Origin of the sequence: Variovorax sp. TBS-050B, from assembly GCF_029893635.1 — a bacterium.
Classification (GTDB): domain Bacteria; phylum Pseudomonadota; class Gammaproteobacteria; order Burkholderiales; family Burkholderiaceae_C; genus Variovorax.
In genome coordinates this window covers 961174-1016144 of sequence record NZ_JARXYR010000002.1, presented here as the reverse complement: position 1 = coordinate 1016144, position 54971 = coordinate 961174, and the positions used below count along the sequence as shown (strand labels likewise).

Below are 54971 nucleotides of genomic sequence, written 5' to 3'. Positions count from 1 at the left end.
CAGTCTTTCCTATTCGTGGGTGATGCCGGATGGCGGGGGCGGCTTTCAGATGTGGTACGGCTCCACGCTGAACTGGGATGCGGGCAACGGCGAAATGCTTCATGTCTTGAACCGGGCCAGCTCAAAGGACGGACACCACTGGGAGTGTCATGGGCTGGCGGTGCCTTACGAAATAGGTTTGGCGCAGGCCTTCTCCCGCCCGACCGTGGCTCGCACCGAGGATGGCAGGTATGCGATGTGGTTCTCCTATCGAAGCGGGTCGGGGCAGAGCTACAGGATCGGCGCCGCGTTCAGTGACGATGGCATCGCTTGGCGACTGGCGCTCGATGAAGCGGGCATCGATGTTTCCGCACAAGGGTGGGACAGCGACATGATCGAATATCCGTTCGTCTTCGACCACAAGGGTCGGCGACTCATGCTCTATAACGGAAACGGCTTCGGGCGAACCGGCTTCGGCCTTGCGATCCTCGAAGCCTGACAATCTGAGAAAGCACGAGCTTGAAAAATTACTTCCTGATTCTTCCGATCGCACTGCTGATGGCCTATAGCCAGATCGTCGTGAAGTGGCGATCGAGTCATGCGGCAGAGCAGCTCGCCAGCCCGAACTTCGCGAGGCAACTGTTCAATTTTCTGACCGATCCGGTCATCCTTTCCGCTTATGGCGCTGCATTGCTGGCGTCGTTCGCATGGCTTTTCGTCATCACGAAGCTGCCCTTGACCAGCGCGTTTCCGATCTACATTGGCGTGACGTTCCTAATGGTCCTTCTGGGCGGGGCGTATTTCGTGTCGGAAACCTTGTCGCCGATGAAGATCGCGGCGGTTCTGATGATCACCGCAGGAATCGCGCTCGCAATGAGCGCTGATGCTTAGCGATGTTGATACCAGACATGAGCAACGAGAAGATCCAGTTCAACCGTCCACACATGACGGGCAAGGAGCTTTTCTACATCGCCGAAGCCAAGTTCGGCAACATGCTTGCAGGCGACGGCCCTTTCACCAAGCGCTGCCATCAATGGATCGAGGCGCAGGCGGGTTGTCATCGTGCGCTGCTGACGCACTCGTGCACGGCGGCGCTCGAAATGGCGGCGCTGCTGCTGGACATCGAGCCGGGCGACGAGGTGATCATGCCTTCGTACACCTTCGTGTCGACCGCGAACGCTTTCGTGCTGCGCGGCGGGGTTCCGGTTTTCGTCGATATCCGCGAGGACACCCTCAACCTCGACGAGCGACTCATTGAAGCGGCCATCAGTCCCCGGACCCGGGCGATCGCGGTGGTTCACTATGCGGGCGTGGCCTGCGAGATGGACGCGATCATGAAGGTCGCGCAACGCCATAGCTTGAAGGTCGTCGAAGATGCGGCACAGGGCGTGATGGCCCGCTACAAGGGCCGTGCGTTGGGCAGCATCGGAGACTTCGGGGCGTTCAGCTTCCACGAAACGAAGAACGTGATCTCGGGCGAGGGCGGCGCACTGCTGGTCAACGATCCCGCGTCGGCTCTTCGAGCCGAGATCGTGCGCGAGAAAGGAACTGATCGCAGCCGCTTCTTTCGCGGAGAGGTCGACAAGTACACATGGCAGGAAGTCGGCTCTTCGTTTCTTCCGGGCGAGCTGGTCGCAGCCTTCCTGTGGGCGCAACTGGAAGATTCACAGGCTATCACCGCTGCACGGATGGGCAGCTGGGACCGCTACCATGCGATGCTTGCGCCGCTCGAAAGCGAAGGGTTGCTGCGCCGGCCCATCGTGCCGGAGGATTGCGAGCAGAACGGGCACATGTACTACGTACTGCTCGCGCCCGAGGTCGACCGTCAGTTGGTGCTTGCGGCCATGAAGTCTCAGGGCATCAACCCGGTCTTCCACTACGTTCCGCTGCATTCGTCGCCGGCCGGAAGGCGCTATGGCCGTCCCCATGGTGAGCTAGAGGTCACTCAGCGGCAATCCGAGCGACTGGTTCGGCTGCCGCTTTGGGTGGGTTTGTCGGAGCAGCAGCAGGACCGCGTCGTATCGGCCCTGGCGCTCGCGATCCGCAATCAACGCTGACTTGCCGCGGCGGCACGACCCGCGTCGAGCCGTCGCCGCGTCGTTCAGACGCCGGCCGCGTGCGCCTGCTGGTCCGCGTGGTAGCTCGACCGCACCATCGCGCCGACCGCAGCGTGCGTGAAGCCCATCCTGTAGGCCTCTGCCTCGAACATCTTGAAGGTGTCGGGGTGCACGTAGCGGCGCACCGGCAGGTGCGAGCCCGAGGGCGACAGGTACTGGCCGATGGTCAGCATGTCGATGTCGTGGGCGCGCATGTCGCGCATGACCTGCAGGATCTCCTCGTCGGTCTCGCCGAGGCCGACCATGATCCCGCTCTTGGTGGGCACGCCGGGATGCAGCGCCTTGAACTTCTTGAGCAGGTTGAGGCTGAACTGGTAGTCGCTGCCGGGCCGCGCTTCCTTGTAGAGGCGCGGCGCGGTCTCGAGGTTGTGGTTCATCACGTCGGGCGGCGCGGCCTTGAGGATCTCGAGCGCGCGGTCGTCGCGGCCGCGGAAGTCGGGCACGAGGATCTCGATCTGCGTCGTGGGCGAGAGCTCGCGCACGTTGCGGATGCAGTCGACGAAGTGCTGGCTGCCGCCGTCGCGCAGGTCGTCGCGGTCGACGCTGGTGATCACCACGTACTTGAGGCGCAGCTTGGCGATGGTCTTCGCGAGGTTCAGCGGCTCGTCCTTGTCGAGCGGGTCGGGCCGGCCGTGGCCGACGTCGCAGAACGGACAGCGCCGCGTGCACTTGTCGCCCATGATCATGAAGGTGGCGGTGCCGTTGCCGAAGCATTCGCCGATGTTCGGGCACGAGGCCTCTTCGCAGACGGTGTGCAGGTTGCTTTCGCGCAGGATCTGCTTGATCTCGTAGAAGCGCGTGGTGGGGCTGCCGGCCTTGACGCGGATCCACTCGGGCTTCTTGAGCACCTCGCCCTGCTGGATCACCTTGACGGGGATGCGCGAGAGCTTGGCCGCGGCCTTCTGCTTGGCCAGCGGGTTGTAGTTTTCGGGGCTCTGCGCGTCGCGGACGACTTCTGTGGTGCTCATTGCGGTGTCATCAAGGCGCCAGGTAGGCGGCGAGCTTCTGGCTCAGCACCCGGGCGGCCTCTTCCCATGTGGTTTGGACCCCGATTGTAGAAAGATCGACCGTTTGCAACCCTGCGTAGCCGCAAGGGTTGATGCGCGAGAAGGGTTCGAGGTCCATCTCGACGTTGAGCGCCACGCCGTGGTAGGTGGCGTGGCGGCTCACCTTGATGCCCAGCGCGGCGATCTTTCCGAGGCCGCGGAACGGGTCGGCCGCGGGCAGCGGCCCGGTCAGCGCGGCATGCGAGAACGGGTCGTCCAGCCGCACGTAGATGCCCGGCGCGCCCGCCACCCGGTGGCCGGTGACGCCGAAATGGGCCAGCGTGCGCAGCACCGATTCCTCGATGCGGAACACGTATTCCTTCACGTAGTAGCCCGCGCGCCGCAGGTCGATCAGCGGATAGCCCACCACCTGGCCGGGGCCGTGGAAGGTCACCTGGCCGCCGCGGTCGGTCTGCACCACCGGAATGCCGCCGGACGCGAGGATGTGGTCCTGCCGGCCCGCGATGCCCTGGGTGAACACGGGCGCGTGCTCGCACATCCAGAGCGCGTCGGGCGTGTGCGGCCCGCGCTCGGCCGTGAAGCGGCGCATGGCCTCGTAGGTGGCGGCGTAGTCGGCGCGGCCGAGCCACTGCACTTCGATCGTTGCGGCTTCCGTGTCCGTCATGTCGGCGGCCCGTCCCCCGTCAGAGGACGACCTTGACCATCGGATGGCTCGAGAGCGCGCGATAGAGGTCGTCGAGCTGCTCCCGGCTGGTCGCCGTCACCGTGATGGTGACGCCGAGGTAGTTGCCGGCCTTGCTGTCGCGCAGCTCGACGGTGGTGGCGTCGAAGACGGGATCGAAGCGCTCGGCGATCTGGGTCACGGCATGCACGAAGCCGTCCACCTTCGCGCCCATGACCTTGATCGGGAACTTCGATGGGTACTCGATCAGCGACTCCTTGCGCGGATCGGGAACGGCCGCCGTGCCGGTGTCTGTGGTGCTGCTGCTGTCGTTCATGCGGTGGTCGCTCCTTGTTGCTGCTGCTGTGCGTTGCGCTGCTTGGCCTCTTGGTAAGCCGCGTACAAGGTTTGATAGATGGGGCCGGGGCGGCCATTCCCAATGGGCCGGCCGTCGAGCGTCGACACCGGCAGCACCTCCTTGGTGGCCGACGAGAGCAGCAGCTCGTCGGCGCCGGACACTTCGTCGCGCGCAATGCGGCGCAGCGCGAACGGAATGCCGTGCTCGGCGCAGAGGCGCTCGATCAGGCCGTAGCGGATGCCGGTGAGCACCAGGTTGTCCTTGGGCGGGCCGAAGACGCCGCCGTCCTTGACGATCCACACGTTGCTCGACGAGGCCTCGCTGAGCCATTCGCCGCGGAACATGACGGTCTCGGCCGCGCCCGCCTCCACGCTGATCTGCCGCGCCAGCACCGCGCCCAGCAGGCTGGTGCTCTTGATGTGGGCCTTCTGCCAGCGGAAGTCCTCCGCGCTGACGCAGGCCACGCCCTTGGCGCGCACCGCGTCGGCCACGGGCGGCAGCGGGTTCACCATCACGAAGACCGTCGGCTGCAGCCCCTTGACCATCGCGTGGTCGCGCGGCGCGACGCCGCGCGTCACCTGAAAGTACACGGACTGCGGCGCGTCGCCGCCCGGCGCGACGAGGCGCATGGCGATCGCGCGCCACTCGGCCGGCGTGAGCGGATTGGCGATCTGCAGCTCGGCCAGCGAGCGGTCGAGCCGGGCCATGTGGGCCTCGAAGCAGAAGGGCTGGCCGTGATAGACGGGAACGACCTCGTAGACGCCGTCGCCGAAGATGAAGCCGCGGTCGAGGACGCTGATCCTGGCGTCCTTGAGCGCGGTGTATTCGCCATCGAGATAGCAGAGCGTGGAGGGAAGGGCGGCGGTGAGAGGGTGCATGCGGGAATTATGGTTGGCGCTGCCCGGTCGGGTTCCGGTCAGGCTGCGAAGCCCCGTTTTTCAAACGTGAGGCCGGAGTTGGCCGAGCCGTCTGGGTTTCTACTTATAATCAATGGCTTTGTGAAATTCCCGGGTGACAAACGCGAGCGGCATTCCAATGACAACCAACGCTCCTGTCTCCGAGATCGATGCCGAAGTCTCCGACTTCAAGCCGCTGACGGCCGAAGAGGCCGAGCGGCTGCGCGAGAAAAATCCCGAATTGTCGCCCTGGTGGGTGATTGGGGCCCAGGTGGCCGTGGGATTGCTTGTGGCCGGAGTGGCATGGGTCTGGACCGGGCGGCCGGGTGCCGCCGTGTCGGGGTTTTACGGAGCGATGGCGGTGGCCATCCCGGCGGCGCTGTTCGTCCGGGGGGTGCGCAGGGCACGTGGTGTTCTGTCGCAATCGGCCGTCATGCTGAGGTTTTTTGTGTGGGAGTTGATCAAGATCGGTCTGACCGTGGCCTTGCTGGCGGCGGCACCGTGGCTGATCGAGGGCATCAGCTGGCTGGCCTTGTTGGCCGGCGTGGTGGCCGCCATGAAGATGTACTGGGTGGCGCTGCTGGTGCGGCCCGGGTTGTTGAACCGGATTTGACTGTTTAAGAAGAGACGCTGAAAGATGGCCGCCGAAGGACACGCCCCGACCGCGAGTGAATACATCGTTCACCACCTCCAGCACTGGCAGGTTGACTGGAACCTCAATCCCGTGGTGCAGAAGGCCATCGTGGACTTCAACGTCATCAACCTCGACTCGGTGCTCTACGCGCTGATCGTCGGCGCGCTCGGCTGCTTCGTGCTGTGGCTCGCCGCGCGCAAGGCCACGCCCGGCGTGCCGGGGCGCTTCCAGGCCGCGGTCGAGATCCTGGTCGAGATGGTCGACAACCAGGCCAAGGCCAACATCCGCAACGCCAAGAGCCGCCAGTTCATCGCGCCGCTCGCGCTCACCGTGTTCGTCTGGATCTTCCTGCTGAACGCCATGGACATGCTGCCGGTCGACCTGCTGCCCTCGCTCTGGGGCAAGGTCTACGAGGCCGCCGGCCACGATCCGCACCACGCCTACATGCGCGTCGTGCCCACGGCCGACCTGTCGACCACGCTCGGCCTGTCGACCTCGGTGCTGCTGCTGTGCCTGATCTACAGCGTCAAGATCAAGGGTCTGGGCGGCTGGGGCCACGAGCTCATCACGGCCCCGTTCGGCGCCCATCCGGTGCTCTGGCCCATCAACCTGCTGATGCAGGTCATCGAATACCTCGCCAAGACCGTGTCGCATGGCATGCGGTTGTTCGGCAACATGTATGCGGGTGAACTCGTTTTCATGCTGATCGCGCTCATGGGCGGCGCGATGGCGGCCTCGTTCTCGGGAGTGATGTTGCCGATCGGCCACGTCATTGCCGGTACCGTCTGGGCGATCTTCCACATCCTGGTGATCACGCTTCAGGCATTCATTTTCATGATGCTGACCCTGATCTATCTCGGCCAGGCTCATGAAGCGCATTGAGTTCCCCTTTTTCTTTTCGTTTGCTTTCAATCTGTCCTAAGGAGTCATCATGGAAAACGTTCTCGGTCTCGTCGCTCTGGCTTGTGGTTTGATCGTCGGTCTCGGCGCGATCGGTGCTTCCATCGGTATCGCACTGATGGGCGGCAAGTTCCTCGAGTCGTCGGCTCGTCAACCGGAACTCATGAACGACCTGCAGACCAAGATGTTCATCTTGGCCGGTCTGATCGACGCTGCGTTCCTGATCGGCGTGGCCATCGCCCTGCTGTTCGCCTTCGCCAACCCGTTCATCGCCGCGCTGCCGAAGTAATTTCCGTTCAACGCCACTCCAGAAAGGTGTTGCCGTGAGTATCAACGCGACCCTGTTCGTTCAGGCCATCGTCTTCCTGCTGCTCGTGCTGTTCACGATGAAATTCGTGTGGCCGCCGATCGCGAAGGCGCTGGACGAGCGAGCACAAAAGATCGCTGCGGGCCTGGCGGCCGCCGAGAAGGCCAAGGCCGAACTGGCCTCCGCCAACCAGCGCGTCGAGCAGGAACTGGTGGCGTCTCGCAACGAGACCACCAACCGCCTGGCCGACGCCGAGCGCCGTGCCCAGCAGATCATCGAAGAGGCCAAGAGCCGCGCCACCGAAGAGGCCAACAAGATCGTGGCCGCTGCGCGCGACGAGGCCGAACAACAGGCCGTGCGTGCGCGCGAAGCGCTGCGCGAGCAGGTGGCCGCACTGGCCGTCAAGGGTGCCGAGCAGATTCTCCGCAAGGAAGTCAACGCCGGCGTTCATGCCGACTTGCTCAACCGCCTGAAGACCGAGCTCTGAGGACGACATGGCCGAACTCGCGACCATCGCCCGTCCCTACGCCGAAGCGCTGTTCAAGGCCTGCGGCGGTGATCTCGACGGCACGGCCGGCTGGCTCGACCAGCTGGCGGCTGCCGCCGGCAGTCCGCAACTGCTGCAGTTCGCGGCCAACCCGAAGGTGCCGCCCGAGCAGGTGTTCGAGCTGATCGCCGGGCTTTCGAAGCAGTCCCTGCCCGACGCGGGCAAGAACTTCCTGCGCACCGTGATCGACAACGGCCGGCTGGCCGCGCTGCCCGAGGTGGCGCTGCAGTTCCGTGCCCTGTGCAACGCGCGCAGCGGAGCCGCCGACGCCGTGATCTACAGCGCCTTCCCGATCGACGATGCGGCGCTGAACGAAGTGGGCGCCGCGCTGGAGCGGCGCTTCGCGCGCAAGCTCACGACGCGGGTCGAACTCGACCCCTCGCTGATCGGCGGCATCCGCGCCGTGGTCGGCGACGAAGTGCTCGACACCTCGGTCAAGGCGCGCCTCGAACAAATGAAAGCGGCGCTGACCGCCTGAGGGCGGCCGGCAGCCAGTTGGCCCCATTTACAGAAAGAAGGAAAGAGTCATGCAACTCAATCCCGCAGAGATTTCCGAACTGATCAAGAGCCGCATCGAGGGTCTCGGCGTCAGTGCCAACATCCGCAACGAAGGCACCGTGGTCTCGGTCACCGACGGCATCGTGCGCGTGCACGGCCTGTCCGACGCGATGCAGGGCGAAATGCTGGAATTCCCGCCCACGGCCGACGGCACGCCGTCGTTCGGCCTCGCGCTGAACCTCGAGCGCGACTCGGTCGGCGCCGTGATTCTGGGCGAGTACGAGCACATCTCCGAAGGCGACACGGTCAAGTGCACCGGCCGCATCCTGGAAGTGCCGGTGGGCCCCGAGCTCATCGGCCGCGTGGTCAATGCGCTGGGCCAGCCGATCGACGGCAAGGGTCCGATCAACGCCAAGATGACCGACGTGATCGAGAAGGTCGCCCCCGGCGTGATCGCCCGCAAGTCGGTCGACCAGCCGATGCAGACCGGCCTCAAGTCGATCGACTCGATGGTGCCCGTCGGCCGTGGCCAGCGCGAGCTGATCATCGGCGACCGCCAGACCGGCAAGACGGCCGTGGCGATCGACGCGATCATCAACCAGAAGGGTCAGAACATGACCTGCGTCTACGTCGCGATCGGCCAGAAGGCTTCGTCGATCAAGAACGTGGTGCGCGCGCTCGAGCAGTCGGGCGCCATGGACTACACGATCGTGGTCGCCGCCTCGGCCTCCGAATCGGCCGCGATGCAGTACGTGTCGGCCTACTCGGGCTGCACGATGGGCGAATACTTCCGCGACCGCGGCCAGGACGCGCTGATCGTCTATGACGACCTGTCCAAGCAGGCCGTGGCCTACCGCCAGGTCTCGCTGCTGCTGCGCCGCCCGCCGGGCCGCGAAGCCTACCCCGGCGACGTGTTCTATCTCCACAGCCGCCTGCTCGAGCGCGCAGCCCGCGTGAACGCCGACTACGTCGAAGCCTTCACCAAGGGCGAAGTCAAGGGCAAGACCGGTTCGCTGACCGCGCTGCCGATCATCGAAACGCAGGCCGGCGACGTGTCCGCCTTCGTTCCGACCAACGTGATCTCGATCACCGACGGCCAGATCTTCCTGGAGACCAACCTGTTCAACGCCGGCATCCGCCCCGCTATCAACGCCGGTATCTCGGTGTCGCGCGTGGGTTCGTCGGCGCAGACCAAGGTCATCAAGGGCCTGTCGGGCGGTATCCGTACCGACCTCGCACAGTACCGCGAGCTGGCTGCGTTCGCGCAGTTCGCCTCCGACCTGGACGAAGCCACCCGCAAGCAGCTCGACCGCGGCGCCCGCGTGACCGAACTGCTCAAGCAGGCCCAGTACAGCCCGCTGCCGATCTCGCTGATGGGCGCCACGCTGTTCGCGGTGAACAAGGGCTTCATGGACGACATCGACGTCAAGAAGGTGCTGTCCTTCGAACACGGCCTGCACCAGTTCCTGAAGACCAGCCACGGCGCGCTGCTCGACAAGATCGAGCAGGCCAAGGCGCTCGACAAGGACGCCGAGGCCGAACTGACCGCCGCCATCACCGCCTTCAAGAAGTCGTTCGCCTGATGGATTTGCCCACCCCCGAAGCGGCCTTCGGCCGCCTCCCCCTCGAGGGGGCGCCGCCAGTGGCCCGGCAAAGCCGGTTCCACGGCAGCCCCGGGAAGAAGTTCAGGAGCTTATAAATGGCTGCAGGTAAAGAGATTCGCGGCAAGATCAAATCGGTGGAGAACACCAAGAAGATCACCAAGGCCATGGAAATGGTCTCGGTCTCGAAGATGCGCAAGGCGCAGGAGCGCATGCGCGCCGCGCGCCCCTACAGCGAGAAGATCCGCAACATCGCCGCCAACTTGGGCCAGGCGAACCCCGAGTACGTCCACACCTTCATGAAGACGAACGACGCCAAGGCGGTCGGCTTCATCATCGTGACGAGCGACAAGGGGTTGTGCGGCGGCCTGAACACCAACCTGCTGCGCGCCGTCACGGCGAAGCTGCGGGAGGCGCAGGGCGCGGGCATCGCGATCGAGACGGTGGCCATCGGCACCAAGGGCCTGGGCTTCCTGAACCGCATCGGCGCGCGCGTGGTGGCGAACGTCACCCACCTGGGCGACACGCCGCATCTCGACAAGCTCATCGGCCCGGTCAAGACCCTGCTCGATGCGTATGCCGAGGGCAAGCTGTCGGCCGTGTACCTGTGCTACACGAAGTTCATCAACACCATCAAGCAGGAGCCCGTGGTCGAAACGCTGCTCCCGCTGGCCGCCGACTCGCTCAAGGTCCAGGAAGGGCAGCACTCGTGGGACTACATCTACGAGCCCGACCCCGAGAGCGTGATCGACGAGCTGCTGGTGCGCTACGTGGAATCGCTGGTCTACCAGGCCGTGGCCGAGAACATGGCGTCCGAGCATTCCGCCCGGATGGTCGCCATGAAGGCGGCAACGGACAACGCCGGCAACGTGATCAACGAGCTCAAGCTGGTCTACAACAAGACCCGCCAGGCAGGCATCACCAAAGAGCTTTCGGAAATCGTGTCCGGCGCCGCTGCGGCTGCCGGCGTGTGATCGAGGCAATGGAACAGGCCACATTGCCGTCCGGCATCCGCTGCTTCGGCGGACCGGCCACCGAAGGCCTTTTTTAGGGGACTCTGCTCGATGAAGAAACTTCTCGTTGTCATGGCCGTCGCGGCCGCGCTGGCTGCCTGTTCCAAGAAGGAAGAGGCGCCCGCCGCCGCTCCGGCTCCGGCCGCAGCACCGGCGCCCGCACCGGCACCTGCCGCCGCGCCCGAACCCGCTCCCGCGCCTGCTGCTGCACCGGCCGCGCCGGCTGCCGCTCCCACGGCATCGGCTGCCGACCTGCCGCAGGAGTGCAACGACTATCTCGCGAAGGCCCAGGCCTGCGTGTCCGCCCAGAGCGGCGCGGCCGCCGACGCGATGAAGGCGAGCGTGGAGCAGACCAAGGCGGCTTGGGCTTCGATGAGCACCGACAAGGCCGCGCTGGGCCAGGCCTGCAAGGCCGCGAGCGATGCCTTCGCCGCACAGGCGGCGGCGCTGAAGTGCTGATCGGAAGAAGTTTCTAGCCAAAAAGAAACCAAGGGTGCCGGTCGGTCCGGCATTCTTGCAAAAGCGGCCCGGAATGGCACAAGGACGCTTCTGCAAGAACCTGTCGCAACATTATTGAGATCCAGAAGGAAACGCCATGGCTGAAGGAAAAATTGTCCAATGTATCGGCGCCGTGGTCGACGTGGAGTTCCCGCGTGACCAGATGCCCAAGGTGTATGACGCCTTGAAGCTCGAAGGCAGCGCGCTGACCCTCGAAGTTCAGCAGCAGCTCGGCGACGGCGTGGTGCGCACCATTGCGCTCGGCTCGTCCGACGGCCTGCGCCGCGGCCTGATGGTCACCAACACCGGCGCGCCGATCACGGTGCCGGTCGGCAAGGCCACGCTCGGCCGCATCATGGACGTGCTGGGTTCGCCCATCGACGAACGCGGCCCGGTCGGCCAGGAGCTCACCGCTTCGATCCACCGCAAGGCGCCCGCGTACGACGAACTCTCGCCCTCGCAGGACCTGCTGGAAACCGGCATCAAGGTGATCGACCTCGTGTGCCCGTTCGCCAAGGGCGGCAAGGTCGGCCTGTTCGGCGGCGCCGGCGTGGGCAAGACCGTGAACATGATGGAGCTCATCAACAACATCGCCAAGGCGCACTCGGGCCTGTCGGTGTTCGCCGGCGTGGGCGAGCGCACCCGCGAGGGCAACGACTTCTATCACGAGATGGCCGACTCCGGCGTCGTGAACCTCGAGAAGCTCGAGGACTCGAAGGTGGCCATGGTCTACGGCCAGATGAACGAGCCCCCGGGCAACCGTCTGCGCGTGGCGCTGACCGGCCTGACGATCGCCGAATCGTTCCGCGACGAAGGCCGCGACGTGCTGTTCTTCGTGGACAACATCTACCGCTACACGCTCGCCGGTACCGAAGTGTCGGCACTGCTGGGCCGCATGCCTTCCGCCGTGGGCTACCAGCCGACGCTGGCCGAGGAAATGGGCCGCCTGCAGGAGCGCATCACCTCGACCAAGGTCGGCTCGATCACCTCGATCCAGGCCGTGTACGTGCCGGCCGACGACTTGACCGACCCGTCGCCCGCCACCACCTTCGCCCACCTGGACTCCACCGTGGTGCTGTCGCGCGACATCGCTTCGCTCGGCATCTACCCCGCCGTGGACCCGCTCGACTCGACCTCGCGCCAGCTCGACCCCAACGTGGTCGGCGAAGAGCACTACACCGTGGCCCGCGCCGTGCAGGGCACGCTGCAGCGCTACAAGGAACTGCGCGACATCATCGCGATTCTGGGCATGGACGAGCTCGCGCCCGAAGACAAGCTGGCCGTGGCCCGCGCCCGCAAGATCCAGCGTTTCCTGTCGCAGCCCTTCCACGTGGCCGAAGTGTTCACGGGCTCGCCCGGCAAGTACGTGCCGCTGGCCGAGACCATCCGCGGCTTCAAGATGATCGTCAACGGCGAAGCCGACCACCTGCCCGAGCAGGCGTTCTACATGGTCGGCACCATCGACGAGGCGTTCGAGAAGGCCAAGAAGGTCGCTTAAGAAGGAATCACCATGGCAGGCACCATTCATGTGGACGTGGTCAGCGCGGAAGAGTCGATCTTCTCGGGCGAAGCCAAGTTCGTCGCGCTGCCCGGTGAAGCCGGCGAGCTCGGCATCTATCCGCGCCACACCCCGCTGATCACGCGCATCCGTCCCGGTGCGGTGCGCATCGAAACGGCCGACGGCGGCGAGGAATTCGTCTTCGTGGCCGGCGGCATCCTCGAAGTGCAGCCCGACGCCGTCACCGTGCTGTCCGACACCGCGATCCGCGGCAAGGACCTCGACGACGAGAAGGCCAACCAGGCCCGCGCGGCCGCCGAGGAAGCGCTCAAGAACGCCAAGAGCGACATCGACATCGCGATGGCGCAGTCCGAGCTGGCCGTCATGGCTGCCCAGATCGCCGCCCTGCGCAAGTACCGCCAGAAGAAGTAAACCGCCCACGCTGTGGCCAACAAGCCGCCTTCGGGCGGCTTTTTTGCGTCCGGCTCCTTCCGGCAATGCAGCATCTTTGGTTTGAATTTGGCCAAAGTTCAGCCTTGTCTGGCTGAAGCAGCACGCCTAGTATTCGGCGCGAGACAAGAACCGGAGACATGACGCGTGGCACGCTGGAGTGGCATCACCGCCGATGAGATGCGGCTGCTGGAAACGACCTTCTGGTCGGCCGGCGGATCGCGCCATGTCATGGCCGAGCGGCTCGGCTTTTCCAAGAGCAAGGCCAACGCGCTGATCGCCGGCCTCGTCGACCAGGGCCTCTTGGCCGAGGCGGGCCTGCAGCGCTCCTCGGGCGGGCGGCGCGCCGAGAACCTGCAGCTGCATGCCGGGCTCGGCGTGCTGGTCGGCATCGACATCGGCGCCACCAGCCTCGACGTGGCGGTGCTGCGGCCCGACCTCAGCGTGCTCGCGCAGCACGAAGAACCCGCCGACGTGCGCGAAGGCCCGGCCGTGGTGCTGGCGCGCGTGCGCACGCTGATGCGCGAACTGCTCGCGCGCTGCCACTGCGGCGCGAAGGACGTGCTCGGCATCGGCATCGGCGTGCCCGGGCCGGTCAACTTCGAGATCGGCCAGCTCGTCAACCCGCCGCTCATGCCGGCCTGGGACAGCTTCTCGATCCGCGACTACCTGCGCGAGGACTACGCCGCACCGGTCTTCGTCGACAACGACGTGAACCTGATGGCGCTCGGCGAGCTCTGGCGGCTCAAGCGCGCGCTCAGCAATTTCCTCGTCATCAAGATCGGCACCGGGATCGGCTGCGGCATCGTCTGCCACGGCGAGGTCTACCGCGGCGCGGCCGGTTCGGCCGGCGACGTGGGCCACATCTGCGTCGACCAGGAGGGGCCGCGCTGCCATTGCGGCAACCTCGGCTGCGTCGAGGCGATGGCGGCCGGCCCCGCGATCACCCGCATGGCGGTGCAGGCGGCCGAGGCCGGCGAGAGCGCGCTGCTCGCCGACTGCCTGCGCCGGCACGGCCGCATCGATGCGGTCGATGTGGGGCAGGCCAGCCGCGCGGGCGACACCGCGGCCAACGGCATCATCCAGCGCGCGGGCAACCTGATCGGCCAGATGCTCGCGTCGGTGGTCAACTTCTTCAACCCCTCGCATGTGTTCATCGGCGGCGGCATCACGCGCATCGGGCCGCTGTTCCTCGCAGCCGTGCGCCAGAGCGTGTACCAGCGCTCGCTCGCGCTGTCGACGCGGCACCTCGAGATCCAGTACACGCCGCTGGGCACCCAGGGCGGCCTGATCGGCGCGGGCGTGCTCGCGATGCACGAGACGCTCAAGGCCAGGGGGATCGCGCCATGAATGCAGCCGGCGAGAACGCCAGGCGCCGCCATGTCGCCGTCGAGTTCGATGGCGTGGTGAAGGCCTTCGGCCCGGTGCAGGTGCTGCACGGCGTGAGCTTTGGGCTCGCGCCCGGCAAGGTCTACGGACTGTTGGGCGAGAACGGCGCGGGCAAGTCCACGCTGATGAAGATCCTCTCGGGCTACGAAAGCCTCAGCGGCGGCACCCTGCGCGTGAACGGCGCGCCGCAGCAGTTCGCCGGCTCGCGCGATGCCGAGGCGCTGGGCATCGTGCTGATCCACCAGGAGTTCAACCTCGCCGAAGACCTCAGCGTGGCGCAGAACATCTTCCTCGGCCACGAACGCAAGCGGGGCCTGTTCCTCGACGACGCCGCGATGGAGCGCGACGCCGCCGCGGCGCTCGCGGCCGTGGGCCTCAACATCGACCCGCGCACCAAGGTGCGCCGCCTCATCGTCGCGGAGAAGCAGCTCGTCGAGATCGCGAAGGCCATCGCTCGCCATGCGCGCCTGCTGGTGATGGACGAGCCCACCGCGACGCTCACGCCCGGCGAGACCGAGCGGCTGTTCAAGCTGATCGCGCAGCTGCGCGCCGACGGCGTGACCATCGTCTACATCTCGCACAAGCTCGACGAGGTGGAACGCGTGACCGACGAGGTCATCGTCATGCGCGACGGCCGCTTCGTCGCGCGTGCGCCCACGGCCGAGGTCTCGCGCCAGCAGATGGCCAACCTGATGGTGGGCCGCGAGCTCGCCGACCTCTATCCGCCGCGCGATCCGGTCGCCGCCGACGGCGCACCTGCGATGCGCGTGCAGGGCTTCAGCGTGCCCGGATGGGCGCGGGACGTGAGCTTCGAGGTGCGCCCGGGCGAGATCCTCGGTTTCGCGGGCCTGGTCGGCGCGGGGCGCACCGAGCTGTTCGAGGGGCTGCTCGGCCTGCGGCCCGCAGGCGGCGTGGTCGAGATGCTCGGCCGCACGGTGCCGCACGGCAAGGGCTGGCGCAACCCCCGCGATGCCGCACGCCACGGCCTCACCTACCTCAGCGAAGACCGCAAGGGCAAGGGCCTGCACGTGCACTTCGGCCTGCGCCAGAACCTCACGCTGATGGCGCTCGAACGCTACGCCAGGCCGTGGCTGAAGCCCGACGCGGAACGCGGCGCGCTCGCCGAGGCGGTGAAGGACTACGGCATCCGCACCGGCTCGCTCGACGTCAGGGCCTCGTCGCTCTCGGGCGGCAACCAGCAGAAGCTCGCGCTCGCCAAGGTGCTGCAGCCGAAGCCGAAAGTGGTGGTGCTCGACGAGCCCACGCGCGGCGTCGACGTGGGCGCCAAGCGCGACATCTATTTCCTGATCCAGCGACTCGCCCGCGAAGGGCTCGCGGTGATCGTCGTCTCGTCGGAGCTGATGGAACTGATCGGCCTGTGCCACCGCGTCGCGGTGATGCGTGCGGGCCAGCTCGTCGCCACGCTCGACGCAGCCCAACTGACAGAAGAGGAGCTCATCGCTCATGCCACCGGAACAAGATGAGTACTCCCCCAGGCTGCGCGCACTTCGTGTCGCTTCGCCCATCCCCTCGCCGGGGGCAACACCAGCGGCCCGGCCGAGCCGGTTCCGCGGTGTTCCCCGAAATCGATAGAAGACATGGCCTCCACTCCAGACTCCGCTGAAACAACGCACCGCAACCCGACGCGCCCGCGCTGGACCGAGCACCTGCACGGGCTCGGCCCGGTCATCGGCCTCGTGCTGCTGTGCATCGCCGGCACGCTGCTCAACAGCGACTTCGCGACCGTCGACAACGCGATGAACGTGCTCACGCGCACCGCCTTCATCGGCATCATCGCGGTGGGCATGTGCTTCGTCATCATCTCGGGCGGCATCGATCTTTCGGTGGGCTCGATGGCGGCGCTGATCGCGGGCAGCGTGATCATGTTCATCAACTGGGCCGGGCCCGCCTCGGGCTCGCCGCTGATGGCGGTGGCGCTGGGCGCGGTGCTCGCCGTGGTGCTGGGCGCGCTGTTCGGGCTTGCGCACGGCCTGCTGATCACCAAAGGGCGCATCGAGCCCTTCATCGTGACGCTGGGCACGCTCGGCATCTTCCGTGCCTATCTCACCTACTTCGCCGACGGCGGTGCGCTCACGCTCGACAACGAGCTGTCGGACCTCTACGCACCGGTGTACTACGCGAGCCTCGCGGGCATTCCGGTGCCGGTGTGGGTGTTCGTGGTCGTGGCGATCGTCGGCGGCGTGATCCTGAACCGCACGGCCTACGGCCGCTACGTGCAGGCCATCGGCTCGAACGAACAGGTCGCGCGCTATGCGGCGGTGGACGTGGACCGCGTGAAGATCCTCACCTACGTGCTGCTCGGCGTGTGCGTGGGCATCGCCACGCTGCTCTACGTGCCGCGCCTCGGCTCGGCCTCGCCGACCACCGGCCTGCTGTGGGAGCTCGAGGCGATCGCGGCGGTGATCGTCGGCGGCACCGCGCTCAAGGGCGGCGCGGGCAGCATCACGGGCACGGTGGTGGGCGCGGTCCTGCTCTCGGTCATCAGCAACATCCTGAACCTCACGAGCATCATCAGCGTGTACCTCAATGCCGCCGTGCAGGGCTTCGTGATCATCGTCGTCGCCTTCCTGCAAAGAGGCAGGCGCTAGCCGCATTCCCTGTTCCGTTCGTTCGTTCGTTCGTTCCATCCACCCAAGAGGAGACATCCAGCATGACGAAATTCACCCGACGCGCCGCACTCACGGCGGTTGCCGCCGCCGCTTTCGCGGCCCTGCCCGCGCTCGCCGCGGAGAAGGTCAACCTCGGCGTTTCGATCCCCGCGGCCACGCACAGCTTCATGGGCGGCATCAACTACTGGGCCAACCAGGCGAAGAAGGACCTCGAGAAGCAGCACAAGGACCTGAAGATCACGATCAAGACCGCGGCCAATGCGCCCGAGCAGGCGAACCAGCTGCAGGACCTCTCGACCGTCACCAAGATCAACGCGCTCGTGGTGTTTCCGTTCGAGTCGGCCGCGCTGACCAAGCCGGTGGCGCAGGTCAAGGCCAAGGGCGCCTACGTGACCGTGGTCGACCGCGGCCTCACCGACACCAGCGCGCAGGACGCCTACGTGGCCGGCGACAACACCGCCTTCGGCCGCATTCCGGCCGAGTACATCGTCAAGCAGCTCGGCGGCAAGGGCAACGTCGTGGCGCTGCGCGGCATCGCCACCACGCTCGACAACGAGCGCATGGACGCCTTCAACGCGGTGCTCAAGAACCATCCCGACATCAAGCTGCTCGACGCCAAGTACGCCAACTGGAACCGCGACGACGCCTTCAAGGTGACGCAGGACTATCTCACGCGCTTCAAGAACATCGACGCCATCTGGGCCGCCGACGACGACATGGCCGTGGGCGTGCTCAAGGCCATCGAGCAGGCCAAGCGCGACGACATCAAGATCGTCTTCGGCGGCGCGGGCGCCAAGAACATGGTGAAGACCATCATGGACGGCAAGGACAAGCGCATCACGGCCGACGTGAGCTACTCGCCCAAGTTCATCTACGACGCGATCAAGCTCACGGCCGAGGCGCGCCTGAAGGGCGAGAAGCTGCCCGCGACGACGATCATTCCTTCGGTGCTGATCACCAAGGAAAACGCCAAAGACTTCTACCACCCCAACTCCCCGTTCTGAGGTGACAGAGATCGCACCACGCAAGCTGCGCTACGCCATGGTCGGCGGCGGGCGCGACGCCTTCATCGGCGCCGTGCACCGCAAGGCCATGGCGCTCGACGGGCAGATCGTGCTCGTCGCGGGTGCGCTGTCGTCCCATGCCGAGAAGGCGCGCGCATCGGGCGCGGACCTCGGCCTCGCGGACGACCGCAACCACGGCGACTGGCAGGCGCTGCTGGCGGACGAGCTGAAGCGCCCGGCCGACGAGCGCATCGACTTCGTCTCGATCGTCACGCCCAACCATGTGCACTACCCCGTCGCGCAGGCCTTCGTCGACGCCGGCTTCCACGTGGTGTGCGACAAGCCGCTCGTGCACACGCGCGCGCAGGCCGATGCGCTGGTCGCGAGCGTGGCCAGGCAGGGCACGGTGTTCGGCGTGACCTACAACTACACCGGCTACCCGATGGTGCGGCAGGCGCGCGAGATGGTGCGCGCGGGCCAGCTCGGCGAGCTGCGAAAGATCGTCGTCGAATACAACCAGGGCTGGCTCGCGAGCCAGCTCGAGGGCAGCGGCAACAAGCAGGCCGACTGGCGCACCGACCCCGCGAAGAGCGGCGCGGGCGGCGCCATCGGCGACATCGGTTCGCATGCCGAGAATCTGGTGGCCAGCATCACCGGTCTCGAGATCGAGAGCCTCTGCGCCGACATCGGCGCACTGGTGCCGGGCCGCCTGCTCGACGACGACGGCAGCCTGCTGCTGCGCTTCCACGGCGGCGCGCGCGGCGTGCTGATCGCCTCGCAGATCAACACCGGCCTGGAGAACGACCTGCGCCTGCGCATCTCGGGCACGCTGGGCACGCTCGAATGGCGGCAGGAGCAGCCGAGCCAGCTCGTGCACCTGCCGCACGACGGGCCGAAGCGCATCCTCACGCGCGGCTCGCCCTGGCTGTGCGAAGCGGCGCAGCGCGCGAGCCGGCTGCCGGCCGGGCATCCCGAAGGCTTCATCGAGGCCTTCGCCAACATCTACGCCGGCGTCGCGGCCGACATCCGCGCACGGCTCGAGGGCCGGCAGGCCGACCCCGCCGCGGCCGACTACCCGCGCGTGGAAGACGGCGCGCGCGGCGTGCGCTTCATCGAGCGGACGGTGGCGTCGGCCAGGAGCGAAGCCAAGTGGACGCCCTGGTGAGGTCGCGCCCGGCCGGCGCCAAGTAGGCGCCGGCCCACACCGCATTGCGGCCGCCGTTCGGCGCCGCACGGCTGCGCTGCGCCTACGATGGCGTGCCATGCCCGCAACGCCTGCCGAAGACCTCGTCGTTGCCCGACCCGAGGGGCTCTATTGCCCGCCCGGCGATTTCTACATCGACCCGTGGCGGCCGGTGGCGCGCGCGGTCATCACGCATGCGCATTCGGACCACGCACGGTTCGGCCATGCGCACTACCTCGCCCATGCCGACAGCGCCGGCACGCTGCGCACGCGGCTCGGCGCCGACATCCGCCTGCAGACGCTGCCCTACGGCGAGGCGATCGTGCACCACGGCGTGCGCGTGTCGCTGCATCCTGCGGGCCATGTGCTCGGCTCGGCGCAGGTGCGGCTCGAACATGGCGGCCGCGTGTGGGTGGCCTCGGGCGACTACAAGACCGAGCCCGACGGCACCTGTCCGCCCTTCGAGCCGGTGCCCTGCGACACCTTCATCACCGAGTCGACCTTCGGGCTGCCGATCTACCGCTGGCCCACGCAGGCCGCGCTGTTCGCCGAGATAGACGCCTGGTGGCGCGCCAACGCGGAGGCCGGCCGCGCGTCGGTGCTGTTCTGCTATGCCTTCGGCAAGGCGCAGCGCATCCTGCACGGCGTGGATGCGTCGATCGGGCCGATCGTGGTGCATGGCGCGGTCGAGCCGCTCAATGCGGTGTACCGCGCCGCGGGCGTGGCGCTGCCGCCGACGCTGCGCGTGACCGACCCGGGCGTCGATGCCGCGCTGCTCAAGCGCGCGCTGGTGCTCGCACCGCCCTCGGCGCAGGGCACGCCGTGGATGCGGCGCTTCGGCAACCATGCCGATGCTTTCGCGAGCGGCTGGATGCAGCTGCGCGGCACGCGCCGGCGGCGCGGCGTGGACCGCGGCTTCGTGATGTCCGACCATGCCGACTGGCCGGGCCTGCAGGACGCGATCGCAGGCACGGGGGCGGAGCGCGTGTTCGTCACGCACGGCAGCGTGCAGGTGATGGTGCGCTGGCTGACGGAGAACGGTCTGCAGGCGCAGGGCTTCAAGACGGAATACGGCGACGAGGACGCGCAGGAAGCGCCGGAGGCCGCGCCGTGAAGGACTTCGCCGCGCTCTACCGCGAGCTCGACGCCAGCACCTCGAGCCTTGCCAAGCAGGCGGCGCTGCAGCGCTACCTGCGCGAGGCCGACCCGGCCGATGCCGCCTGGGCCGTGTACTTCCTCGCGGGCGGCAAGCCGCGCCAGCTGGTGCCGACCAAGCTGCTGCGCCTGCTCGCCCAGGAGGCGGCCGGCCTGCCCGAATGGCTCTTCGACGAAAGCTACGACGCGGTCGGCGACCTGGCCGAGACCATCGCGCTGCTGCTGCCGCCGCCCACCGAGGCGCACGACCTCGGCCTCGCGCGCTGGGTCGAGGAACACCTGCTGCCGCTGCGCGAGGCCGGCAAGTCCGCCCCCGATGAGCTGCCGTCGCGGCTGCGCGCCCAGTGGCGCCGGCTCGCGGCCGAGGAGCGGCTGGTGTACTTCAAGCTCATCACCGGCGCCTTCCGCGTCGGCGTCTCGAAGCTGCAGGTCACGCAGGCGCTCGCGGCCGTGGGCGGCATCGACCCCAAGCGCGTGGCCCAGCGGCTCATGGGCTACACCCACATCGGCGGGCGGCCGGGCGCGACCGACTACCGCGCGCTGATCGCACCCGAATCCGATGCGGAGCAGGTGCAGAAGACCAGCGGCCAGCCTTATCCCTTCTTCCTCGCGCACGCCTTCAACCTGCCGCTCGCGCAGTTCGACGCCACGCTCGGCCCGCCCGCGGACTGGATCGTCGAATGGAAATGGGACGGCATCCGCGCGCAGCTCGTCAAGCGCGCGGGCCAGGTCTGGCTCTGGTCGCGCGGCGAGGAACTCGTGACCGACCGCTTTCCCGAACTCGCGGCCATGGGCGAGGCGCTGCCCGACGGCACGGTGCTCGACGGCGAGATCGCGGTCTGGCGCCGGGACGAGGCGGCGCCCGAGGGTGATGAAGGCCGCGTGCAGCCCTTCGCCGAGCTGCAGAAGCGCATCGGCCGCAAGACGCTCGGCGCGAAGCTGCTGCGCGAGATCCCGGTGGTCCTGCTGGCCTACGACCTCCTCGAATGGCAGGGGCGCGACCTGCGCGCGCTGCCGCAGTCCGAGCGCCGCGCGCTGCTCGATGCGCTCGTTGGCGACATGCGGCACCCCGCGCTGCTGCCGAGCCCGATGCTCGCCGGCGCCGACTGGAACGAGCTCGCGCGCCAGCGCGAGGCGGCGCGCAGCATGGGCGTGGAGGGCATGATGCTCAAGCGCCGCGACGCGCAGTATGGCGTCGGCCGCACCAAGGACGTGGGCGTGTGGTGGAAGTGGAAGATCGATCCGCTCAGCGTCGACGCGGTGCTCATCTACGCCCAGCGCGGCCACGGCCGGCGCGCGAGCCTCTACAGCGACTACACCTTCGCGGTCTGGGACGGTCCGCCGGAGCAGGCGGGACGCAAGCTCGTGCCCTTCGCCAAGGCCTATTCGGGCCTGACCGATGCCGAGATGGCGCGCGTGGACGCCATCATCCGCCGCACCACGGTCGAGAGCTTCGGCCCGGTGAAGAGCGTGGAGCCCACGCTGGTGTTCGAGCTCGGCTTCGAGGGCATCGCGCGCAGCACGCGCCACAAGAGCGGCATCGCGGTGCGCTTTCCGCGCATGCTGCGCTGGCGCGAGGACAAGCCGGTGGAGGAGGCCGATACCTTGCAGACGCTCGCGGCGCTGCTGCCGGTATGAGCGCGCCGACGGACCCCGGATTTCTCCCTCCCCCTCCGGGGGAGGGCAGGGGTGGGGGCAAGCGGCGCATCCAAGGTCCGGTGTCCGGCGAGCGCCCCGTGCCCCCATCCCCGCCTTCCCCCAGCGGGGGAAGGAGCAAGACCGTCAAGGCCGCGCTCAACGCCTGGTTCACCGAACGCGGCTGGAAGCCCTTCAAGTTCCAGCGCGAGGTCTGGAAGGCCATGGCCGAAGGCCGCTCCGGCCTGCTGCATGCGACCACCGGCGCGGGCAAGACCTATGCGGTGTGGCTCGGCGCGCTGCAGGCGTTCTCGTCCGCGGCGGTGCCGCCGCGCACGCGCAGCGGCAAGGCGGTCGCGCCGCCGCTCACCGTGCTCTGGATTACGCCGATGCGCGCGCTCGCCGCCGACACGCTGCGCGCGCTGCAGCAGCCGCTCGAGGCCATGGACGCGCAGGGCATCGCGCTGCACCGCTGGAGCGCCGGCGCGCGCAGCGGCGACACCTCCTCGGCCGAGCGCAGCGCGCAGAACGAGCGGCTGCCCACCGCGCTCGTCACCACGCCCGAGAGCCTCTCGCTGCTGCTCGCGCGCGCCGACGCCAGCGAGGTGCTCGGCCATGTGCGGCTGGTGGTGGTCGACGAATGGCACGAGCTGCTCGGCAACAAGCGCGGCGTGCAGGTGCAGCTCGCGCTCGCGCGCCTCAAGCGCTGGAACGCGGGGCTCGCGGTCTGGGGCATGTCGGCCACGCTCGGCAACCTGCAGGAGGCGATGCATGCGCTGCTGGGTGCGACCGAAGGCGTGCTGGTGCAGGGCGCGGTGCCCAAGAAGCTGGTGGTCGATTCGCTGCTGCCCGGCCGCGCGGAGCGCTTTCCGTGGGGCGGGCACCTCGGCCTCACGATGCTGCCGCAGGTGCTCGACGAGATCGCATCGAGCAGCACCACGCTGGTGTTCACCAACACGCGCTCGCAGGCGGAGATCTGGTACCAGGCGATGCTCGAGGCGCGGCCCGACTGGGCCGGGCGCATCGCGCTGCACCACGGCTCGCTCGACCGCGCAGTGCGCGAGTGGGTCGAGCTCGGCCTCAAGAGCGGCGAACTCAAGGCCGTGGTCTGCACCTCGAGCCTGGACCTGGGCGTGGACTTCCTGCCGGTGGAGCGCGTGCTGCAGATCGGCTCGCCCAAGGGCGTGGCGCGGCTGCTGCAGCGCGCGGGCCGTTCGGGCCATGCGCCGGGCCGGCCCTCGCGCATCACGCTGGTGCCCACGCACAGCATCGAGATGGTCGAGGGCGCGGCCGCGCGAGCGGCCATCGCGGCCGGTCACATCGAGGCGCGCCACACGCCGGCGCAGCCGCTCGACGTGCTGGTGCAGCATCTGGTCACCGTGGCACTCGGCGGCGGCTTCCGGCCCGACGATCTCTACGACGAAGTGCGCGGCACCGCGGCCTATGCGGCGCTTTCGCGCGAGAGCTGGGACTGGTGCCTGGGCTTCGTGTCGCAGGGCGGACCCTCGCTCGCCGCCTACCCCGACTACCGCCGCGCCGTGCCCGATGGCGAAGGCGTGTGGCGCGTGCCCGATGCGCGGCTCGCGCGGCGGCACCGCATGAACATCGGCACCATCGTGAGCGATGCGAGCATGGCGGTGCAGTACCTGGGCGGCAGCCGCATCGGCAGCGTGGAGGAGAGCTTCGTCGCGCGCATGAAGCCCGGCGACTGCTTTCTCTTCGGCGGCCGGCTGCTCGAACTCGTGCGCATCCACGACATGACGGCCTGGGTGCGGCGCGCCACCGGCAAGCGCGCCGCGGTGCCGCGCTGGAACGGCGGGCGCATGCCGCTGTCGACCACGCTGGCCGACGCGGTGGTGCAGCAGCTCGCGCTCGCGGGGGAGGGGCGCTACGACACGCCCGAGCTGCAGTGCGTGCGGCCGCTGCTCGACATCCAGCAGCAGTGGTCGGCCCTGCCCACGCCGCAGACGCTTTTGGCCGAAACGCTCACGACGCGCGAAGGCTCGCACCTGTTCCTCTATCCGTTCGCGGGGCGGCAGGTGCACATGGGCCTGGCGAGCCTGCTGGCCTGGCGCGTGGCGCAGCACGATGCGCGCACCTTCTCGATCGCGGTCAACGACTACGGCTTCGAGCTGCTCAGCGCGGTGCCGGTCGACTGGCCCGCGCTGCTGCCGCAGGTGCTGCGGCTGCCGCAGGGCGAGGACGCGCATGCCGAGCTGCTGCACGAAGTGCTGGCCTCGCTCAATGCAGGCGAGCTCGCGCAGCGCCGCTTCCGCGAGATCGCGCGCGTCTCGGGGCTGGTGTTCCAGGGCTACCCGGGCGAGCGGCGCAGCAACCGGCAGCTCCAGGCTTCGTCGTCGCTGTTCTGGGAGGTGTTCCGCAAGTACGACCCGGCCAACCGGCTGCTGCAGCAGGCCGAGCAGGAGCTGCTCGCGCAGGAGCTGGAGATCGGCCGCCTGCGCGCGAGCCTGGCGCGCATGGCCGGGCAGCGGCTGGTGCTGCAGGCGCTCGCGCGGCCCACGCCGTTCGCCTTTCCGCTCATGGTGGAGCTGTTCCGCGAGAAGCTCTCGAACGAGAACGTGGCCGACCGCATCGCGCGCATGGTCGAGCAGCTCGAGAAGGCCGCGGGCGGCGTGGTCACCGCGGGCGGCGTCGAGCGCGTGAGGAGCACGCTCGCCTTCGGCCACGAGGGCCCCGACAAGCCGGCCGGCGCGCCGCGGCGCGAGCGCCGGCCGCGCCGTTCCTCGCGGCCGCTGCCGCCGCTCTGAGCCGGCGCGTCAGCCGCCGTGCGCCCGGACCCAGCGCACGATGTCCGCCGCGCCCGTCGCGCCGGCCTGCCGCGCGACCTCGCGGCCGCCCTTGAACAGCGCCAGCGTCGGGATGCTGCGGATGTTGAAGCGCGCGCCCAGCGCGGGCACCGCCTCGGTGTCGACCTTGGCGAGCCGCACGCGCGGCTCGAGCTGGGCCGCGGCCTGTTCGTAGGCCGGCGCCATCTGGCGGCAGGGGCCGCACCATGGCGCCCAGAAGTCGACCAGCACCGGGATCTCGTTGCGCGCGATGTGGCGGTCGAAGCTGCGCTCGTCGGGCAGGGCCGCCGAATGCCCGCCGAACAGCGGCCGGTGGCAGCTGCCGCAGTCCGGCGCGCTGCCGAGCTGCGCCGCGCGCACGCGGTTGGTGGTGTGGCAGTGCGGGCAGACGATGTGCAGCGTTTCCTCGGTCATCCGCGGAAACTGGGGTCCGCAGGGGTGAATTGCAAGGCCGCGGCCGGCGTGCCGCGGTTTTGCGACACTCGTCGTTCCGTGAGTTCCGCGCCGCTTTCCCCATCCTCCGCTGCCGCGGCCCCGGTCCGCTGGGCCGGCGAAACGCTGTGCCTGCTGCCCGAGCGCGCCGTCTGGTGGCCCGAGCGCCGCGTGCTGTTCGTCGCCGACCTGCACCTCGGCAAGGCGGCGACCTACCGCGCGCTCGGGCAGCCGGTGCCGGGCGGCACCACGCGGCAGAACCTCGCGCGCCTCGATGCGCTGATCGCGGCGCAGGCACCGCAGCGCATCGTCTTCCTCGGCGACTTCCTGCATGCGGCCCAGGCGCGCACGCCGCAGGTGCTCGCCGCGCTCGCCGACTGGCGCGCCGCGCATGCGGCCGTCGACATGACGCTGGTGCGCGGCAACCACGACAGCCGCGCCGGCGACCCGCCGGCCGCGCTCGGCATCGAGGTGGTGAACGAGCCCTGGCTGATCGGGCCGTTCGCGTGCTGCCACCATCCGCAGGACCATGCGACGCATTTCGTGCTCGCCGGCCATCTGCACCCGGTGTGCAAGCTTTACGGCCCGGGCCGCGACAGCGTGCGGCTGCCGTGTTTCGTCAGCGAGCCGCGGCGCGCGGTGCTGCCGGCCTTCGGCGAGTTCACCGGCGGCTGGCTGGTGGAGCGCGCGCCGGGGCGGCGCTTCCATGCCGTGGGCGGGGCCGCGGTGTGGGCGCTGCCGGCCCCGGCCTGAGCCGCGCTCAGAGCACCACCGGCGCGTCCGGCAGCTCGTTGCGGTCCGGCTGGTCGTCCGCGAGCGGGAAGTGCGCCACCAGCAGGGCCGACATCTCCTCGAGCGCCTGCGTGAGCCCGTCCTCGAAGCGCCCTTCGCGAAAGGCTGCGCCCATGCGCTGCGCCATGGCGGCCCATTCGGCATCGTCCACGTGGGCGTCGATGCCGCGGTCGGCCACGATCTCGATCGCATGTTCGGCCAGCAGCAGGTAGATCAGCACGCCGTTGTTGTGCGCCGTGTCCCAGACGCGCAGCTTGCCGAACAGCGTCACCGCGCGCTCGCGCGGCGGGGCATTGCGCCGCAGGTAGGACCACGGCAGCCCGGCTTCGACGCAGATGCGGATCTCGCCGCTGTGGCGCCGCTCGCTCGCGGCCACGCGCGCGGCGAGGCGCTCCATCGCCTCGGGCGGCAGCACGCGCCGCACGTCGGACGCATCCATCCAGCGGTGGCGCCAGGCGCGGGCCAGCCAGCCGAAGAAGGTGGTCGGTGTTGCTGCTGCCATGCCTACCAGTCTCCCGAGGCGCCGCCGCCGCCGAAATCGCCGCCGCCGCCGGAGCTGAAGCCCCCGCCGCCGCCGCTGCTGCCGCCGCTGCTCCAGCCGCCACCGCCGCCGCCCCAGCCGCCGAATCCGCCGCCACCACCACCCCCGCCGCCGCGCCGCCCGAGGTTCGGCGCCGTCGCCGCGACCGCCGAGAACAGCGACACCATCAGCGCGACCATGCCCGCGATCACTGCGATCACGACGCTGGTGGTCAGAAAGAAGGCGACCGCGCCGATGCCGCCGCCCATGACCACCGAACCCAGCGTCTTGCCGAGCAGGGCGCGCACGATCGGCGCGCCGATGAAGACGCCCACGAACAGGAAGATCGCGAGGTTCTCCCAGTCGAAGTCCTTGTCCGCGTCCGCGCCGCCTTCACGCGCCGGCTCGGGCAGCGGCTCGCCGTCGACCAGCCCGATCAGCCGGTCGACCGCTGCGTTGAGCCCGCCCGAGAAGTCGCCGTTGCGAAAGCGCGGCTTCATCTCCTCGTCGATGATGCGCACCGCCGCGAGGTCGGGCACCGCGCCCTCGAGCGCCTTGGCGGTGGCGATGCGCATCTTGCGGTCGTCCTTGGCGACGATCACGAGCAGCCCGTCGCCCACGTCGCGGCGGCCGATCTTCCAGGCATCGCCCACGCGCTGCGCGTAGCTCGCGATGTCTTCCGGCTGCGTGGTCGGCACCATCAGCACCGCGATCTGCGAGCCCTTGCGCTGCTCGAAGGCCGCGAGCTTGGTCTCGAGGCCCGCGCGCTGCGCGGCGTCGAGCGTGCCGGTCTGGTCGATCACGCGGGCCGTGAGTGCGGGAATCGGCAGCAGGCCCTGCGCGAGTGCGCTGGCCGCGGCGAGCACCAGGCAAACGGCCGCAATCCACCGCGCGCACCATGCCAGGAACACCGCGGAACCGGCTCTGCCGGGCCGCAGGTGTTGCCCCCGGCGAGGGGGTCGGCGCAGTGACACGAAGTGCACGAAGCCTGGGGGAGCTACTTCTTCGGCGCGCTGAAGTCGACCGTCGGCGGGGTCGAGATCTGCGCCTCGTTCTGCACCGAGAAGTTGGGCTTGGGGTCGTAGCCGAAGATCTTCGCCGTCAGGTTGGTCGGGAAGCTGCGTGCGAGCACGTTGTACTCCTGCACCGTCTGGATGTAGCGGTTGCGCGCCACGGTGATGCGGTTCTCGGTGCCTTCGAGCGTCACGCGCAGGTCGCGGAAGGCCTGGTTGGCCTTGAGTTCGGGATAGCGCTCCGCCACCACCATCAGCCGCGACAGCGCCGAGCCGAGCTCGCCCTGCGCCTGCTGGAACTTGTTGAAGGCTTCCGGGTTGTTGAGCGTCTCGGGCGTGACCTGGATCGAGGTCGCCTTCGCGCGCGCCTCGATCACCTTGGTGAGCGTGTCCTGCTCGAAGGCCGCTTCGCCCTTGACGGTGGCGACGATGTTGGGCACCAGGTCGGCGCGCCGCTGGTACTGGTTGAGGACCTCGCTCCAGGCCGACTTGCTGGCCTCGTCGAGCGACTGGAACTGGTTGTAGCCGCAGCCGCTGAGCGAGAGCACGGCGGCAAGAATCAGGAACCAGCGTTTCAGGATCGTCATTTGCATTACCTCCGCAGAAGTGCCGGAAGTTAGCATAGACCGCCATGTCCCTCGATCCTCTCCATGCCCTGCAGGCAGCGAACCGCGTCCAGCCACCCACGAAGGCGGCGCTCGCGGGCACGGTGCTGGTCGCGGGCGCGACCGGCGCGCTCGGGCAGGAACTCGTGCGGCTGTTCGCCGGCAACCGCCGCTTCGCGCACGTGCGGCTGCTCGCGCGCGAACCGGTGCGCGACGGCATGCGCGGCGTCGAGAGCTGCCTCGCGCCCGAGGCGCCGATCGCCGAGTGGCCGCCGACCTCGGCCGAGGCGGCGGTGGTGGCCTTCGATCCGCCGCGGCTCTACCACGACCGCGAACGCGCCTTCTGGGCGCCGCAGCCCGGCGAACTGCCGGCGCTCGCGCGCTGGCTGCGCAGCTGCGGCGTCCACACGCTCGCGATCGTGCAGCCGCACGACCAGGGGCGGCTGCCCGAGGCGCTCAAGCGCGGCCTCGCGAGCCTCGACGAACATGCGGTGGTGGCCTGCGGCTTCGAGCGCGTGCTCCTCGTGCGCTCGGCGCGCCGGCCGGCGAACGCGCGGCTTCGCGGGCCCGCCGAGCGGCTGGCCGACTGGATGCTCTCGACCCTGCGCTACATGGTGCCGAGCAGCGAGCAGCCGGTGCGCGCTTCGAAGGTGGCCGAGCTGGTCGAGCTGGCGCTGCGCATCGCGCCGCCCGGCGTGCACGTGGCGGCGCCGGAGCTGGTGTGGGAAGCGGCCCAGGGCGAGATGCAGGCCGTGGCCGCGCGCTGGCTCGGCGTGCCGGGCTGAAGCTCAGCCTCAGCCGCGCCACAGCCGCAGCAGTTCCTGCGAATCCATCACCAGCCCCAGGTGCAGCGACACCATCGCCAGCGCCGCGCCCTCGAGGTGCGCGTCGGTGCCGCGCACCAGGTCGCGCAGCACGATCACGCGGTAGTTGCGGTTGCTGGCGTCGAAGGCGGTGTTGAGCACGCAGCAGTCGGTGAAGCCGCCGTCGAGCACCACGGTCTCGATGCGCTGGTTGCGCAGCAGGAAGTCGAGGTCGGTCGGGTAGAAGGCCGAGAGCCGGCGCTTGCCGTCCACGCGCATGTCGCCGGGTTCCACGCGCGTGACCCACTCGGTCCACTTCGAGCCTTCGATGGCATGCGCGTCGGCGTTCGGGATCTCGCCCACGTGCAGCGGAAAGGTGCGCCGCCATGCCGACGGAATGCCGTGGATGTCGTCCACCCCGCCGGGCCGCAGCACCGACCTGACGTGCACGATGCGCACGCCCAGCGCACGCACCGCGTCGTGGAAGCCGTCGATGGGCGCCACCACGTCGCGCGCACGCGGCGCGGGGCAGGGGCAGTCGGGGCTGTCGTCGAGGTGGCCGCGGTGCATGTCGATGGAGACGACCGCGGTGGTGGCGGGATCGAGGTAGTCGGCGAAGGTCGCCGCATCGAGCTCGCGCTCCTCGTCGTAGACCCAGGCCTTCATCGGCGTTCTTCCCGCACGTAGGGTTGGCCCAGCGCGCCGGGCTCTTCATCGGCGCCGCGCCGCGAGAGCGCGACCCACACCATCACGCCCAGCGTCACCGCATACGGCGTCATCAGCACGAAGTACTGCGGCAGCTGCACGCCGGCGGCGGCCAGCTGGGGAATCAGCGCCTCGATGCAGCCGAAGAGCAGCGCCCCGGCGAGCGCCTTCCACGGCGACCAGCGCGCGAAGATCACGAGGCCCACGGCGATCCAGCCGCGACCGCCGGTCATGCCCGCGATCCACAGCTTGGTGCTGACCACCGAGATGTAGGCGCCCGCCAGCCCCACCAGCGCCGAGCCCGCGAGCACCGCGGCGAAGCGCCATGCGGTCACGCGAAGGCCCGCCGCGTCGGCCGCCTGCGGGTTCTCGCCCACCGCGCGCAGCCGCAGGCCGGCCGCGCTGCGCGCGAAGAACCACGCCACCGCGCCGAAGATCGGCAGCGTGAGCCACACCATCGCGTTCTGCTCGAAGAGGCGGCCCACGCCCGGCAGCAGCGACAGCGGCCACAGGCCCATCGTGCCGATGCCTTCGGTCGCATGGTTGGTCCACTCGGCCATCGAGCCCACCAGCGCGGTGAGCCCCTGGCAGAAGAAGACCAGCGCGAGCCCGGCGATCACCTGGTTCACGCGCAGCCAGATCACCATCACCGCGAACAGCACCGACACCACGCTGGCCGCCAGCATCGCGAGCACCAGCGACACGGCCGGCTGGCCGATCACGATCTGTGCGCCGATGCCGGCCAGCGCGCCGACCAGCATCAGCCCCTCGGCGCCGAGCGCGAGCACGCCCGCGCGCTCGCAGATGATGAGACCGAGCGCGGCGAGCGCATAGGGCACCGCGAAGTCCGGCGTGCTCGCGAGCCAGTTGAGGACGATGCCGCCGTTCATTGCACGGCCTCCCCGCCCACGCGGCGCAGCCGGTGGCGGATGAAGAAGTCGCTCGACGCCACGCACACCACGATCACCGCCTGGATCAGCTGCACCATCGAGAACGGCACCTGGTAGAACACCTGCAGGCTGCGGCCGGTGACGAAGAGCGCGGCCACCAGCAGCGCCACCACCGTGGCCGCGAGCGGGTTGTTGCGCGCGAGGAAGGCGATGAGGATGCCCGAGAAGCCGTAGCCCTGGTAGAAGGCCTGCGTGAGCCGGCCTTCCTGGCCCGCGACCACCGCGAAGCCCGCGAGCCCGGCCATCGCGCCAGAGAGCAGCACCGCGCCGTAGATGGTGCGTCGCACCGGCACGCCGCTGGCGTGCGCCACGCGCGGGTTCGCATCGACGAAACGCAGGTACAGGCCCATGCGGCTCACGCTCGCGAGCCACCACGCCAGCAGCGCGACGATGCCCGCCAGCAGGATCGAGCTGCCGATGCCCGCGCCGAGCTCGGGCAGCCGCTCGAAGGCACGGAACTGCGGCGAGTAGGGGAAGTTGTCCTTCGGGTCCTTCCAGCTGCCGTAGACCAGGTGCAGCAGGAAGTTGGCCGCCATGTAGTTGAGCATCAGCGTCGAGATGATCTCGTTCACGCCGAGCTTGAGCTTGAGCCACACGGGCCCCAGCACCCACAGCAGTCCGCAGCCGATGGCCGCGATGAACATCAGCGGCAGGCGCAGGTTCTCGGGCCCGATCTGCCACATCGAGACGGTGGTCGCGCCGATGGCGCCCCAGATCATCTGGCCTTCGAGCCCCAGGTTCCAGAAGCGCGCGCGGAAGGCGATGGCGCCCGCGAGGCCCACGAGGATCATCGGCGCGGCCTGGAACAGCACGGCGCGGAAGTTCTGGCCGTCGAGGAAGGTCTGCATCACGAACTCGTTGGCGAGTTCGTCGGCGGGCACGCCCGCGGCCACGAGGATCGCCGCGGAGATGGCGAAGCCCACGAGCAGCGCCGCCGCGAGGATCAGCGCCTGCCAGCGCCACGGCATGTGCTGGCGGATCTCGAGCGCGTAGCGACGGCGGGCCAGCGGCTGCATGGGCTGCGCCGTGCGCGGCGCCTCGTGCGCGACGGCCGCAGCAGATGCCTTGGCGGGCGGCGTGGCGGATGTGGAAGCGCGCGCTGCCCCGTCGGCCATGAGGGAGGCGTCAGCCATGGTCCACCATCGCCTGTCCGATGGCCTGCCGGTCCGCGGGCTGCGCGAACTCGCCGGCGATGCGCCCGCGCGTCATCACGCCGATGCGGTCGGCGAGCTGCAGCACCTCGTCGAGGTCCTCGCTGATGAGCAGCACCGCCGCACCGCCGTCGCGTGCGGCGCGCAGCCTCGCATGCACCTCGGCGCTGGCGCGCACGTCGAGCCCGCGGCTCGGGCTGTGCGCGAGCACCAGCGTGGGCGACTTGCCGAATTCGCGCGCCAGCACCAGCTTCTGCGCGTTGCCGCCCGAGAGCAGCGCCGCCTTCTGCGCGACCGAGCGCACGCCCTGCACGTCGAAGGCGCGCACCGCTTCCTGCGTGTCGCTCTGGATGCGGCTGCGGCGCAGGCGCCACACGGGTCCGTAGCGGCCGGTGTGCACGCGGCCGATGGCGTAGTTCTCGGCCACCGAGAGGCCGCCCGCGAGCGCGAGCCCGTAGCGGTCGGCCGGAATGGCGGCGATGCCGATGCCCCGGCGCACCGCGGCGGGCATGGTCTTGAGGTCGCCATGGCCTTCGAGCCGGATCTCGCCTTCGGTGGCCTCGCCCGGCAGGCCCATGATCGCGCCCGCCAGCTCGCCCTGGCCGTTGCCGCCCACGCCGGCCAGGCCGTAGATCTCGCCCGCATGCAGGTCGAGGTCCACGCCGTCGAGCACGCGGCGGCCTTCGGGCGAGGCGGGCGTGCGCAGGCCGCGCACCGAAAGGCGCACCGGCCCGCGCGGCGCCGCCGAGGGCTCGAAGCCCTGCGCCGCGATCGACTCGCCCACCGTGAGCTTCACCAGCTCGGCCACCGATGCATCGCCGGGCTTCAGCGTGGCCACGGTGCGGCCGCCGCGCATGACGGTCACGCGGTCGGCGTAGGTCTTCACGTCGGCCATCTTGTGCGTGACCAGCACCACGGCCGCGCCCTGGCGTGCCAGGCCCTGCACCGTCTGCAGCAGGCGCGCGGCCTCCTGGTCGGTCAGCACGGCCGTGGGCTCGTCGAGGATCAGGATGCGCGCGCCGGCCAGCAGCACCTTGAGGATCTCCACGCGCTGCTGCTCGGCGATCGACAGCGCATCGACGCGCTTCGCCGGATCGATGTCGAAGCCCAGCTCCGCCGCCTTGTTGCGGATGTCGCGCGTGATCTCGCGCAACCGCTCGCCATGGCTCTGGAACTCCGGAGGCGGCGGCGCGGTGAGCAGGATGTTCTGCGCCACCGTGAACGGCCGCACCAGCTTGAAATGCTGGTGGACCATGCCGATGCGGTGCTTCGCCGCGTCGCGCGGCCCGGCGAAGCGCACCGCGTTGTCGTCCACCAGCAGCTGGCCGGCCTCGGGCGCGTAGAGGCCGGCCGCGATGTTCATCAGCGAGGACTTGCCCGCGCCGTTTTCCCCGAGCAGCGCGTGCACCTCGCCCCAGCGCGCCGCGAAGTGGGCGTCGGTCAGTGCCGCGAAGCCGTCGAAGGTCTTGCGGATGCCGGTGAGTTCGAGCGCGTTGGGCATGTGCGGCCTTGGCTTGTCCCGGGGCCTACTTCTGCGTGACCACGCCCTTGACGAACCAGTCCATCTTCCAGAGCTCGGCGTCCGAGAGCACCGCGCCCTTGGCCACGCGCTCCTTGCCGTCGCGGTCGGCGAGCGGACCGGCGTAGATCTGCTTGCCCTTCATGATCGCGTCGCGCTCGGCGGTGATGAGCGCTGCCTTGTCCTTGGGCACGGCCGGGCCGAAGCCGGCGATGTCGGTGCCGCCGTCCTTCATCTCGATGAAGGCGCCGTATTGCGCGGGCTTCCAGCCGCCGGCCATGATCTTCTTGAGTTCGGGCGCGAGGAAGCGGTCCCACACCCACACGGAGGAACACAGCGTGGCCTTGGGCGCGAACTGGCGCAGGTCGCGGTGGTGGCCGGTGCCGTACACGCCGCGCTCCTGCGCGACGATCTGCGGCGTGGGGCTGTCCACGTGCTGGCCGATCACGTCGGCGCCCTGGTCGATGAGCGCGGCGGCGGCCGCGCGCTCCTTCACCGGGTCGTTCCACGCGCCGGTGTAGATCACGTTGACGGTGGCGTTGGGGTTCATCTTCTGCGCGCCGAGCGCGAAGGCGTTGATGGTCCAGTTCACCACGCCGAAGGGGTTGGCCGCGACGAAGCCGAGCTTGCCGGTCTTCGAGGCGGCACCGGCGGCCATGCCGCAGAGGTACTGGCTCTCGTAGGTGCGGCCGTAGAAGGATTCGAGGTTGCTGCCGTTGGTGGTGCCCGAGCCGTTGAGGAAGGCCACGCCGGGGTACTTGGCAGCCAGGTCCTTGAAGCTGTCGGAATAGCCGAAGGCGGTGCCGATCACGATGTTGGCGCCGCGCTGGATGAACTTCTCCGCCGCGGGCTTGATGGCCGAGGCGTCCTCGGGCACGTTCTCCACGAACTGGATCTTCTGGCCCGATCTCCTTCTCGATCTTCACGCGGGCTTCGTCGAAGGCCTGCGTCCAGCCGCCGTCGTTCTTGGGGCCGAAGTAGAGCATCGCGATCTTCGGCTTGTCCTTCAGCGTGAAGCCGTCGGCGGCGGCCGGCAGCGAGAACGAGGCGCCGCAGGCTGCGAGCGTCAGTGCCAGCCCGAGGGCCGGGCCGTGGGAGGAGATGCGCGGCATGGAGCAACCTTTCGTGAGGAGCGTGAGGACGAGGGAGAAAAGAAAAATGAAAGGCCGCGCCGCTACATCATGAAATTGATGCGGAACACGTTGCCCTCGGGGTCGAGCAGCACCGACTGGTACCAGTCGTAGTAGGTCACATAGGGCGGCTTCACGAGCGTGGCGCCGGCCTCGAGCGCGACCGGCACCATGCGGTCGACCTCGGCCTGGCTGTCGACGTCGATGTTCAGCAGGAACTTCACGCCGCGCGTGTCGGCGAATTCGCCCAGGTGCAGCAGCTCGTAGGCATCGAGCGCGTTGAAGCCGAGGCTCGATTTGCCGGTGTCCAGCCCGCGGAAGATGGGCGAGCGGATCGCCTCGATCTCCTGGAAGCCGAACACGCGCTGGTAGAAGCCGCTGAGCGCGACCACGTCCTTCGCGAAGACGTTGACGTAGGACAGGTGGGCCATGTGATCCGGGCGCCTCCGAGGAATCAGGCCGCGACCTTGGTGCCGCCGAAGGTCGTCTGCTTGACGAACTTGGAGGTGAGGTGGTCGCCCGAGGAGATGGGCGCGTACTTTGGCTGCTCGCCGGGCGCGAGGCAGCTCGGCAGGCACTCGACCATCGCGTCGTAGTTGGGCTGGTGGAAGAACACCAGCGACTGCCGGCGGTTGGTGCTCGCGACCTCGAAGGGCGGGTTGATCACGCGGTGCAGCGTGGACACCCACTGGTCGTTGGTCCACTGCATCATGAGGTCGGCGATGTTGACCACCAGGCCGCCCTCGACCTGCGGCACGTCCACCCACTGGCCGGCCTTGTTGAACACCTGCAGGCCCTTGTCGTCGGGCAGCACGATGGTGAGGCTGCCGTAGTCGCTGTGCGCGCCCGCGCGCAGCTGGCCGGGCAGCGGCTGCTCGCGCTGCGGCGGGTAGCTCAGCACGCGGAACATGCTGATGTGCTTGTCGATCTTGTCGTCGAAGAAGGTCTCGGGCAGCGAGAGGCCGAGCGCGAAGACGCGCATCAGCGAGCGCGAGAGATCGCTCATCGCCTCGAAGTACTGCTCGTAGGCCTCTTTGAAGCCCTCGATGGGGGGCCAGCTGTTGGGCTCGAAGTGCGGGCCGGCGGCCGGGCCGCGGTGGTAGTCGTCGTCCGGCACGTTCGAGGGGCCGATGGAGAACGACTCCTTCAGGTCGCCCGGCGCCGCTTCCTCGAGGCTGTAGGAGAGGCCTTCCTCGCCCACCGCGCTGTAGCCGCGCACCGCGTCCTCGCGCGGACGATCGACCTTGCGCTTCTCGGCCAGCGGCATGTCGAAGAACCTGCGCGAGAGGGAGGACACGCGCGAGATCAGCTCGGGCGAGATGCCGTGGTTGGTGATGACCAGGAAGCCGATGCTGCGGCAGGCCTCGTCGACTTTCTTCGCGACCTCCGCCTTGCCTTCGGCGGTGCCGGCGAAGTAGGGCGCGAGATCGATGATGGGGACGGAAAGCAGGGTCATGGCAGGTTCCTCGTGCTTGGCATGCCTTTCGCCATGCAACGTCTGTGCCAGTTGGACCAAATGGACAAAACCCATCCGTCGCGTCAGCATGGTGCGCATTGCGCGCCGCGAAGACGATGCCGGCGCGAGGCGATGCACCATGGCCTTACAGTGGTGCGCCTTGACGCCTGCAGAGGCGACACCGATGGACCGAACGAGGGAGCAGCGAGGGAAGATGCCGAAGACCAAAGCACTGGCCGCGAGCGCCAGCAAGCAAAGCCCCGTGCGCAAGCGCGCGAAGCCGGCGGTGCGCAGCGCCTCCGCGGTGAGCCGCCGGCTGCGCCAGATCGAGGACAAGCGCAGCGCGATCCTCGGCGCGGCGCTGGGGCTGTTCTCGCGCTTCGGCCTGCACGGCACCTCCATCGACCAGGTGGCTGCGCGCGCCGACGTGTCGAAGAGCAACCTGCTCTACTACTTCGCGAACAAGGAAGAGCTCTACGTCAGCGTGCTGCGCGACCTGCTCGCGCTGTGGCTCGAACCGCTGCGCGGCTTCAGCGCCGAGCAGGACCCGGCCCAGGCCATCGGCGACTACATCCGCCGCAAGCTGGTGATCTCGCGCGACCGGCCCGATGCGTCGCGGCTCTTCTGCCTGGAGATGATCCAGGGCGCGCCGCTGCTGCGCGACGAACTCGACCGCGAACTGCGCACCCTGGTGGAGAAGAAGTCGGAAGTGATCCGCGCCTGGATCGATGCGGGCAAGCTGGCGCCGGTCGATCCGCACCACCTCGTCTTCGCGCTCTGGGCCGTGACGCAGCACTACGCGGACTTCGGCGTGCAGGTGCAGGCGCTCGCGGGGCACACGCTGGAAGACGAGGGATTCTTCGAGCGCACGGTGGAGAACATCCAGCGCATCGTGCTGCAGGGCATCGTGCCGCGCTGAGGGCTGCCTTGCTCCCTCCCCCGCTGGGGGAGGGTGGGGGTGGGGGCAAGCAGCCTATCCATCGAGCGCTCTGCCTGCCCCCATCCCAGCCTTCCCCCAGAGGGGGAAGGAGCGACGCGAAGGCACTGCCTGCGAATGCAGAGGGGCAAGAAGATCAGTGCTGCGGTGGCGCAGCGATCTCGTGATACCGGCGATCGAAGTAGATGAGCCCCTGCGCCGCACCACCGATGGCAATGGCGACGGCCTCGCAGAACAGCACGTCGTGCGTGCCCGCGCTGGTCGCATGCACCACCCGGCAGTCGAAGGACACGGCCGCGTCGTCGAGCACCGGCGAGCCGGTGGTGTTGCGGCTCCAGCGGGCCGCGGCGAAGCGCTCGTCCATCGGCGTCTTGCCGCCGAAGAGGGCGGACAGCGACTGGTGCCCTGCGGCCAGCACGTTGACGCACAGCACGCCGTTGGCCTTGAACGCCGGGTACACCGAGGCCGAGCGGTTGAGGCACACCAGCAGCGTCGGCGGCTCGTCGGTCACGCTGCACACGGCCGAGGCGGTGAAGCCCGCGCGGCCTGCGGGGCCGTCGGTGGTGATGATGTTCACCGCCGCGCCCAGCCGCGCCATCGCATTGCGGAAGTCGGCCTTCTGCAGGCCCGGCGGCATCACGGCGGGGTTCGGTGAGGCGGGAGCGTGGGAGGCCATGGCGTTCGGCATGTCGTAACGGCGCCTTCAGGCGAGCCGGCAGGCCTCGTCGAAGGCCAGCCGCGGCAGCCGGCCGAACAGCTTCGATGGGTCGCCGTGGCCGAGGTTGATGAGGAAGTTGACGGTCCAGTCGGTGCCCTCGAAGAAGGCCGCGTCGACCTTCGCCTTGTCGAAGCCCGACATCGGGCCCGCGTCGAGTCCGACCGCGCGCGCCGCCAGCAGCAGGTAGCCCGCCTGCAGGCTGGCGTTTCGGAAGGCCGTCTCGTGCGCGGCCTCGGGGCTGCCGGTGAACCAGCTGCGCGCATCGGCATGCGGGAACAGCGTGGGCAGCCTGTCGTAGAACCTGCGGTCCCACGCGGCGATGACGGTGACGGGCGCGGCCATGGTCTTGTCGAGGTTGCCCTTGGAGAGCGCCGGCGCGAGGCGCTGCTTGCCTTCGGGCGTGCGCACGAAGACGAAGCGCGCGGGCGAGCAGTTGGCCGAGGTGGGGCCGAGGCTTGCGAGCGCGTAGACCTGCGCGAGCTGCGCGTCGGTGACGGGCTCGTCGGTCCAGCCGTTGTGGCTGCGCGCGCCGGTGAAGAGCAGCGACAGCGCGGCGTCGTCGAGGGTGTGGGTGGTGGTCATGCTGGAACGGCGGGTGCACTGACCCGCGAGAGAAAGTCGAGCAGGCTGCGGTTGAAGGCGTCGGCCTCGGTCACGCTGTGGGCATGGCCGCCGTGCGGCACGATGTCGAGCGTGACGTCGCGCAGGCCGTCGGCGAGGCGCTGGGAGCAGGTCCAGGGCACCAGCGTGTCGTCCCTGGCCGCGGCGATCAAGGCGGGCGCGGCGATGTCGGCGAGACGGGCATCGATGTCGAAGGCGCGCAGCGCGGCGATGCGGGCGCGCATGTTGGCCTCGCCCGGGAAGTGCGCGAAGGCGTGGTCGACTTCGTCGGCCACGCGCTGCGCGTTCTCGGCGGCCCAGGCCGCGGGGTAGAGGAAGATCGGCTGCGCCTCGACGTACGCGCGCGCACCGCAGGCGCCGAGCAGCGCGAGCCTTGCATCGAAGCAGCGCGCCGAATGCGGGTTGGGCCTCGACCACGCGTTGACGAGCACGAGGCTCGCGATGCGCGAAGGCGCGTCGAGCGCGAGCTGCAGGCCGACGAGGCCGCCGAGCGCATGGCCCGCGAAGTGGCACCGCGCGGTGTTCGTCGCGTCGAGGATCTCGATCACGTCCCGGGCCATGTCCGCGATGGCATAGACCTCGGGCAGCGCGGCGGGGCTGCGGCCGGTGCCGCGCTGGTCGTAGGCGACGACGCGGTAGCCGGCGGCAATCAGCGCGCCGAGTTGCGGCTGCCAGAAGCCGGCCGAGCCGCCGAGGCCCGAGGACAGCAGCACCGTGACCGCTGCATCGCGCGGCCCGTGAACCTCGTAGTGCAGCGCGCCCATGAAGCTCAGGCCTTCCTGCCGACGTGGGCGATCGAGGCGATCTCGACCAGCGCGTCGGGCTTCACCAGGCCGCACTGGATGCAGTAGCGCGCGGGCTTGGTGCCGGGGAAGAACTCGGCGTACACCGCGTTGATCTTCGCGTAGTCGGCCCAGTCCTTGAGCATGATCTGGTTGAAGGTCACGTCGTCCATGGTGCCGCCCGCGGCCTCGACCACGCCCTGGATGGTGGTGAGCACGTGGCGCGCCTGCGCGGCGGCGTCGCCCGCGTGCACCACGTTGTTGTCCTTGTCGAAGGGCAGCGTGCCCGAGACGTAGAGCACGCCGTCGGCGAGCGTGCCGGGAACGTAGGGGGCGAGCGGCACGCCGGTGCCGGGCGGGATGATGGCTTGCTTGGGCATGGAAACGGAGCTCCTTCGGGAAGAAAAATGGATCAGGCGACGACTGGTTCGGCAGTCGCCTGCGCTGGCGCGAAGATGCTGCAGAAGTGGTCCACCGTGGAGACCCATCCGAAGAAGGTCTCCACGTTGTAGACCGAGGCCTTCTGGATCGCCGGTCCGCCGAGCTCGTGCGTGGCGTCCTCCAGCATCACGGCGAAGTACTCGAGGTGGAAGGCGTCGCGCAGCGTCGATTCGACGCACACGTTGGTGGCGATGCCGGTGAACACCAGGTGGCGGATGCCGCGCGCGCGCAGCGTGCTGTCGAGGGTGCTGTTGAAGAAGCCGCTGTAGCGCGTCTTCGGCACCACGATGTCGCCGGGCTGTGGCTTCATCTCCTCGATGAGTTCGTAGTCCCAGCCGCCCCTGGCGAGGAACTTGCCCTGCAGCTCGGGTCGCGCGCGCATGGTCTTGAGCGCGTTCGACTTGTGCCAGTTGGGCGAGCCGGGGCCGCCGGCCTCGACGTAGCCCGCGTCCCAGCCGTTCTGCAGGAACACGACCAGCATGCCTGCCGCGCGCGCCGCCGCGATGGCGCGCACGATGCCGGCGATGGTGCCCTGCGCGCCGGAGATGTCGAAGCCGGCCGAATCGACATACCCGCCGAGGGAGGCATAGGCGTTCTGCATGTCGACCACGATGAGCGCCGAGTCGCTCGCGTGCAGCGCCAGCGGTTCGGGCCGCGCGGGCAGGATCAGCGGCGCGGGCGCGCCGGGCGCGCGCGGTGCGCCGACGGGCGTGTTCGAGCGGAGGGTGGTGTTGCGTGCGGGCGTGGTCATTGTGGTGCTCCTTTCCGCTCAGGCCGCGAGGCGCTCGGGTTCGACCTGCGAGGGCACGGGGCTGTGCACGTGCGCGCGGCTCTTCATCAGCGGCTGGATGCGCTCGCCGAAGGCCTCCATGCCCTGCACGAAGTCGTCGAAGGTCAGCAGCACGCCTTCGGTGCCGGGCACCTCGGCCACTTCGTCCAGCATGCGCGCGACGCTCGCGTAGGAGCCCACCAGCGTGCCCATGTTGATGTTCACGGCCGAGGTCGGGTCTGCCATCTGGCGCACGTTGGTGTCGGTGCCGGACTTCGTGTCGGCCGCGCCCTGCTGCCCCAGCCATGCGATGGCTTCGTGGTCGGCGCCGGCCTTGTAGTGCTCCCACTTGGCGCGCGCGGCCTCGTCGGTCTCGTCGGCGATCACCATCATCAGCACGTAGGTCGTGACCTTGCGGCCGGTCTTCGCGGTGGCCTCGATGAGCTTGTCGGCCGCGGGCGCGAAGGCCTTGGGCGTGTTCACGCCCTTGCCGAAGCAGAAGTTGTAGTCGGCGTACCTGGCCGAGAACTCCATGCCCGCGTCGCTCTGGCCGGCGCAGATCACCTTCATGTCGGCCTGCGGACGCGGGCTCAGGCGGCAGTCGTCCATCCTGAAGTGCTCGCCCTTGAAGTCGGACGAGCCCTTGCCCCAGAGGTCGCGCAGCACCTGGATGTATTCGGACAGGTACTGGTAGCGCGTGCCGAAGAACTGGTCGCCGGGCCACAGGCCCATCTGCGAGTACTCGGGCCGCTGCCAGCCGGTGACGAGATTGAGCCCGAAGCGGCCGTTGGAGATGGAGTCGATGGTGGAGGCCATGCGCGCCACGATGGCCGGCGGCATCACCAGCGAGGCGGCGGTGGCGAAGAGCTTGATCCGGCTCGTGACCGCGGCGAGGCCCGCCATGAGCGTGAAGGACTCCAGGTTGTGGTCCCAGAACTCCGTCTTGCCGCCGAAGCCGCGCAGCTTGATCATGGACAGCGCGAAGTCGACGCCGTAGTGCTCGGCCTTCAGCGTGATCTGCTTGTTGAGCTCGAAGCTGGGCTTGTACTGCGGTGCGTTCTCGGACAGCAGCCAGCCGTTGTTGCCGATGGGAATGAAGATGCCGACGTTCATGGGAAGGGCTCCTGTTGCGGGTTCGGAAGGCTCCTTGCATGCGCCGTGCCAGTTCGATAATTTCTTTGAAATCAATGACTTATGAGAAATCGACGATTTTGTTTTGACCATTTGGTTCAAAACGGAGCATCCGATCCGGCCGGCGTGCGGCGGACCGGTGCGGCAGGGACCAAAGCGGTGCAGCGCCCGCGTCACGGAGCGCAGGGCAAAATCACGCCATGCCCAAGACCCCACTCCGCGCCGCCGCGGCCATCGGCGGCACCGCCGACGACGTCGAGACCGCCTTCTACGAGGCGCTGCAGCGCGGCGACATCGAGGCGCTGATGGCGTGCTGGGCCGACGAGGACGAGGTGTTCTGCGTCCATCCGGGCGGGCCCCGGCTGGTCGGCGCGGTCGCGATCCGCGCCGCCTTCGAGCAGATGTTCGCCAACGGTGCGATCCATGCCACGCCGGCGCGCGTGCGCAAGGTCGAGTCGCTCGCGAGCGCGGTGCACAACGTGCTCGAGCGCATCGAGGTGCTGACCGCCGAGGGGCCGAAGCACGCCTTCGTGCTCGCCACCAACGTCTATCACAAGACCGCCGAGGGCTGGCGCCTGGTGGCGCACCATGCGAGCCCCGGCAGCGCGCGCGAGCCGAGCGACGCCAGCGAGCCGCCCCAGACCCTTCACTGATCGATGCCCGCCGAAGCGCCAGCCCCGTCCTTCCCGCACGCGTCCATGGGCTATGCCGCGCCGCGCTGGCTGCCCGGCGGCAATCTGCAGACGATCTGGCCCGCGCTCTACGCCCGCCGCTTCCACGGCCCGGCGCCCGTCTACCGGCGCGAGCGCTGGACCGCGCCCGACGGCGACTTCATCGACGTCGACTTCGCCGACGGCGTGCCGCCCCGCTCCGGCGCGCGGCCGCTGCTGGTGCTGTTCCACGGGCTGGAGGGCTCGTCGCGCAGCCACTACGCCGAGGCTTTCGCGGCCTTCGCGGCCGGGCGCGGCATGGCCTTCGCGGTGCCGCATTTCAGGGGCTGCAGCGGCGAGCTGAACCTCGCGCCGCGGGCCTACCATTCGGGCGACTACGAGGAGATCGACTGGATCCTGCGCCGCATGCGCGACCAGCATGCGCGCCAGGGCGGCGGTCCGGTGCTGGCGGCGGGCGTCTCGCTCGGCGGCAATGCGCTGCTGCGCTGGGCCTGCGAGGCGGGCAGCACCGCGGCCAGCGTGGTGGATGCGGTGGCATCGGTGTGCGCGCCGCTCGATCTCGCGGCCGGCGGCGAGGCCATCGGCCGTGGCTTCAACCGGCTGGTCTACACGCGCATGTTCCTCGCCACCATGAAGCCGAAGGCGCTGGCCAAGCTGAACCAGTTCCCCGGCCTGTTCGACCGCGAGCGGCTGCTCGCCGCGCGCGACCTGTATGCCTTCGACGACGTGTTCACCGCGCCGCTGCACGGCTTTCGCAACACCGACGACTACTGGACGCGCGGCTCGTCCAAGCCGCACCTGAACGCGATCCGGGTGCCGGCGCTGGTGGTCAACGCGCTCAACGATCCCTTCATCCCGGCGCGCAGCCTGCCGCGCCCGGGCGAGGTGGGAACGCACGTCACGCTGTGGCAGCCGGCGCATGGGGGGCATGTGGGGTTTCCGCTCGGGCTGCCGCCCGGCCATGTGCGCGGCATGCCGGAGCGCGTAGGCGGATGGCTCGCGCAGCACGCCTCGGCGGCTCCTGCGCCATCGGCGCGCGCACAATAGCCGCATGGACGACATCGTCAGACAGGCACTCGCCAAGTGGCCCAACGTGCCGCACTGCTACGGCTGGCTCGGGCTCGACGCGCGCGGCAACTGGTACATGCGCGACGACCGCACCCAGGCCCAGGGCGCCTTTCCGGCGGCCAAGGGCTCGATGCTGCGGCACGAGAAGCTGATCGAGTTCATCCACCGCAACTACGACCGCGACGACCGCGGCCAGTGGTTCTTCCAGAACGGACCGCAGCGCGTCTACGTCGAGCTCGAGGCCGCGCCCTTCGTCTGGCGCATCGCCGACGCGGCGCAGGGCTTCGCGGTCACGGCGCACACCGGGCCGGCGGTCGAGGTCTCGGGCTGTCTGCTCGACGAGGAAGGCCGGCTGTATCTCGCGGCGCCGATCGGGCTCGGGCTCGTGCACACGCAGGACGTGGGCCTCGCGGCCGAGGCGGTCGAGCAGGGGCTGTGGACGCCCGAGCCGGTGCGCGCCGCCGAACTGCCGCAGCGCTTCGGCCACGTGCTGAGCCCGGCCACGGCGCTATCGAAACAATAGCTTCGACGGAAGCGGACGCAAAAAAACCGGCGCGAGGCCGGTTTTTTCGTTGGGGCGTGTCTGCCGCTTACTTGGCGGCGCTGGCGGCGGGTGCAGCCGCCGCTGCCGCGCCTTCCGCGGGCGCCGCACCGTCCGCCGGCGCCGCGCCTGCCGCTGCCGCGGGGCGCTCGGGCACCGGGAACTTGGCGCCACCCGCATTCGCGAGGTAGACCACCGCACGGCCGATTTCGAGGTCTTCGAAGTCGCCGCCGCCCTGGGGCGGCATCGCGCCCTTGCCATGCAGCGCATGGTCGAGCAGGGTCTGGTAGCCCTGGCCGATGCGCGGGCCCCAGGCTGCGGCATCGTTCAGGTGCGGCGCGCCGGGGATGCCGGGCGAACCGTGGCAGGCAACGCACTGGGCCTTGAACACGGCTTCGCCGGTGGCGAGCGGGCGGTTGGCGTCGCGGATCTCGATGGCGCCGACCTTCTTGAGCCGCTCGGCGACTTCGCGGTCGCGCGCTTCCTGGGAGACGCCGTACAGCGCCATGTTGTCGCCCTCCGCGGTGCCTGCGGGCTTGTTGCCCGAAACCACATAGGCCACGAGGCCCACGATGATCAGGATGGGAGCGAGGAAGGAGAAAAATACCGCGAGCAGCAGTTGCTTCGGGTTCTTGATCGGGCCGGTGTGGGCTTCTTCTGTGGCCTGGTAGTGCGGGTCTGCGCTCATGGCGTCCTCAATAACGGGGGCTCGTCGGGGGGCTTTTTCGAATCAACCGGCGATTATAGAGAGGCCCTCCGCCCAAAGGACGGAAGGCCGCTCGCGTGCCGTCGCGCGGAAACCTCAGCCCTTGCCGTTTTCGCCGCCGCTGCGGGTGGTCCAGCCGCCGCCCAGGGTCTTGTAGAGCGTGACCTGGTTCTGCAGTTGCAGCAGGCGCGTGGTGATGGCCGACTGCTGCGCGGTGAACAGCGCGCGCTGCGCGTCGAGCAGGTCGAGCGCGCTCGCGATGCCGTTGCGGTAGCGCAGGTCCGAGAGCTTGAAGCGCACCGCCTCGGCTTCGGCCTGCGCACGCTGCGCGCGCACCTGTTCGCCGAGCGTGGCGCGGCCGGCGAGTGCATCGGCGACTTCGCGGAACGCGGTCTGGATCGACTTCTCGTACTGCGCCACCGCGATCTCGCGCCCGGCCTTGGCTGAATCGAGGCCCGCGATGTTGCGGCCGGCATCGAAGATCGGCAGCGTGACCGTGGGCGCGAACGACCAGGCCTTGGAGCCGCTGTCGAACAGGCCCGAGAACTCGCTGCTCGCGGTGCCGATCGAAGTGGTCAGCGACACGCGCGGGAAGAAGTTCGCGCGCGCCGCGCCGATGTTGGCATTGGCCGCGATCAGCTGCTGCTCGGCCGCGCGGATGTCGGGCCGCTCGGCCAGCAGGTCGGAAGGCAGGCCCGCGGGCACGTCGGGCATGGGCTGGATGCCGCCCAGCCCCTTGGCGCCGCCCGCCGTGGCCTCGGCCGGCACCGGCGCGCCGAGCAGCAGCGCGAGCGCGTTCTCGTCCTGCTGCCGCGTGCGCAGCTGCTGGGCGTAGGAGGCGCGCGCCGTCTCGGCGAGCGAGTTGGCGGCCTGGAAGTCGAGCTCCGACGAAACGCCGTTGTCGAAGCGCAGCTTGGTAAGGCGCACCGATTCCTCGCGCGTGGTGAGCGTCTGGCGCGTGAGTTCGAGCAGCTCGTCGTCGGCCATGAGCGTGAGCCAGCCCGTGGCCACGGCCGAGATCAGGCTGATCTGCGCGGCCTTGCGCGACTCCTCGGTGGCGAGGTACTGCGCGAGCGCCTGGTCCTTGAGCGCGCGGATGCGGCCGAAGAAGTCGATCTCCCAGGCGGTGACGCCGAGGCTGACGCTGTACTGCGACGAGACGCTGCCCGCGCTGCTGTCGAAGGCCTGGTACGGATTGGGGCTCGAGCGCGAGCCGCTGCCGCTCAGGCCCAGCGCCGGGAACAGGTCCGCGCGCTGGATGCGGAACTGCGCGCGCGCCTGCTCGATGTTGAGCACCGAGACGCGCAGGTCGCGGTTGTTCGCGAGCGCCGTGCGGATCAGGCCCGCGAGCCGCGGGTCGGTGAAGAAGTCCTCCCACGCGATGGATGCCGCCGCCGCGCCCGCGGGCTGCGCCGGATCGCCCGGGTAAGTGGTCGGCACCGGCGCCGCGGGGCGCTCGTAGGTCGGGATCAGCGAGCAGCCGGCCAGCAGCATGGCCGCGGCCAGCGCGGCGGGAATCAGTTTCTTATTGGGGGTCATGTTTTTCCTCCGTGATGCCGGCGGCTTGCGCATGCCGCTTGTCGGCCTCGTGCTGGCGCGCGCTGCCCTTGAACAGGCTGCGCACCACCACGAAGAACACCGGCACGAAGATCACCGCGAGCGCCGTGCCCGTGACCATGCCGCCGAGCACGCCGGTACCGATGGCGCGCTGGCTCGCCGAGCCCGCGCCCGAGGCGGTGAACAGCGGCACCACGCCGAGGCCGAAGGCCAGCGAAGTCATGATGATCGGCCGGAACCGCAGGTGCGCCGCGGCGAGCGCAGCCTCGACCACGCCGCGGCCCTGCGCCTGCAGGTCCTTGGCGAACTCGATGATCAGGATCGCGTTCTTCGCCGACAGGCCGATGATGGTTATCAGGCCCACCTGGAAGTACACGTCGTTCGAATACGAGCGCAGCAGCGTCGCCACCAGCACGCCGAGCACGCCCAGCGGCACCACCAGGATCACCGACAGCGGGATCGACCAGCTCTCGTACAGCGCGGCCAGGCACAGGAACACCGCCAGGATCGCGAAGCCGTAGAGGATCATGGCCTGCGAGCCCGCGAGCTTTTCCTCGCGCGACTGGCCCGTCCATTCGAAGCCGAAGCCCTGCGGCAGCTGCGCGGCGAGCTTCTCCATCTCGGCCATCGCGGCGCCCGTGCTGTAGCCGGCCGCCGCGTCGCCGCTGATGCGGATCGCGGGGTAGCCGTTGTAGCGCACCGTCTGCGTCGCGCCGTTGACCCACTTGGTGGTCGCGAACGCGCCGAGCGGCACCGGCTGGCCCTGCGTGTTGGTCGCGTTGAGCCGGAGCAGGTCGTCGGGCTGCATGCGCGCGGGCGCATCGGCCTGCACCACCACGCGCTGCAGGCGGCCGCGGTTCGGGAAGTCGTTGACGTAGCTCGAGCCGAGCGCGGTCGAGAGTGCGGCATTGATCGCGTCGAAGCTCACGCCGAGCGCATTGGCCTTGTCGCGGTCGATGTCGATCTCGAGCTGCGGCGCGTCTTCCAGGCCGTCGGGGCGGACCTGCGACAGCACCTTGCTCTGCGACGCCATGCCCAGCAGCTGGTTGCGTGCGTTGATCAGCGCCTCGTGGCCTGCGCCCGAGCGGTCCTGCAGCCGGAAGCTGAAGCCGCTGGCGTTGCCCAGCTCGGGGATCGGCGGCGGGCTCAGCGGATAGATGAAGGCGTCGCGGATGCCCGAGAGCGCACCGAAGGCACGGCCGGCGAGCGCGCTGGCCGAATTGGCCGGGTCCTTGCGCTCTTCCCAGTCCTTCAGCGTCACGAAGGCGAGGCCCGCGTTCTGGCCCTGGCCCGAGAAGCTGAAGCCCATCACGCTCACGATGCTCTGCACTTCGGGCTGCTTCATGATGAAGCCCTCGACCTGCTGCATCACCGACAGCGAGCGCTCCTGCGTCGCGCCAGGCGGCAATTGCACGTTCACGATGATGTTGCCCTGGTCTTCCTGCGGCAGGAACGAGCTCGGCAGGTGCGTGTAGAAGTACACCACCGCACCGATGATGGCCGCGTAGATCACGAGGTAGCGCGCGGCGCGGCGCAGGATGCGCGCGACGATGCCCTCGTAGCCCTTGGCGGTGCGCGAGAAGCCGCGGTTGAACCAGCCGAAGAAGCCGCGCTTCTCATGGTGATGGCCCGCTTCCACCGGCTTGAGCAGCGTGGCGCAAAGCGCCGGCGTGAGCGACAGCGCCATGAAGGCCGAGAAGCTGATCGAGGCCACCATCACCGCCGAGAACTGGCGGTAGATGTTGCCGGTCGAGCCCGCGAAGAAGGCCAGCGGCACGAACACCGAGACCAGCACCACGGTCACGCCGATGATGGCGCCCGAGATCTGCTGCATCGCCTTGCGCGTGGCCTCCAGCGGCGGCAGGCCTTCCTCGCTCATGATGCGTTCGACGTTCTCCACCACCACGATCGCGTCGTCCACCACGATGCCGATCACCAGCACCATGCCGAACATCGTCAGCACGTTGATCGAGAAGCCCAGCGCGAGCAGGGTGGCGAAGGTGCCGAGCAGCGCGATCGGCACCACGATGGTCGGGATGATCGTGTAGCGCCAGTTCTGCAGGAACAGGAACATCACGAGGAACACCAGCACCACCGCCTCGATCAGCGTCTTCACCACTTCGGTGATCGAGAGCTGCACGAAGCGCGAGCTGTCGTAGGGGATGTCCCACTTCACGCCCTTGGGGAAGAAGCGCTCGAGCTCGCTCATCTTCTCGCGGATCGCCTTGGCCGACTTCAGCGCGTTGCCGGTGGGCGTGGGCTGCACGCCGATGCCCACCGCGGGCACGCCGTTCAGCCGCGCCGAGGTGGCGTAGCTCTGGCCGCCGAGCTCCACGCGCGCCACGTCCTTCAGGCGCACGGTGGAGCCGTCGGTGTTTGGCACGCAGCACGATCTCGCGGAACTGCTCGACGCTGGAGAGCTGGCCGTTCACCGTCACGGTGGCGGCGATCGCCTGGCCCGGCACGTTCGGCAGGTCGCCGATCGTGCCCGAGGCCACCTGCGCGTTCTGCGCGCGGATGGCGGCCGTCACGTCGGTGGGCGACAGGTTGAAGCCCTGCAGCTTGGCCGGGTCGATCCAGATGCGCATCGCGTTCTCGGAGCCGAACAGCTGCACCTGGCCCACGCCCGCGATGCGCTGCAGCTCGGGCACGATGTTGCGCGCGGCATAGTCGCCCAGCGCCACCGGGTCGAAGTCCGGGTTGTCCGACGAGAGCATCGTGAACAGCAGGAAGTTGTCGCGCGACTTGTCCACGCGCACGCCCTGCTGCGTCACCGCCGCCGGCAGGCGCGGCGTGGCGCGCGAGAGCCGGTTCTGCACGTCGACCTGCGCGAGGTCTTCGTTGGTGCCGGGCTCGAAGCTGATCGTGATCGCACCGGTACCGTCGGCCTGCGCCACCGACTCCATGTAGATCAGGCCGGGCGAGCCGTTCATCTCGCGCTCGATGACGGACAGCACGCTGTCCTCGAGCGTCTGGGCCGAGGCGCCGGGGTAGGCGACGTTGATCACGATGGCGGGCGGCGCCACCGGCGGGTACTGCGCGATCGGCAGCTGCGTGATGGACACGCCGCCGAGCACGAGGATGAACAGTGCGACCACCCACGCGAAGATGGGGCGGTCGATGAAGAATTTGGCCATTGCGGGCGCGCTCCTTGTCTTTTACTTCTTCTCAGCCGGAGCCGAGTCCGCCTGTCCGGCGGCGGGTGCTGCGCCGGCGGCCGGCGCAGCGGCGGCCGGTGCCGCCCCGTTGGGATTCGGTTTCTGCCACGGCACCGCCTTCACGGGCGTGCCAGGCGGCATCATCTGCAGCTTCTGGAAGCCGTCGACCATCACCTGCTCGCCGGCCTTCAGGCCTTCGAGCACCACCCATTGGTTGTCCTTGGCCGCGCTGATCTTCACCGTGCGCTGGCTCAGCTTGCCGTCGGCGCCGACCACCGTCAGATGGTCGCCCTGCTGGGTGCGCGTGACCGCCTGCTGCGGCACCGTGATCGCGTTGCTCGCCTGCGCCTGCTCGAGCCTGACGCGCACGTACAGGCCCGGCAGCAGCTCGCCCTTGGGGTTGGGCACTTCGGCGCGCAGCGTGATCTGGCCGGTGGTCGAATCGACCGTCAGGTCGGAGAACAGCAGCTTGCCGGTCATGGCGTAGTCGGTGCCGTCCTCCAGCACCACGCTCACGCTCGCGGCCTCCTCGCCGTTCGCGCGCTTGTACTGGCCCGCGGCCAGCGCGCGGCGCAGCCGCAGCACGTCGGAGGCCGACTGCGTGAAGTTCACGTACATCGGATTGATCTGCTGCACCACGGCCAGCTCGGTCGCCTCGCCCTGGCCCACCAGCGCGCCCTCGGTGACCAGCGCGCGGCCGATGCGACCCGAGATCGGCGAGGTCACGTCGGCATAGCCCTGGTTGATCTTCGCGGTCTGCAGCGCGGCCCGGCTGGCGGCCACGTCGGCCTCGGCCGTCTTCTGCGCGGCGACGGCGTTCACGTATTCCTGCTTGCTGACCGCATTGGCCTCGACCAGCGGCTTGTAGCGGTCGGCCAGCGCCTTGGCCTGCGCCGCGTTGGCCTCGGCGCGCACGAGCGCCGCCTGGGCGTTCTGCGTGGCCGCCACCAGCGGCGCGGGGTCGATGCGGAACAGCAGCTGGCCGGCCTTCACGTCGCTGCCTTCGCGGAACTCGCGCTTGAGCAGGATGCCCGCGGCGCGGGCGCGCACCTGCGCGACACGCGAGGCTTCGAGCCGGCCGGGCAGTTCGGTCACGAGGCCGACGTCGGTCGGCGTGGCGACGATCACGCCCACTTCGGGCGCCGGACGTGCGCCGCCGCCGGCGCCGCCACCCTGTGCCGCCGGCGCATCGCCCTTGCTGCAGCCCGCGAGCACCAGCAGGACGATGGCAGCCACGGTCGCGAGGCGCGGCGAGGAAAACGTTTCACGCGAGACATGCAGGAGAGGCATGCGAATCCTTTGAAGCAGAGACGGGAGACGGCGTGTTCGCATTGCGAACAGAAAACCAGCATCGGCAGCCGGGCCATCGGAGAAGCCCGATAGTCTACATACATTCATGAATGTATAGTGAGGGCGTCGAATGGCCCCACGATGCGGAAAGGGCTTGGCTTTACAAATCAGGAGACTTGGTGGCACGTCGTACGAAGGAAGAAGCACTGGCCACGCGGCATCGATTGCTCGATGCTGCCGAGCTGTTGTTTCAGGCGCAAGGCGTCTCGCAAACCTCGCTGCAGCAGATCGCGCAGCAGGCCGGCGCCACGCGTGGCGCGATCTACTGGCACTTCAAGGACAAGGCCGACCTGTTCAACGCGATGATGGAGCGCGTCATCCTCCCGCTCGAGGCCGGCCCGCGCGCCGCGGCCGAGGCCGCCGGGTCGGAGGACGATCCGCTCGCGGAGATCGAGGAGGGCATGGTGCATGCGCTGACCCTCATGACCACCGACGCGCAGGTGCGCCGCGTGTTCGACGTGGCGACGCACAAGGTCGAGTACACGCACGACATGGCCTCGGTGCAGCAGCGGCACCTGGCCGCGCGCAACGCCTGCGTGACCGATTTCGAGAAGGCCCTGCGCCTGGCCGCGCGCCGCAGCCAGATCAAGCTGCCGGTGCCCGGGCACGTGGCGGCCCAGGGCTTGCACGCGCTCATCAGCGGCCTGATCCAGAACTGGCTGCTCGACCCCGCCGCCTTCGATCTGGTGCCCACCGGCCGGCGCACCTTCCGCGTCTACCTGGCCGGATTGGGGTTCGAGCGGAACTCCAACGCGGGAACCGGGAACGAAGTCGAAACGGTCGCCGCCTGATAGGCGATAATGCAGGGCTCCCGGTGCTGCCGGGAACCAGACTCTCGCTGTATTTCAACGGATAGAATTCGGCCCTCCGAAGGCTGAGATCCAGGTTCGATTCCTGGCGGCGGGACCAAATACCAGGACCGGAAGCTCCCAAGGCTTCCGGTCCTTTTCATTTGCGGCGTCGTTGTGCCGTTACGCCGCCGCCGCACCGGCCGCCCGTGCGCCCCGCCAGCGGAAACACGCCTGGCGCACTTCCTCCGCCAGCGCCGTCAGCGCTTCGCCCTCGGCGCCCCGCTGGACCACGAAGCGCGCCGGCGGCAGCCCCGGCAGCAGCGGCCCCGCCGGAATCGCCCGCAGCCCGCCCGGCATGCCCGAAGGCGTCAGGACCGTGACCGCGAAGCCGCTGCCGGCGGCGGCCGTCAGCGCGCCCGAACCCTGCGCCGTCAGCACGATGCGCCAGTTCGCGCCATGGCCGGCGAGCGATGCCAGCGCGGCTTCGCGGAACGGGCAGGGCTCCGACAGGAAGGCGAGCGGGATCGGCGCGTCGGGGTCGAGCAGCGCCCGCTCCGAGAAAGCCCACACCAGCGGTTCGGTCCAGAGCGTCTCGGTGTCCTCGCCGGCGTCGCAGACGGTGCCCACCATCAGATCCAGCGCGCCCTGCCGCACCTGCCGGGCGAGCAGCGTGCTGATGCCACTGGTGATCTCCAGGTGCACCTCGGGCCGGCGCTGGCGGAAGTCGGCGAGCGCCGCGAACAGCCATTCGCCCGGAAAGCCCTCGGAGCACCCGATGCGCAGCGTGGTCGGCGCATGGCGCGGCGTCGCGAGGCGCGCCACCGCCTGCTGCTGCAGGCCGAGGATGCTGCGCGCATAGCTCAGCAGCACGCTGCCGGGCGCGGTGAGCTGCAGTGACCGGGTGGTGCGGTCGAACACGCGGCAGCCCAGTTGCGCCTCCAGGCGCCGGATCTGGGCGCTCACCGCCGACTGCGTCAGGCGCATGGCCTCGGCCGCGCGCGTGACGCTGCCGTGGTCGGCTACGGCGACGAAGGCACGCAACTGTTGGGAGTCGAGCATCGGTTTCAGTGCGATAGGTGCTGAATAGCTCGAAATTATGTCGCTTGTGTGCGGAGTCCGCGTTGCCTAGCCTCGGCGCTTCCGAACCACTTCGAGGCCTGCCATCCATGAAAGAACTCCTGTACATCGAAACCTCGCCGCGCGCCGCACGCTCCGCGAGCACCGAGGTCGCCCGCGCCTTTCTCGACGAAGCGGCGCGCCTCCACCCTGGTTGCCGCGTGACCACGCTGAACCCGTGGACGATGGCCCTGCCCGAGCTCTCGCAGGACATGCTCGACGCCAAGTACGCCGGCATCGCGGGCGTGCCGCTGACCGCCGCGCAGCAGGCGGCGTGGGACGAGGTGCGGCGCACCGCCGCGCCCTTCCACACGGCGGACCACATCGTGCTTGCCGTGCCGCTGTGGAATTTCGGCATTCCCTACAAGCTCAAGCACCTGATCGACGTGGTGTCGCACAAGGACGTGCTGTTCCGCTTCGACGAGAACGGCCTTTCCGGCATGCTGCAGACGCCCAGGGCCACCGTGGTCTGCGCGCGCGGGCTCGACTATCCGCTCGGCAAGGACGGCTCCGCGCATGCGCTCGACTTCCAGTTGCCCTACATCGAGACCTGGCTGCGCTTCATCGGCGTGCGCGAGGTGCGTGCCGTGGTGGTCGAGAAGACGCTGATGGGTCCGGAGGTGGATGCCGAGGCGCGCGCCGCGGCCCGGCGCCGCGCGGTCGAACTGGCCGAAGGGCTCTGAGCCGCCGGGTTGCGGCAGGCTGCGGAGCCTGACACCATGCCCGCATGACCTACCAACTTCACTACTGGCCCACGATCCAGGGCCGAGGCGAATTCGTACGGCTCGCGCTCGAGGCCGCGGGCGCGGACTACGTGGACGTGGCCCGGCTGCCGGAGACCCGGGGCGGCGGCGAATCGGCGCTCGCGCAGCGCCTCGCCGACGCCGAGATCGTGCGCCCCGCGTTCGCGCCGCCGTTCCTGATCGACGGCGACGTGGTCGTGGGCCAGACCGCAGCCATCCTGCTCTACCTCGGCCCGCGGCTGGGGCTGGCCGGCGTCGGCGAATCCGACGGGCTCTGGACGCACCAGCTGCAGCTCACCATCGCCGACGTGGTGGCCGAGGCGCACGACACGCACCATCCGATCTCCGTCGGCGCGTATTACGAGGACCAGCGCGACGCGGCCATGCAGCGCGCAAAGGCCTTCCGCGACGAGCGGATCCCGAAGTACCTGAACTGGTTCGAGCGCGTGCTGCAGCGCAATCCCGCGGGTTCCGCGCACCTCGTGGGCGACGTGCTGACCTATGCCGACCTGTCGCTGTTCCAGCTCGTCGACGGCCTGCGCTACGCCTTCCCGAAGGCCGCGGCGCGGGCGCTGGCCGATACGCCTTCGGTGGTGAAGTTGCACGACAACGTCCGGCGCCGCCAGCGCGTGCGCGAGTACCTGCAGAGCCCGCGCCGCATCGCGTTCAACGAGGACGGGATCTTCCGGCGCTATGCGGAGCTGGACGGCTGAGCTCAGTCGTCCCCGGCATCCTTGCGCATGCGCAGTGCCGTTTCGTAGAGCGCATTGCGCGGCGCACCGCTGATCTCGGCGGCGAGTTTCACCGCCGTCTTCACCGGCAGCTCGGCCAGCAGCAGCCGCAGCACGCGTTCGCCTTCCGCAGCACCGCCGTCGTCCACCGCCACGGGGTGCAGCACCAGCGCGAACTCGCCGCGCGTGCGGTCGCGATCGGCCGCGAACCAATCGGGCAGGGCGGCGGCCGGCACGGTGGCGATCTCCTCGAACTGCTTGGTGAGTTCGCGCCCCACGGTGACGCGGCGCTCGCCGAGCACGGCCAGCGCGCGCGCCAGGGCCTCGATGCGGTGCGGCGCCTCGAGCACCACCACCGCGCGGGGTTCCTGCGCGAGCCCCTGCACCGCGGCGTCGCGCTCGCCGGCCTTGCTCGGCAGGAAGCCGGCGAAGACGAAGGCGCTCGCGGCGCTGCCGTCGCCGCCTTCGGCGACGAGGCCGGCGGCGCCGATCAGCGTGGTGACGCTGCTCGCGCCCGGCAGCGGCAGCACGCGCAGGCCGGCGCTGCGCACGGCCGCCACGAGCCGCGCGCCGGGGTCGCTCACGCCGGGCGTGCCGGCATCGCTCACGTAGGCGATGCGCTCGCCCTGCACGAGCCGCGCGATCACGCCCTGCGCGGCCTCGGCCTCGTTGTGCTGGTGCACCGCGAGCAGCCGCGCGTTCGGCCGGTCGATGCCGTAGGCGCGCAGCAGGCTCTGGGTGTGGCGCGTGTCCTCGCAGGCGAGCGTGTCGACGAGCTGCAGCACGTGCAGCGCGCGCAGCGTGATGTCGGCGAGGTTGCCGATCGGCGTGGCGACGACGTAGAGCGTGCCCTGCGGATAATGCTGCGCACCCGAGGCGTCGTGCGCGGCCGTGAGGGCGGCGCCGAAGGAGGCGGGTGCGAGTGAAGCCAAAGGTTTCTCCGGAAGAAAAGAACGAACGAACGCGCGCAGGGAGCGGGCCCATGAAGACGATCACCACCAAGCATCGCGGCGACGCGGCGGAGGACGCCGCGCTCGACCATCTGCAGCATGCCGGCCTGGCGCTGGTCGCGCGCAATTATCGAACGCCCGGGCGCGGCGGCGGCGAGATCGACCTGATCATGCGCGATCCGCGCGACGGCACGCTGGTGTTCGTCGAGGTGCGGCAGCGCAGCGCGGGCACGCACGGGGGCGCGGGCGGCAGCATCACGGGCGTCAAGCAGCGGCGTATCGTGTTCGCGGCGCGCCACTATCTGAACCGGTTGCGCACGCTGCCGCCGTGCCGCTTCGACGTGGTG

The 54971-nt window shown here is 69.3% G+C and carries 56 protein-coding genes, 1 tRNA gene and 2 pseudogenes (2 of these 59 only partly in view); 32 read left to right on the top strand and 27 right to left on the bottom strand.

All coding sequences use genetic code 11. The features are described from left to right. The 3 genes in view from M2165_RS07810 to rffA are tightly spaced (at most 20 nt apart) and all read left to right on the top strand, a layout consistent with a single transcriptional unit that may run on beyond the window. On the top strand, window positions 1-478 hold the 3' portion of the coding sequence (locus M2165_RS07810) for a hypothetical protein (RefSeq protein ID WP_280814097.1). 374 nt of this gene lie to the left of the window's left edge; the window shows 478 of its 852 coding nt (coding positions 375-852); its start codon lies beyond the left edge, outside the window; it ends in the stop codon at window positions 476-478. Window positions 479-498: 20 nt separating this feature from the next. After that, the gene (locus tag M2165_RS07805) at window positions 499-870 is read left to right on the top strand and encodes a hypothetical protein (RefSeq protein ID WP_280814096.1); all 372 of its coding nucleotides are present in this window, start codon (window positions 499-501) and stop codon (window positions 868-870) included. A 17-nt stretch (window positions 871-887) separates the two neighbouring features. Further along, window positions 888-2036 (top strand): dTDP-4-amino-4,6-dideoxygalactose transaminase, encoded by a 1149-nt coding sequence (gene rffA / locus M2165_RS07800; RefSeq protein WP_280814095.1) that lies wholly within the window; start codon window positions 888-890, stop codon window positions 2034-2036. Between the two features lie 44 nt (window positions 2037-2080). Here the strand turns inward: rffA and lipA are convergent, their stop codons facing one another. From lipA to M2165_RS07780, 4 genes are read right to left on the bottom strand one after another with little or no spacing between them, the layout of a single operon-like run. After that, a complete protein-coding gene (gene lipA, locus M2165_RS07795; RefSeq protein WP_280814094.1) occupies window positions 2081-3064 on the bottom strand; it encodes a lipoyl synthase in 984 nt (327 codons plus the stop codon). Between the two features lie 10 nt (window positions 3065-3074). Beyond that, window positions 3075-3767: a lipoyl(octanoyl) transferase LipB gene (gene lipB / locus M2165_RS07790; protein ID WP_280814093.1), complete on the bottom strand. Its 693-nt coding sequence runs from the start codon at window positions 3765-3767 to the stop codon at window positions 3075-3077. Between the two features lie 19 nt (window positions 3768-3786). Next, a complete protein-coding gene (locus tag M2165_RS07785; RefSeq protein ID WP_280814092.1) occupies window positions 3787-4101 on the bottom strand; it encodes a DUF493 family protein in 315 nt (104 codons plus the stop codon). After that, window positions 4098-5000, bottom strand: coding sequence for a D-amino acid aminotransferase (locus M2165_RS07780; protein ID WP_280814091.1), 903 nt, complete (start codon window positions 4998-5000; stop codon window positions 4098-4100). Before M2165_RS07780 ends, M2165_RS07785 begins: the two co-directional genes overlap by 4 nt. 157 nt (window positions 5001-5157) lie before the next feature. On the opposite strand from M2165_RS07780, the gene M2165_RS07775 reads away from it, so the two are divergent. The 18 genes from M2165_RS07775 to M2165_RS07690 all read left to right on the top strand — a co-directional run bounded on the left by M2165_RS07775 (window position 5158) and on the right by M2165_RS07690 (window position 24728). Then, the gene (locus M2165_RS07775; RefSeq protein ID WP_280814090.1) at window positions 5158-5631 is read left to right on the top strand and encodes an ATP synthase subunit I; all 474 of its coding nucleotides are present in this window, start codon (window positions 5158-5160) and stop codon (window positions 5629-5631) included. A 24-nt stretch (window positions 5632-5655) separates the two neighbouring features. After that, complete coding sequence (gene atpB / locus M2165_RS07770; protein ID WP_280814089.1) at window positions 5656-6534, top strand: F0F1 ATP synthase subunit A; 879 nt, start codon at window positions 5656-5658, stop codon at window positions 6532-6534. A 49-nt stretch (window positions 6535-6583) separates the two neighbouring features. Then, window positions 6584-6841, top strand: coding sequence for a F0F1 ATP synthase subunit C (atpE, locus tag M2165_RS07765; RefSeq protein ID WP_157616185.1), 258 nt, complete (start codon window positions 6584-6586; stop codon window positions 6839-6841). Window positions 6842-6875: 34 nt separating this feature from the next. After that, complete coding sequence (locus M2165_RS07760) at window positions 6876-7346, top strand: F0F1 ATP synthase subunit B (protein WP_280814088.1); 471 nt, start codon at window positions 6876-6878, stop codon at window positions 7344-7346. 7 nt (window positions 7347-7353) lie between these two features. After that, window positions 7354-7884 (top strand): F0F1 ATP synthase subunit delta, encoded by a 531-nt coding sequence (locus tag M2165_RS07755; protein ID WP_280814087.1) that lies wholly within the window; start codon window positions 7354-7356, stop codon window positions 7882-7884. 49 nt (window positions 7885-7933) lie between these two features. After that, on the top strand, window positions 7934-9487 hold the full coding sequence (gene atpA / locus M2165_RS07750; protein ID WP_280814086.1) for a F0F1 ATP synthase subunit alpha: 1554 nt from the start codon (window positions 7934-7936) through the stop codon (window positions 9485-9487). A 116-nt stretch (window positions 9488-9603) separates the two neighbouring features. Then, window positions 9604-10479, top strand: coding sequence for a F0F1 ATP synthase subunit gamma (gene atpG / locus M2165_RS07745; protein ID WP_280814085.1), 876 nt, complete (start codon window positions 9604-9606; stop codon window positions 10477-10479). A gap of 90 nt (window positions 10480-10569) precedes the next feature. Further along, complete coding sequence (locus tag M2165_RS07740; protein ID WP_280814084.1) at window positions 10570-10977, top strand: hypothetical protein; 408 nt, start codon at window positions 10570-10572, stop codon at window positions 10975-10977. Between the two features lie 136 nt (window positions 10978-11113). Continuing rightward, a complete protein-coding gene (atpD, locus tag M2165_RS07735; protein WP_280814083.1) occupies window positions 11114-12514 on the top strand; it encodes a F0F1 ATP synthase subunit beta in 1401 nt (466 codons plus the stop codon). Window positions 12515-12526: 12 nt separating this feature from the next. Beyond that, entirely contained in the window at window positions 12527-12946 is a 420-nt protein-coding gene (locus tag M2165_RS07730; RefSeq protein WP_280814082.1) for a F0F1 ATP synthase subunit epsilon, read from the top strand. Between the two features lie 198 nt (window positions 12947-13144). Further along, the gene (locus tag M2165_RS07725) at window positions 13145-14314 is read left to right on the top strand and encodes an ROK family protein (RefSeq protein WP_280817492.1); all 1170 of its coding nucleotides are present in this window, start codon (window positions 13145-13147) and stop codon (window positions 14312-14314) included. Further along, window positions 14311-15837 carry a sugar ABC transporter ATP-binding protein gene (locus M2165_RS07720; protein WP_280814081.1) on the top strand — a complete coding sequence of 509 codons (1527 nt, stop codon included), beginning with the start codon at window positions 14311-14313 and terminating at the stop codon, window positions 15835-15837. The genes M2165_RS07725 and M2165_RS07720 overlap by 4 nt, the downstream gene beginning before the upstream one ends. Before the next feature lie 114 nt (window positions 15838-15951). Beyond that, complete coding sequence (locus tag M2165_RS07715; protein WP_280814080.1) at window positions 15952-16962, top strand: ABC transporter permease; 1011 nt, start codon at window positions 15952-15954, stop codon at window positions 16960-16962. Window positions 16963-17024: 62 nt separating this feature from the next. Beyond that, on the top strand, window positions 17025-17987 hold the full coding sequence (locus M2165_RS07710; protein WP_280814079.1) for a substrate-binding domain-containing protein: 963 nt from the start codon (window positions 17025-17027) through the stop codon (window positions 17985-17987). A gap of 1 nt (window position 17988) precedes the next feature. After that, entirely contained in the window at window positions 17989-19152 is a 1164-nt protein-coding gene (locus M2165_RS07705; protein ID WP_280814078.1) for a Gfo/Idh/MocA family oxidoreductase, read from the top strand. A gap of 97 nt (window positions 19153-19249) precedes the next feature. Beyond that, window positions 19250-20284 (top strand): ligase-associated DNA damage response exonuclease, encoded by a 1035-nt coding sequence (locus tag M2165_RS07700; RefSeq protein ID WP_280814077.1) that lies wholly within the window; start codon window positions 19250-19252, stop codon window positions 20282-20284. Next, the gene (locus tag M2165_RS07695) at window positions 20281-21963 is read left to right on the top strand and encodes an ATP-dependent DNA ligase (RefSeq protein ID WP_280814076.1); all 1683 of its coding nucleotides are present in this window, start codon (window positions 20281-20283) and stop codon (window positions 21961-21963) included. Before M2165_RS07700 ends, M2165_RS07695 begins: the two co-directional genes overlap by 4 nt. Then, a complete protein-coding gene (locus tag M2165_RS07690; protein WP_280814075.1) occupies window positions 21960-24728 on the top strand; it encodes a ligase-associated DNA damage response DEXH box helicase in 2769 nt (922 codons plus the stop codon). The genes M2165_RS07695 and M2165_RS07690 overlap by 4 nt, the downstream gene beginning before the upstream one ends. Window positions 24729-24737: 9 nt before the next feature. Here the strand turns inward: M2165_RS07690 and trxC are convergent, their stop codons facing one another. Beyond that, a complete protein-coding gene (gene trxC / locus M2165_RS07685; protein WP_280814074.1) occupies window positions 24738-25181 on the bottom strand; it encodes a thioredoxin TrxC in 444 nt (147 codons plus the stop codon). 78 nt (window positions 25182-25259) lie between these two features. Here trxC and pdeM point away from each other — a divergent pair, with 78 nt between their 5' ends. Then, the gene (pdeM, locus tag M2165_RS07680) at window positions 25260-25952 is read left to right on the top strand and encodes a ligase-associated DNA damage response endonuclease PdeM (protein WP_280814073.1); all 693 of its coding nucleotides are present in this window, start codon (window positions 25260-25262) and stop codon (window positions 25950-25952) included. Window positions 25953-25959: 7 nt separating this feature from the next. On the opposite strand, the gene M2165_RS07675 is transcribed toward pdeM, so the two are convergent. From M2165_RS07675 to M2165_RS07665, 3 genes are all read right to left on the bottom strand, one after another. Further along, entirely contained in the window at window positions 25960-26493 is a 534-nt protein-coding gene (locus tag M2165_RS07675) for a TPM domain-containing protein (protein ID WP_280814072.1), read from the bottom strand. A gap of 2 nt (window positions 26494-26495) precedes the next feature. Further along, on the bottom strand, window positions 26496-27377 hold the full coding sequence (locus M2165_RS07670; RefSeq protein WP_280814071.1) for a TPM domain-containing protein: 882 nt from the start codon (window positions 27375-27377) through the stop codon (window positions 26496-26498). Window positions 27378-27508: 131 nt separating this feature from the next. Next, window positions 27509-28111 (bottom strand): LemA family protein, encoded by a 603-nt coding sequence (locus tag M2165_RS07665; RefSeq protein WP_280814070.1) that lies wholly within the window; start codon window positions 28109-28111, stop codon window positions 27509-27511. Window positions 28112-28155: 44 nt separating this feature from the next. Here M2165_RS07665 and M2165_RS07660 point away from each other — a divergent pair, with 44 nt between their 5' ends. Then, on the top strand, window positions 28156-28914 hold the full coding sequence (locus tag M2165_RS07660; protein WP_280814069.1) for a hypothetical protein: 759 nt from the start codon (window positions 28156-28158) through the stop codon (window positions 28912-28914). Window positions 28915-28923: 9 nt separating this feature from the next. On the opposite strand, the gene M2165_RS07655 is transcribed toward M2165_RS07660, so the two are convergent. The 7 genes and pseudogenes from M2165_RS07655 to M2165_RS07625 form a co-directional block, all read right to left on the bottom strand. Next, the gene (locus M2165_RS07655; protein ID WP_280814068.1) at window positions 28924-29598 is read right to left on the bottom strand and encodes a cysteine hydrolase family protein; all 675 of its coding nucleotides are present in this window, start codon (window positions 29596-29598) and stop codon (window positions 28924-28926) included. Then, window positions 29595-30527 carry an ABC transporter permease gene (locus M2165_RS07650; protein WP_280814067.1) on the bottom strand — a complete coding sequence of 311 codons (933 nt, stop codon included), beginning with the start codon at window positions 30525-30527 and terminating at the stop codon, window positions 29595-29597. The genes M2165_RS07655 and M2165_RS07650 overlap by 4 nt, the downstream gene beginning before the upstream one ends. After that, on the bottom strand, window positions 30524-31603 hold the full coding sequence (locus M2165_RS07645) for an ABC transporter permease (RefSeq protein ID WP_280817491.1): 1080 nt from the start codon (window positions 31601-31603) through the stop codon (window positions 30524-30526). The genes M2165_RS07650 and M2165_RS07645 overlap by 4 nt, the downstream gene beginning before the upstream one ends. A gap of 109 nt (window positions 31604-31712) precedes the next feature. Further along, window positions 31713-33239 (bottom strand): ABC transporter ATP-binding protein, encoded by a 1527-nt coding sequence (locus tag M2165_RS07640; RefSeq protein ID WP_280814066.1) that lies wholly within the window; start codon window positions 33237-33239, stop codon window positions 31713-31715. A 25-nt stretch (window positions 33240-33264) separates the two neighbouring features. After that, window positions 33265-34369 (bottom strand): annotated as a pseudogene (locus M2165_RS07635) (BMP family ABC transporter substrate-binding protein). A 62-nt stretch (window positions 34370-34431) separates the two neighbouring features. Beyond that, on the bottom strand, window positions 34432-34818 hold the full coding sequence (locus M2165_RS07630) for a VOC family protein (RefSeq protein ID WP_280814064.1): 387 nt from the start codon (window positions 34816-34818) through the stop codon (window positions 34432-34434). A 23-nt stretch (window positions 34819-34841) separates the two neighbouring features. Beyond that, window positions 34842-35843 (bottom strand): 2-oxoglutarate and iron-dependent oxygenase domain-containing protein, encoded by a 1002-nt coding sequence (locus tag M2165_RS07625; protein ID WP_280814063.1) that lies wholly within the window; start codon window positions 35841-35843, stop codon window positions 34842-34844. 214 nt (window positions 35844-36057) lie between these two features. Between M2165_RS07625 and rutR the strand changes: the two genes are divergently transcribed. Then, window positions 36058-36762 carry an HTH-type transcriptional regulator RutR gene (gene rutR, locus M2165_RS07620; RefSeq protein ID WP_280814062.1) on the top strand — a complete coding sequence of 235 codons (705 nt, stop codon included), beginning with the start codon at window positions 36058-36060 and terminating at the stop codon, window positions 36760-36762. Between the two features lie 154 nt (window positions 36763-36916). On the opposite strand, the gene rutF is transcribed toward rutR, so the two are convergent. The 6 genes from rutF to rutA form a co-directional block, all read right to left on the bottom strand. Further along, complete coding sequence (gene rutF / locus M2165_RS07615) at window positions 36917-37417, bottom strand: NADH-dependent FMN reductase RutF (RefSeq protein WP_348541058.1); 501 nt, start codon at window positions 37415-37417, stop codon at window positions 36917-36919. Window positions 37418-37483: 66 nt separating this feature from the next. Further along, a complete protein-coding gene (locus M2165_RS07610) occupies window positions 37484-38080 on the bottom strand; it encodes a malonic semialdehyde reductase (protein WP_280814060.1) in 597 nt (198 codons plus the stop codon). After that, window positions 38077-38883 carry a pyrimidine utilization protein D gene (gene rutD, locus M2165_RS07605; protein WP_280814059.1) on the bottom strand — a complete coding sequence of 269 codons (807 nt, stop codon included), beginning with the start codon at window positions 38881-38883 and terminating at the stop codon, window positions 38077-38079. The genes M2165_RS07610 and rutD overlap by 4 nt, the downstream gene beginning before the upstream one ends. A 5-nt stretch (window positions 38884-38888) precedes the next feature. Then, window positions 38889-39281 (bottom strand): pyrimidine utilization protein C, encoded by a 393-nt coding sequence (rutC, locus tag M2165_RS07600; RefSeq protein WP_280814057.1) that lies wholly within the window; start codon window positions 39279-39281, stop codon window positions 38889-38891. 32 nt (window positions 39282-39313) lie between these two features. Continuing rightward, entirely contained in the window at window positions 39314-40093 is a 780-nt protein-coding gene (gene rutB, locus M2165_RS07595; RefSeq protein WP_280814056.1) for a pyrimidine utilization protein B, read from the bottom strand. Between the two features lie 18 nt (window positions 40094-40111). Further along, a complete protein-coding gene (rutA, locus tag M2165_RS07590) occupies window positions 40112-41224 on the bottom strand; it encodes a pyrimidine utilization protein A (protein WP_280814055.1) in 1113 nt (370 codons plus the stop codon). Between the two features lie 218 nt (window positions 41225-41442). On the opposite strand from rutA, the gene M2165_RS07585 reads away from it, so the two are divergent. From M2165_RS07585 to M2165_RS07575, 3 genes are read left to right on the top strand one after another with little or no spacing between them, the layout of a single operon-like run. Continuing rightward, window positions 41443-41895, top strand: coding sequence for a nuclear transport factor 2 family protein (locus M2165_RS07585; RefSeq protein WP_280814054.1), 453 nt, complete (start codon window positions 41443-41445; stop codon window positions 41893-41895). A 45-nt stretch (window positions 41896-41940) separates the two neighbouring features. Further along, entirely contained in the window at window positions 41941-42960 is a 1020-nt protein-coding gene (locus M2165_RS07580) for an alpha/beta fold hydrolase (RefSeq protein ID WP_280817490.1), read from the top strand. A gap of 4 nt (window positions 42961-42964) precedes the next feature. Beyond that, a complete protein-coding gene (locus tag M2165_RS07575) occupies window positions 42965-43504 on the top strand; it encodes a DUF2946 family protein (protein ID WP_280814053.1) in 540 nt (179 codons plus the stop codon). Window positions 43505-43571: 67 nt separating this feature from the next. On the opposite strand, the gene M2165_RS07570 is transcribed toward M2165_RS07575, so the two are convergent. The 4 genes and pseudogenes from M2165_RS07570 to M2165_RS07555 form a co-directional block, all read right to left on the bottom strand. Then, a complete protein-coding gene (locus M2165_RS07570) occupies window positions 43572-44210 on the bottom strand; it encodes a c-type cytochrome (protein ID WP_280814052.1) in 639 nt (212 codons plus the stop codon). Between the two features lie 114 nt (window positions 44211-44324). Next, window positions 44325-45767 (bottom strand): efflux transporter outer membrane subunit, encoded by a 1443-nt coding sequence (locus M2165_RS07565; protein WP_280814051.1) that lies wholly within the window; start codon window positions 45765-45767, stop codon window positions 44325-44327. Continuing rightward, window positions 45754-48922, bottom strand: a pseudogene (locus tag M2165_RS07560) (efflux RND transporter permease subunit). Before M2165_RS07560 ends, M2165_RS07565 begins: the two are co-directional and overlap by 14 nt. 21 nt (window positions 48923-48943) lie before the next feature. Beyond that, the gene (locus tag M2165_RS07555) at window positions 48944-50233 is read right to left on the bottom strand and encodes an efflux RND transporter periplasmic adaptor subunit (protein WP_280814050.1); all 1290 of its coding nucleotides are present in this window, start codon (window positions 50231-50233) and stop codon (window positions 48944-48946) included. Window positions 50234-50409: 176 nt separating this feature from the next. Between M2165_RS07555 and M2165_RS07550 the strand changes: the two genes are divergently transcribed. Then, the gene (locus M2165_RS07550) at window positions 50410-51084 is read left to right on the top strand and encodes a TetR family transcriptional regulator (protein ID WP_280814049.1); all 675 of its coding nucleotides are present in this window, start codon (window positions 50410-50412) and stop codon (window positions 51082-51084) included. A gap of 43 nt (window positions 51085-51127) precedes the next feature. Then, a tRNA-Arg gene (locus tag M2165_RS07545) sits at window positions 51128-51202 on the top strand. A gap of 62 nt (window positions 51203-51264) precedes the next feature. On the opposite strand, the gene M2165_RS07540 is transcribed toward M2165_RS07545, so the two are convergent. Beyond that, window positions 51265-52143 carry a LysR family transcriptional regulator gene (locus M2165_RS07540; RefSeq protein ID WP_280814048.1) on the bottom strand — a complete coding sequence of 293 codons (879 nt, stop codon included), beginning with the start codon at window positions 52141-52143 and terminating at the stop codon, window positions 51265-51267. A gap of 107 nt (window positions 52144-52250) precedes the next feature. Here M2165_RS07540 and M2165_RS07535 point away from each other — a divergent pair, with 107 nt between their 5' ends. After that, window positions 52251-52883, top strand: coding sequence for an NAD(P)H-dependent oxidoreductase (locus M2165_RS07535; RefSeq protein WP_280814047.1), 633 nt, complete (start codon window positions 52251-52253; stop codon window positions 52881-52883). Window positions 52884-52927: 44 nt separating this feature from the next. Then, on the top strand, window positions 52928-53656 hold the full coding sequence (locus tag M2165_RS07530; RefSeq protein WP_280814046.1) for a glutathione S-transferase: 729 nt from the start codon (window positions 52928-52930) through the stop codon (window positions 53654-53656). A gap of 2 nt (window positions 53657-53658) precedes the next feature. Here M2165_RS07530 and rsmI read toward each other — a convergent pair whose 3' ends face one another. Further along, window positions 53659-54606 (bottom strand): 16S rRNA (cytidine(1402)-2'-O)-methyltransferase, encoded by a 948-nt coding sequence (gene rsmI / locus M2165_RS07525; RefSeq protein ID WP_280814045.1) that lies wholly within the window; start codon window positions 54604-54606, stop codon window positions 53659-53661. A 50-nt stretch (window positions 54607-54656) separates the two neighbouring features. On the opposite strand from rsmI, the gene M2165_RS07520 reads away from it, so the two are divergent. Then, window positions 54657-54971: the 5' portion of a YraN family protein gene (locus M2165_RS07520; RefSeq protein WP_280814044.1), read on the top strand. Its footprint extends 51 nt past the window's final position; the window shows 315 of its 366 coding nt (coding positions 1-315); its start codon is at window positions 54657-54659; its stop codon lies off the right edge, out of view.

Bases quoted from the DNA above. Each gene is read 5' to 3' on its own strand.
- rffA (WP_280814095.1), top strand. From the start codon at position 888: ATGAGCAACGAGAAGATCCAGTTCAACCGTCCACACATGACGGGCAAG.
- M2165_RS07700 (WP_280814077.1), top strand. From the start codon at position 19,250: ATGCCCGCAACGCCTGCCGAAGACCTCGTCGTTGCCCGACCCGAGGGG.
- M2165_RS07640 (WP_280814066.1), bottom strand. From the start codon at position 33,239: ATGCCCAACGCGCTCGAACTCACCGGCATCCGCAAGACCTTCGACGGC.
- M2165_RS07575 (WP_280814053.1), top strand. From the start codon at position 42,965: ATGGACGACATCGTCAGACAGGCACTCGCCAAGTGGCCCAACGTGCCG.
- trxC (WP_280814074.1), bottom strand. From the start codon at position 25,181: ATGACCGAGGAAACGCTGCACATCGTCTGCCCGCACTGCCACACCACC.
- atpG (WP_280814085.1), top strand. From the start codon at position 9,604: ATGGCTGCAGGTAAAGAGATTCGCGGCAAGATCAAATCGGTGGAGAAC.
- M2165_RS07710 (WP_280814079.1), top strand. From the start codon at position 17,025: ATGACGAAATTCACCCGACGCGCCGCACTCACGGCGGTTGCCGCCGCC.
- M2165_RS07690 (WP_280814075.1), top strand. From the start codon at position 21,960: ATGAGCGCGCCGACGGACCCCGGATTTCTCCCTCCCCCTCCGGGGGAG.
- atpE (WP_157616185.1), top strand. From the start codon at position 6,584: ATGGAAAACGTTCTCGGTCTCGTCGCTCTGGCTTGTGGTTTGATCGTC.
- rutA (WP_280814055.1), bottom strand. From the start codon at position 41,224: ATGAACGTCGGCATCTTCATTCCCATCGGCAACAACGGCTGGCTGCTG.
- M2165_RS07730 (WP_280814082.1), top strand. From the start codon at position 12,527: ATGGCAGGCACCATTCATGTGGACGTGGTCAGCGCGGAAGAGTCGATC.
- M2165_RS07675 (WP_280814072.1), bottom strand. From the start codon at position 26,493: ATGGCAGCAGCAACACCGACCACCTTCTTCGGCTGGCTGGCCCGCGCC.
- M2165_RS07535 (WP_280814047.1), top strand. From the start codon at position 52,251: ATGAAAGAACTCCTGTACATCGAAACCTCGCCGCGCGCCGCACGCTCC.
- lipA (WP_280814094.1), bottom strand. From the start codon at position 3,064: ATGAGCACCACAGAAGTCGTCCGCGACGCGCAGAGCCCCGAAAACTAC.
- M2165_RS07570 (WP_280814052.1), bottom strand. From the start codon at position 44,210: ATGAGCGCAGACCCGCACTACCAGGCCACAGAAGAAGCCCACACCGGC.
- atpB (WP_280814089.1), top strand. From the start codon at position 5,656: ATGGCCGCCGAAGGACACGCCCCGACCGCGAGTGAATACATCGTTCAC.
- M2165_RS07785 (WP_280814092.1), bottom strand. From the start codon at position 4,101: ATGAACGACAGCAGCAGCACCACAGACACCGGCACGGCGGCCGTTCCC.
- M2165_RS07665 (WP_280814070.1), bottom strand. From the start codon at position 28,111: ATGACGATCCTGAAACGCTGGTTCCTGATTCTTGCCGCCGTGCTCTCG.
- M2165_RS07580 (WP_280817490.1), top strand. From the start codon at position 41,941: ATGGGCTATGCCGCGCCGCGCTGGCTGCCCGGCGGCAATCTGCAGACG.
- M2165_RS07720 (WP_280814081.1), top strand. From the start codon at position 14,311: ATGAATGCAGCCGGCGAGAACGCCAGGCGCCGCCATGTCGCCGTCGAG.
- M2165_RS07625 (WP_280814063.1), bottom strand. From the start codon at position 35,843: ATGACCCTGCTTTCCGTCCCCATCATCGATCTCGCGCCCTACTTCGCC.
- atpD (WP_280814083.1), top strand. From the start codon at position 11,114: ATGGCTGAAGGAAAAATTGTCCAATGTATCGGCGCCGTGGTCGACGTG.
- M2165_RS07775 (WP_280814090.1), top strand. From the start codon at position 5,158: ATGACAACCAACGCTCCTGTCTCCGAGATCGATGCCGAAGTCTCCGAC.
- M2165_RS07530 (WP_280814046.1), top strand. From the start codon at position 52,928: ATGACCTACCAACTTCACTACTGGCCCACGATCCAGGGCCGAGGCGAA.
- rutC (WP_280814057.1), bottom strand. From the start codon at position 39,281: ATGCCCAAGCAAGCCATCATCCCGCCCGGCACCGGCGTGCCGCTCGCC.
- atpA (WP_280814086.1), top strand. From the start codon at position 7,934: ATGCAACTCAATCCCGCAGAGATTTCCGAACTGATCAAGAGCCGCATC.
- M2165_RS07565 (WP_280814051.1), bottom strand. From the start codon at position 45,767: ATGACCCCCAATAAGAAACTGATTCCCGCCGCGCTGGCCGCGGCCATG.
- lipB (WP_280814093.1), bottom strand. From the start codon at position 3,767: ATGACGGACACGGAAGCCGCAACGATCGAAGTGCAGTGGCTCGGCCGC.
- M2165_RS07660 (WP_280814069.1), top strand. From the start codon at position 28,156: ATGTCCCTCGATCCTCTCCATGCCCTGCAGGCAGCGAACCGCGTCCAG.
- M2165_RS07555 (WP_280814050.1), bottom strand. From the start codon at position 50,233: ATGCCTCTCCTGCATGTCTCGCGTGAAACGTTTTCCTCGCCGCGCCTC.
- M2165_RS07655 (WP_280814068.1), bottom strand. From the start codon at position 29,598: ATGAAGGCCTGGGTCTACGACGAGGAGCGCGAGCTCGATGCGGCGACC.
- rutR (WP_280814062.1), top strand. From the start codon at position 36,058: ATGCCGAAGACCAAAGCACTGGCCGCGAGCGCCAGCAAGCAAAGCCCC.
- M2165_RS07740 (WP_280814084.1), top strand. From the start codon at position 10,570: ATGAAGAAACTTCTCGTTGTCATGGCCGTCGCGGCCGCGCTGGCTGCC.
- rutB (WP_280814056.1), bottom strand. From the start codon at position 40,093: ATGACCACGCCCGCACGCAACACCACCCTCCGCTCGAACACGCCCGTC.
- M2165_RS07585 (WP_280814054.1), top strand. From the start codon at position 41,443: ATGCCCAAGACCCCACTCCGCGCCGCCGCGGCCATCGGCGGCACCGCC.
- M2165_RS07780 (WP_280814091.1), bottom strand. From the start codon at position 5,000: ATGCACCCTCTCACCGCCGCCCTTCCCTCCACGCTCTGCTATCTCGAT.
- M2165_RS07755 (WP_280814087.1), top strand. From the start codon at position 7,354: ATGGCCGAACTCGCGACCATCGCCCGTCCCTACGCCGAAGCGCTGTTC.
- rutF (WP_348541058.1), bottom strand. From the start codon at position 37,417: ATGCCGCCGGGCCTGCAGAAGGCCGACTTCCGCAATGCGATGGCGCGG.
- M2165_RS07715 (WP_280814080.1), top strand. From the start codon at position 15,952: ATGGCCTCCACTCCAGACTCCGCTGAAACAACGCACCGCAACCCGACG.
- M2165_RS07540 (WP_280814048.1), bottom strand. From the start codon at position 52,143: ATGCTCGACTCCCAACAGTTGCGTGCCTTCGTCGCCGTAGCCGACCAC.
- M2165_RS07725 (WP_280817492.1), top strand. From the start codon at position 13,145: ATGCGGCTGCTGGAAACGACCTTCTGGTCGGCCGGCGGATCGCGCCAT.
- M2165_RS07630 (WP_280814064.1), bottom strand. From the start codon at position 34,818: ATGGCCCACCTGTCCTACGTCAACGTCTTCGCGAAGGACGTGGTCGCG.
- M2165_RS07610 (WP_280814060.1), bottom strand. From the start codon at position 38,080: ATGACCACCACCCACACCCTCGACGACGCCGCGCTGTCGCTGCTCTTC.
- M2165_RS07650 (WP_280814067.1), bottom strand. From the start codon at position 30,527: ATGAACGGCGGCATCGTCCTCAACTGGCTCGCGAGCACGCCGGACTTC.
- M2165_RS07645 (WP_280817491.1), bottom strand. From the start codon at position 31,603: ATGCAGCCGCTGGCCCGCCGTCGCTACGCGCTCGAGATCCGCCAGCAC.
- rutD (WP_280814059.1), bottom strand. From the start codon at position 38,883: ATGGGCGCGCTGCACTACGAGGTTCACGGGCCGCGCGATGCAGCGGTC.